Here is a 57671-nt window from a genome sequence, read left to right as displayed (position 1 = left end):
TGCTGCAGTTGCGCCTGGCACAGCGCCGGCGGATGCACCCAGCCGCCTTCAGGGTAGAACAGCCCGCCGCTGTCCAGGGCAACCCCGGCCAGTTGTTCAGCGTGCTCACGGTCCAGGCGTTGCAGCAATTGCGGGTTGAAGGCTGCGGCCAGTTGCTGCTGGCGCTGGTCTTCCTTGGCGTCGAAGGCCAGCTGCAGCACCCCGCAGCCATCCCAGTCCTGGCCGCGCTGCAGGCGTTCGAGCAGCCGCCGGGTGTAGCCGAAACCGCTGAGGATCAGGCGCGACAACGCCGTGCCGTGTGCAGACAGCTTCAGGTACAGCACCCCTTGCGGGTTGCCCGAAGCTTCTGCTGCTGGCGTCGCATGGCGCTCCAGCACCTTTACCTGCCAGCCGCGGGCGGCCAGGCTGGCGGCGCTGGCGCACCCGGCAAGGCCAGCGCCGATCACCAGCGCCTGGCGTGGGCCGCGCAGGGCAGGCGGCCGGGCAAACCACGGCGCGCTGGCGGCCGGTTGCGGCTGCTCGGCCGGCCAGCCATTGAAGGCGCCGCGCAGCACTTCCCATTTCTTGCCGATGCCGGGAATACGCTTCATGCTAAAGCCCACGGCGATCAGGCCGCGGCGCACCCAGCCGGTGCTGGTGAAGGTGCCGAGGGTGGTGCCGGGCGCTGACAGCCGGCCGATCTCGGCGAACAGCTCCGGGGTCCACATTTCCGGGTTTTTGGCCGGGGCAAAGCCGTCGAGGAACCAGGCATCCACCTGTGCATCGAGCTGCGGCAGTTGCTCCAGCACGTCGCCGATCATCAGGGTCAGGCGCACCCGGCCCTGCTCGAACGCGAACGGCTGGAAGCCTTCGTGCACTGCCACGTACTGGCTCAGCAACTGGCTGCTGAACGGCGCCAGCTGCGGCCACAGGGCCAGGGCGCGACTGAGGTCGGCGCGGGTCAGGGGGTATTTTTCGACGCTGATGAAGTGCAGCCGCGCATCAGCCGGGGCGCACTCGGCAAACAGCTGCCAGGCGCAGAAGAAGTTCAGGCCGGTGCCGAAGCCGGTTTCGCCGATCACCAGGCACTGGCCCGGCTGCATTGCGCTGAAACGCTGGCGCAAGTCGTTCTGGTCGATGAACACGTGACGGGTTTCCTCCAGGCTCTGCTCCTTGGAGAAATAGATGTCGTCGTATTGGCGCGAGTGCGGTCGGCCCTGGTCGTCCCAGTCGATCTGGGCGTATTGGGTTACTTCGGTCATGTTCGGCTCAACATTGGCAAGAGGGCCATTTTAGCTGATCGGCGCCAGGCTGTTTGACCTGTGGCAGGCTTTGTTTTGTGCCGACAAAGGTTTCGACAATCCGCTAGTCTTGCTTATCCAAGTAGGGAGCCTGGTATGTTCGAATCCGCTGAAATTGGTCACGCCATCGACAAAGACACCTATGACGCCGAGGTCCCGGCGCTGCGTGAAGCGTTGCTGGAGGCGCAGTTCGAGCTCAAGCAGCAGGCGCGTTTCCCGGTGATCGTACTGATCAACGGCATCGAAGGTGCCGGCAAGGGCGAGACGGTCAAGCTGCTCAACGAATGGATGGACCCGCGCCTGATCGAGGTGCGCACCTTCGACCAGCAAACCGACGAAGAACTCGCCCGTCCACCGGCCTGGCGCTACTGGCGGGCACTGCCGGCCAAGGGGCGGATGGGCGTATTTTTTGGCAACTGGTACAGCCAGATGCTCCAGGGCCGCGTGCATGGCCAGTTCAAGGATGCCGTGCTCGACCAGGCCATCCGCGGCGCCGAGCGCCTCGAAGAAATGCTCTGCGATGAAGGCGCGCTGATCTTCAAGTTCTGGTTTCACCTGTCCAAGAAGCAGATGAAAGCCCGCCTCAAGGCGCTCAAGGACGATCCGCTGCACAGCTGGCGGATCAGCCCGCTGGACTGGCAGCAGTCCGAAACCTACGACCGTTTCGTGCGCTTTGGTGAGCGGGTGCTGCGCCAGACCAGCCGCGACTACGCGCCCTGGCATGTGATCGAGGGCGTCGATCCGCATTACCGCAGCCTGGCTGTGGGCAAGATTCTGCTCGAAGGGCTGCAGGCCGCGCTCAAGTCCGATCACGGGCCGATCCACCAGGCCAACATCGCGCCGCTGGGTGAAAGCATCGACCAGCGCAGCCTGCTCGGCAGCCTCGACCTGAGCCTGCGCCTGGACAAGGACGACTACCAGGAACAACTGATTACCGAACAGGCGCGCCTGGCCGGCCTGCTGCGTGACAAGCGCATGCGCCGCCACGCCCTGATTGCCGTGTTCGAAGGCAACGATGCGGCGGGCAAGGGCGGTGCCATTCGCCGGGTGGCGGCAGCCCTCGACCCGCGCCAGTACCGCATCGTGCCGATCGCTGCGCCCACCGAAGAAGAGCGCGCACAGCCGTACCTGTGGCGCTTTTGGCGGCACATTCCGGCGCGTGGCAAGTTCACCGTGTTCGACCGTTCCTGGTATGGCCGGGTACTGGTCGAGCGGATCGAAGGCTTTTGCAGCCAGGCCGACTGGATGCGCGCCTATGGCGAGATCAACGACTTCGAAGAACAACTGAGCAATGCTGGCGTGGTGGTGGTGAAGTTCTGGCTGTCGATTGACGAACAGACCCAGCTCGAACGCTTTCAGGAGCGCGAGCAGATCCCGTTCAAGCGCTTCAAGATCACCGAGGAAGACTGGCGCAACCGCGAGAAGTGGGGGCAGTACGCGGAGGCTGTGGGCGACATGGTCGACCGTACCAGCACCGAGATTGCGCCCTGGACCCTGGTCGAGGCCAATGACAAGCGCTGGGCGCGGGTCAAGGTGTTGCGCACCATCAACCAGGCGCTGGAGGCGGCGTTCAAGAAGCACAAGAAATGATAGCGGGGGCTGCGAAAGCAGCCCCAGCAGGAGCTCAGGGAATGAAGTACTGAATTCTTTTCCGCATTCTTGCCTGTCTCGCCACCAACCCAGCCCGTAGAATCCAGTTTCCCCCCACCAAAGGGCTATCGAGGCTGGTTATGCATATTTCTTCCGGACGCTGGGTCTACGGTCTGTCCTTGTCGCTGCTGACCGCCGTGCTCTGGGGCATCCTGCCGATCAAGCTCAAACAGGTGCTGCAGGTGATGGACCCGATCACCGTGACCTGGTTTCGCCTGCTGGTGTCCGGCGGCCTGTTGCTGGCCTGGCTGGCGGCAAGCAAGCGCCTGCCCTCGTTCAATGGCCTCGGGCGCAAGGGCTGGGGCTTGGTGCTGCTGGCCACCTGCGGGCTGGTGGGCAACTATGTGCTGTACCTGGTCGGGCTCAAGCTGCTCAGCCCCGGCACCGCCCAGCTGGTGGTGCAGATGGGCCCGGTGCTGTTGCTGGTGGCCAGCGTATTCCTGTTCAAGGAACGCTTTAGCCTGGGGCAGGGCATGGGCCTGGTGATCCTGCTGCTGGGCTTTGGCCTGTTCTTCAATCAACGCCTGGATGAGCTGCTCACCTCCCTGAGCATCTACACCACCGGCGTGCTGACCATCCTCCTGGCGACCTCCATCTGGGTGTTCTATGCCCTGAGCCAGAAGCAGCTGCTGACGGTATGGAACTCGATGCAGGTGATGATGGTGATCTACCTGTTTTGCGCAGCCTTGCTGACCCCTTGGGTGCATCCGTTGGAGGCGCTGCAATTGAGCCCGCTGCAAGGCTGGCTGCTGCTTGCCTGCTGTTTGAACACCCTGGTGGCCTACGGCGCGTTTGCCGAAGCCCTGGCGCACTGGGAAGCCTCCAAGGTCAGTGCGACCCTGGCGGTGACGCCGCTGATCACCTTCGTGGCGGTGGCCCTGGCAGCCTGGTTCTGGCCCGACTTCGTGCATGCCGAGCAGATCAACACCCTGGGCTACGTAGGAGCACTGGTAGTGGTGCTGGGCTCGGCGCTGACCGCCCTGGGCCCGTCGATCATGGCCGGCTGGCGGGCCAGGCGCGTTCGCCTGGCCCGGTGATTCAGCCCTTGGCGCCCGGTTCGAGCATTTTTTCCGGGCGCACCCACTGGTCGAACTGCTCGTTGCTCAGGTAACCCAGGCTCAGCGCCGCCTCGCGCAGGGTGGTGCCTTCGCTGTAGGCCTTCTTGGCGATTTCTGCCGCCTTGTCGTAGCCAATGTGCGGGTTGAGCGCGGTCACTAGCATCAGCCCGCGCTCCAGGTGCGCGGCCATCTGCTCGGGATCCGGTTCGATCCCGGCAATGCAGTGCTGCTGGAAGTTGCTGCAACCGTCGGCCAGCAGTTCGATGGACTGCAGCAGGTTGTGGATGATCACTGGCTTGAACACGTTCAACTGCAAGTGCCCCTGGCTTGCCGCAAAGCCGATCGCGGTGTCGTTGCCCAGCACCTGGCAGGCCAGCATCGACAGGGCCTCGCACTGGGTCGGGTTGACCTTGCCGGGCATGATCGAGCTGCCCGGTTCGTTGGCCGGCAGGCGTACTTCGGCAATCCCGCCGCGCGGCCCGGAGCCGAGCAGGCGCAGGTCGTTGGCCAGTTTCATCAGGGCCACGGCGAGGGTTTTCAGGCCGCCGGCGAGGGTGGTCAGCGGTTCATGCCCGGCCAGGGCGGCGAACTTGTTCGGTGCGGTAACAAACGGCAGGCCGGAAAGCGCGGCGAGCTCGGCGGCGATGGCTTCGGCAAAGCCGTGCGGGGCGTTCAGCCCGGTGCCGACGGCGGTGCCGCCCTGGGCCAGCTCGCACACCGCCGGCAAGGCCGAACGGATCGCCCGCTGGGCGTAGTCGAGCTGGGCGACATAGGCCGAGAGTTCCTGGCCGAAGGTGATCGGTGTGGCGTCCATCATATGGGTGCGACCGGTTTTCACCAGGTGCTGGTGGCGCGCCGAGAGTTCCGCCAGCCCCGACGACAGTTCGGTGATCGCCGGCAGCAGCTTGTGCTGCACGGCCTGGGCGGCGGCGATGTGCATGGCGGTGGGGAAGCAGTCGTTGGAACTTTGCGAGCGGTTGACGTGATCGTTGGGGTGCACTGGCGTTTTGCCGCCACGGCCATTGCCGGCCAGTTCGTTGGCACGACCGGCGATCACTTCGTTGACGTTCATGTTGCTCTGGGTGCCACTGCCGGTCTGCCAGACGACGAGCGGAAACTGGTCGTCCAGTTGCCCGTCGAGCACTTCGTCGGCGGCTTGTTCGATCAGCCGGGCGATGTCCGCCGCAAGGTCTCCGTTGCGGTTGTTGACCCGTGCCGCGGCTTTCTTGATCAGCGCCAGGGCATGCAACACCGCCAGCGGCATGCGTTCCTTGCCGATGGCAAAGTTGATCAGCGAGCGTTGCGTCTGGGCACCCCAGTAGGCCTGGTCAGGAACTTCGACCTGCCCCAGGCTGTCAGTTTCGATACGGCTCATGCTGCGCTCACTCCCTTGTGGTCTGAATTCGCAGTTTAGGTCCTTATTTGGCGTAGCGGTTCCATCGCGCGTCGACCCACTTGAGCACTGTGCCACTGTCGGCGCAGAATGCTCTACTCTGGGGTACTACCTCCTCTGTCTATTGAAGGAATTCCGATGACCCGTCTTCGCGCCCTCTGCACTGCTGTAGCGCTGGTCTGCGCCAGCGGCCAGGTGCTTGCAGATACCGCCAGCCACAACGCCAGTGCTGAAAAATTCCTCATGATGGCGCATGCCGACAAGCTCGGTACTCCGGTCTACATGCAGGTGCAGCAGATGTTTGCCCAGCGTTTCGAACAGACCAAGGCCCCAGCCTCGAAGAAATCCGTGCTCGACAGCTACCAGGCCAAGGCCAACGCCGCCCTGGACCAGGCCATCGGCTGGAACAAGCTCAAGCCGGACATGGTCAAGCTCTACACCACCACCTTCACTGAAAGCGAACTGAAAGACCTGGTCGCCTTCTACCAGTCGCCTCTGGGCAAGAAAGTCCTCGAGAAGATGCCGCAGGTGACCCAGCAATCGGCGCAACTGACCCAGCAGAAACTGGAAAGCGCGGTACCGGTGGTCAACAAGCTGCTGGCTGACATGACCAAGGAACTCGACCCGAACGCCGGCAAGGCCGCCGCGCCAGCCAAGAAGTAAGCAGCGGAGCCCGACATGACCATGCAGCAAAAGATCGAGCACCGCCTGCAAGCGCTGGCACCCACGCACTTGCAGGTGCTCGATGAAAGCCACATGCACAGCCGTGGGCAGCAGACCCATTACAAGGCGGTGCTGGTGAGCGAGCAGTTCGAGGGGCTGAACAGCGTCAAGCGCCACCAGAAGGTGTATGCCACCCTCGGTGAGCTGATGAGCGAGTTTCACGCCCTGGCGCTGCACACCTACACGCCGCAGGAATGGCAGAAAATCGGTGTCGCCCCGGCGTCACCGACCTGCGCCGGTGGCAGCAAGCACTGATTTCCTCGTCAGGTTTTTGCTAGAATGATCAACGCGCCGCTTGTCGGCGCGTTTTTATTTGGCATCCGGTCCGCCCTTTGCGAGGGTGACCACCTGGAGAAGTTACTGCATGTCCCAAGCTATCGTCGTTGCGGCGCTGTACAAATTCGTCACCCTGAAAGATTACCTCGAGCTGCGCGAGCCGCTGCTCGAGAGCATGATGGCCAATGGCATCAAGGGCACCTTGTTGCTGGCCGAGGAAGGTATCAACGGCACCGTCTCCGGTACCCGTGAAGGCATCGACGGCCTGCTGGCCTGGCTGCGCAGCGATGCGCGCCTGGTGGATATCGACCACAAAGAGTCCTACTGCGACGAACAGCCGTTCTACCGCACCAAGGTCAAGCTCAAGAAAGAGATCGTCACCCTTGGCGTGGCGGGCGTTGACCCGAACTACAAGGTCGGTACCTACGTCGAGCCCCAGGACTGGAACGCGCTGATCAGCGACCCTGAAGTGCTGCTGATCGACACCCGCAACGACTACGAAGTGGCGATCGGCACCTTCGAAGGCGCGATCGACCCCAAGACCACCACCTTCCGCGAGTTCCCCGAGTACATCAAGGCCAACTTCGACCCGGCCAAGCACAAGAAAGTGGCGATGTTCTGCACCGGCGGCATTCGTTGCGAAAAAGCCTCCAGCTATATGCTCGGCGAGGGTTTCGAAGAGGTCTATCATCTTAAGGGCGGGATCCTCAAATACCTCGAAGAGGTGCCACAGGATCAAAGCCGCTGGCAGGGCGACTGCTTCGTGTTCGACAACCGGGTCACCGTGCGTCACGACCTGACCGAGGGCGATTACGACCAGTGCCATGCCTGCCGCACCCCGATCAGCGTGGAAGACCGTGCGTCCGAGCACTACTCGCCAGGCATCAGCTGCCCGCATTGCTGGGACAGCCTGAGCGAAAAGACCCGGCGCAGCGCCATTGACCGGCAGAAGCAGATCGAACTGGCCAAGGCGCGCAATCAGCCTCACCCGATCGGTCACAACTACCGCAAAGCTGCCGAGGCCTGATTGATGTCCGCACGCCTGCTGTATGTGATGGACCCGATGTGCTCATGGTGCTGGGGCTTTGCCCCGGTCGCCGAGGCCCTGATCGCCCAGGCACAGGCGGCGGGCGTGCCGACCCGGGTGGTGCTCGGCGGCCTGCGTTCCGGCAGCCGTGCGCTGGATGCCTCGACCCGCGGCTACATCCTCGATCACTGGCAGGCGGTACACGACGCCACCGGGCAGGATTTTCAATTCGAAGGCGCACTGCCTGACGGTTTTGTCTACGACACCGAGCCTGCCTGTCGGGCCCTGGTCACCGCCCGTAGCCTCGACCCGCAATACGTGGGTGCCTTGCTCAAGCTGATCCAGCAGGCCTTCTACCTGCGCGGCGAAGACGTCACCCGTGCGCCCTTGCTGGTAGAACTGGCCGAGCAGGCCGGTTACCAGCGCGCCGCCTTTGCCGAAGCCTTTACCAGCGCCGAACAGCGCGCGGCCACGGCGGCGGACTTCACCTGGGTCCAGGACCTGGGCATTGCCGGTTTCCCGACCCTGCTGGCCGAACGCAATGGCCAGCTGGCCTTGCTGACCAATGGCTATCAAGCCCTCGAATCGCTTGAGCCGCTGCTCGGCCGCTGGCTGCAGCAGGCCGCTTGTGCTTGACCTGCCGGGTTCACCCGACCCGGTACCAGGGCCAGGCCCTGTGCATGCTGATCGCTTGAGCTGGGCAGAAATCCGCCGCCTGGCCCTGCGCCATAAAAAAGCCCTGTGGATCGCCAACGGCGTGGCCGTGCTGGCGGCGTTGTGCAGTGTGCCGATCCCCTTGCTGCTGCCGTTGCTGGTCGACGAAGTGCTGCTGGGCCATGGCGATGCCGCGCTCAAATGGATGAACCAGTTCCTGCCCGGCAACTGGCAGGTTGCTGGCGGCTACATCGGCCTGATGCTGGTATTCACCCTGACCCTGCGCTGCGCCGCCCTGGCCTTCAACGTGGTGCAGGCCAAGCTGTTCGCCGGCCTTGCCAAAGACATCGTCTACCGCTTGCGCATTCGCCTGATCGAGCGCCTCAAGCGCATTTCCCTGAGTGAATACGAAAGTCTGGGCAGCGGTACCGTGACCACCCACCTGGTCACCGACCTGGACACCCTCGACAAGTTCGTCGGCGAAACCCTCAGCCGCTTCCTGGTGGCCATGCTGACCCTGACCGGCACCGCCGCCATCCTTATGTGGATGCACTGGAAGCTGGCGCTGCTGATCCTGCTGTTCAACCCCTTGGTGATCTTCGCCACGGTGCAGTTGGGCAAGCGGGTCAAGCACCTGAAGAAGCTTGAGAACGACAGCACCTCGCGCTTCACCCAGGCGCTGACCGAGACCCTCGACGCGATCCAGGAAATCCGTGCCAGCAACCGCCAGGGCTATTTCCTCGGCCGCCTTGGCCTGCGCGCCCAGGAGGTACGCAACTACGCCGTCGCCTCGCAGTGGAAAAGCGACGCGAGCGGGCGTGCCAGCGGCTTGCTGTTCCAGTTCGGCATCGATATTTTCCGCGCTGCGGCGATGCTCACGGTGCTGTTCTCGGACTTGTCGATCGGGCAGATGCTGGCGGTGTTCAGCTACCTGTGGTTCATGATCGGCCCGGTCGAGCAACTGCTCAACCTGCAATACGCCTACTACGCCGCTGGCGGCGCCCTGAGCCGGCTCAACGAGCTGCTGGCGCGGGCCGACGAGCCGCAATACCCCGGTGGCATCGACCCGTTCAAGGGCCGCGACACTGTCGGCATCGAGGTGCAGGGCCTGCGCTTTGCCTACAACGACGAGCCGGTGCTCGACCAGCTCAACCTGTCGATTGCCCCCGGCGAAAAGGTCGCCATCGTCGGCGCCAGTGGCGGTGGCAAGAGCACCCTGGTGCAACTGCTGCTGGGCCTGTACAGCGCCCAGGCCGGGACCATCCGCTTTGGTGGCTCGACCCTGCAGGAAATCGGCCTGGAAACCCTGCGCGAGCATGTTGCGGTGGTACTCCAGCACCCGTCGCTGTTCAACGACACGGTGCGCGCCAACCTGACCATGGGCCGCGACTGCAGCGATGATGCCTGCTGGCAGGCGCTGAACATCGCCCAGCTCGACGCTACCATCGCCGCCTTGCCGCAAGGCCTGGACAGCGTGGTTGGTCGCTCCGGGGTGCGTTTGTCCGGTGGCCAGCGTCAGCGCCTGGCCATTGCGCGGATGGTGCTGGCCGAGCCCAAGGTGGTGATTCTCGACGAGGCCACCTCGGCGCTGGATGCGGCCACCGAATACAACCTGCACCAGGCCCTGACCCGTTTTCTCAGCGCCCGCACCACGCTGATCATTGCCCACCGCCTGTCGGCGGTGAAGCAGGCCGACCGGGTGCTGGTGTTTGACGGCGGCCATGTCGCCGAGGACGGCGATCACCAGCAATTGATCGCCGAAGGTGGCTTGTACGCCAAGCTGTACGGCCATTTGCAACAGAGTTAGGGCAAATTGGTTAGCAAGTGAGAAAAGCTCTGCAGGATTAATGGCAAATAGCCTAGGCTGTGCTTTGGTAGGTGGGATTCATCCGGCTCTGTTGCAAGGGACCTCATGAAGCGAAAACGGACTCTCGAAGCGCCAAAGTTGTTGGGCATTATCTGGCCATTTGTTGCTGTGGTGCTGTTTCAGGCCTTGCTCGGGAGCATCAGCCTGTACGCGCTGTCGGCAGTGCGTGGTTATGTGGCGGGCGAGAGCCTGTGGTCCAAGGGCCAGAAAGACGCCATCTATTACCTCAATCAATACGCTGACAGCCGCGACGAGGCGGTCTTCAAGAAGTATCGCAAGGCCATCGCCGTGCCCCAGGGCGGCCATGACCTGCGCGTAGCCCTCGACTTGCCGAGCCCGGATATCGACGCCGCGCGCCGTGGCATCCTCCAGGGCGGCAACCATCCCGACGACGTTTCCAGCGTGATCTGGTTGTACCTGAACTTTCATCAGGTCAGCTATATGCAAAAGGCCATCGAGCTGTGGGCGGTCGGTGACGGATTTCTGCGCCAGCTGGACGAAGTGGCCGAGCAGATGCACAGCGGTTTTCGCACAGGCCAGGCCGACGCCCGCAGCGTTGCCGGCTGGAAGGCACAGATTGCCGCGATCAACGATGCCGTGACCCCGGCTGCGCGGGCGTTCAGCGATGCCCTGGGCGAAGGCTCGCGGATGTTGCTGCGGGTGCTGCTGGTCACTAACCTCGCTACTGCATTGTTTCTGATTGCCCTGGCCTGGATGCGCTCGAGCAAGCTGCTGGCCCAGCGCCAGGCTTTTGCCAATGCCCTTGAGGTGGAGAAGGAGCGGGCGCAGATCACCCTCGAATCGATCGGCGATGGCGTGATCACCACCGATGTCGAAGGCTGCATCGCCTACATGAACCCGGCCGCCGAGCAGTTGACCCACTGGCATGCCGCCCAGGCCCAGGGCCTGCCGCTGGCGGCACTGTTCAGCCTGCTCGACGAGAACGCCGAAAAAGACAGTCTGACCCTGGTCGAGCGCGTACTCGAAGGTGGCCTCAAGGGTGGCAGCGAACACACCAAGCTGATCCAGCGCCTGGACGGCAGCACCGTGTCAGTGACGCTGGTGGGCGCGCCGATCATGGCCGAAGGCAAGGTCAGCGGTATTGTCCTGGTGCTGCACGACATGACCCAGGAACGCCAGTACATCGCCAACCTGTCCTGGCAGGCGACTCACGACGCCCTGACTGGCCTGGCCAACCGTCGCGAGTTCGAATATCGCCTGGAGCTGGCGCTCAACGCCATGGCGCGCAAGCCGGCACGGCATTCACTGATGTTCCTCGACCTGGACCAGTTCAAGCTGGTCAACGATACCTGCGGCCATGCCGCGGGCGATGAACTGCTGCGCCATATCTGTGCGGTGCTCCAGGCCGGCCTGCGCGAAGGCGACACCCTGGCGCGGCTGGGCGGCGACGAGTTCGGCATCCTCCTCGAAAACTGCCCGCAGGAGCAGGCCGAGCGCATTGCCGAGAGCTTGCGCCAGGCCGTGCAGAGCCTGCATTTCGTCTGGAAAGGGCGACCGTTCATGACCACCGTGAGCCTGGGCCTGGTGCATATCGCTCAGGGCCCGACCACCCTCGAAGCTTCGCTGCGGGCCGCCGACATGGCCTGCTACATGGCCAAGGAGAAGGGCCGCAACCGCGTACAGGTGTACCACGCCGACGACAGCGAGCTGTCCATGCGCTTTGGCGAGATGGCCTGGATCCAGCGCCTGCACGTGGCCCTGGAAGAAAACCGCTTCTGCCTGTATGCCCAGGAAATTGCCGCCCTCGGCCCCCATGAGGGCGCCGGGCATATCGAGATTCTGCTGCGCCTGCATGACGAGAGCGGGCGCATTATTCTGCCCGACAGCTTCATCCCCGCCGCCGAGCGCTATGGCCTGATGACTGCGCTGGACCGCTGGGTGGTGCGCAGTGTGTTCAAGGTCATCCGCCAGTGCCTGGACGAGCAGCGCGAAGGCCCGTTGGCCATGTGCGCGATCAACCTGTCGGGCAGCAGTATTGGTGACGACAAATTCCTTGAATACCTGCAACGGCTGTTCAGCGAGTTCGCCATCCCGCCGCACATGATTTGTTTCGAAATAACCGAAACCAGCGCCATCGCCAACCTTGGCAGCGCCATTCGCTTTATCAACGAGCTCAAGGGCCTAGGTTGCCGGTTCTCGCTGGACGACTTTTGCGCCGGTATGTCGTCGTTCGCTTATTTGAAGCATTTGCCTGTAGACTTTCTGAAAATCGACGGAAGTTTTGTCAAGGACATGCTCGATGACCCGATCAACCGGGCCATGGTCGAGGTGATCAATCACATCGGTCACGTGATGGGCAAACGCACCATTGCCGAGTTTGTCGAAACCCCGTTGATCGAGCAGGCCCTGCAGGAAATTGGCGTCGACTACGCCCAGGGATACCTGATCGAGCGGCCACAGGTGTTCACCTGTGACAGCTTGCAGCGCAAACGGATTGCTGCAAGGCCCCTGTTGTTCAAGGCGCCGGGGACCTTTCGCTGAGATCCACCGATAATCACAAGGAACAAGGAGCTGACAGTGATTGACGCGTTCATACGTACTGGTCCATTGATGGACCCCAGCAGTTACCCGCTTTGGGCCCAGCAGTTGATCAAGGACTGCAGCGAGAGCAAGCGTCGGGTGGTGGAGCACGAGCTTTATCAACGCATGCGCGATGGCCGCCTCAGTGGCCGGACCATGCGCCAGTACCTGATTGGTGGCTGGCCGGTGGTCGAGCAGTTCTCCCTTTACATGGCCAAGAACCTCACCAAGACCCAGTACGCCCGCCACCCTGGTGAAGACATGGCGCGGCGCTGGCTGATGCGCAACATCCGTGTCGAACTCAACCACGCCGATTACTGGCGGTTCTGGGCCCAGGCCCATGGCGTCAGCCTCGAAGAGCTGCAGGCGCAGGAAGTTCCCAGCGAACTCAATGCCCTCAGCGACTGGTGCTGGCACACCTGTGCGACCGATGCGCTGGTAGTGGCCATTGCCGCCACCAATTACGCCATCGAAGGCGCAACCGGCGAGTGGTCGGCGGTGGTGTGTTCTACCGGTGTCTATGCCCAGGGCTTCCCGGAAGAGGGTCGCAAGCGCGCCATGAAGTGGCTGAAGATGCACGCCCAGTACGATGACGCGCACCCGTGGGAGGCTTTGGAGATCGTCTGCACCCTGGCCGGCAACAACCCGTCGGCGGCGCTGCAAACCGAACTGCGCCGGGCCGTCTGCAAGAGCTACGACTATATGTTCCTGTTCCTTGAACGCTGCATGCAACAAGAACAGGAACAGCGCCAGCAGCCCGCCCGGGCCCGGGCGGAGCTGGCCGAGGGCTGAGCTTACTGGGCGTTGAACGCCTGGCCGTTGATGCCGGTGCTGTCCGGGCCCATCAGGTACAGGTAAACCGGCATGATCTGCTCTGGCAGCGGATTGTTTTCCGGTGTTTCTGCAGGGTAGGCCTGGGCGCGCATGCTGGTGCGGGTGGCGCCCGGGTTGACACTGTTGGCCCGCACCGGCGCCACCCCTTCAAGCTCGTCGGCGAGGGTCTGCATCAGGCCCTCGGTGGCGAACTTCGACACTCCATAGGCACCCCAGTAGGCCCGGCCTTTGCGCCCGACGCTGCTGGAGGTGAAGATCACCGAGGCATCGGCCGACAGCTTGAGCAGCGGCAGCAGGGTGCTGGTGAGCATGAACATGGCATTGACGTTGATCTGCATCACGCGCATGAAGTTGTCGCCCGAGAGCTGCTCCAGCGGCGTGCGCGGGCCGATGATCGAGGCGTTGTGCAACAGGCCGTCGATATGCCCGAACTCGGCTTCGATCATCGCCGCCAGTTCGTCGTACTGGTGCGGCAGGGCGGTTTCCAGGTTGAACGGGATGACCGCAGGCTTGGGGTGGCCGGCCGCTTCGATCTCGTCGTAGACCTGGCTCAGGTTGGCTTCGGTCTTGCCCAGCAGCAAGACGGTGGCGCCATGGGCGGCATAGCTCTTGGCCGCGGCCGCACCGATGCCGCGACCGGCGCCGGTGACCAGGATGGTCCGGCCCTTGAGCAGGTCGGGGCGGGCAGAGTAATCGAACATGGGGTTACCTCCTGGAAATGGGTGTGACTTCATCGCGGGGCTGTGGGAGCGGGCTTGCCCCGCGATGCGTGTCTGAAATCAGCAGCCGCAAAGCGCGTTGTCGAGCACCTTGCGTAGCTCCAGCGGATGGTCGACCACCACATCCGCACCCCAGTTGTTGGGGTTGTCATCTGGATGAATATAGCCGTAGCGCACCGCAGCAGTACGGGTGCCGGCATCGCGGCCCGACTCGATGTCGCGCAGGTCGTCGCCGACGAACAGCACGCTGGCCGGGTCCAGGTTGAGGGTCTTGCAGGCGAGGATCAGCGGCTCGGGGTCTGGCTTGCTGTTCTTCACGTGGTCCGGGCAGATCAACAGCGCCGAACGCTCGCTCAGACCCAGTCGCTGCATGATTGGCTCGGCGAAGCGCACCGGCTTGTTGGTGACCACGCCCCAGATCAGCTTGCCTTTCTCGATGTCGGCCAGCAGTTCGGCCATGCCGTCGTAGAGCTTGCTGTGCACCGCGCAACCTTGCTGGTAACGCTCGAGGAATTCCAGGCGCAAGGTCTCGAAGCCTTCGTCCTCGGGGTCGAGGTTGAAGGTCACCGAGACCATGGCCTTGGCACCGCCCGAGACCACGTCGCGAATTTTCTGGTCTTCGATTGCCGGCAGGCCGCGCTCGGCGAGCATGGCCTGGCAGATGGCGATGAAGTCCGGCGCCGTGTCGAGCAGGGTGCCGTCCATGTCGAAAAGTACCGCTCGCAAACGCATGCTTATTCCTCGCGCAGGGTCTGGATCATGTAGTTGACGTCAACGTCGTTGGCCAGCTTGTAATGCTTGGTCAGCGGGTTGTAGGTCAGGCCGGTGATGTCCTTGACGGTCAGGCCGGCGTCGCGGCTCCAGGCGCCGAGCTCGGACGGGCGGATGAATTTCTTGAAGTCATGGGTGCCGCGCGGCAGCAGCTTCATGATGTATTCGGCGCCGATGATGGCGAACAGGTAGGCCTTGGGGTTGCGGTTGATGGTCGAGAGGAACACCTGGCCACCGGGCTTGACCATACGGAAGCACGCGCGAATCACTGAGGAAGGGTCTGGCACGTGCTCGAGCATTTCAAGGCAGGTGACCACGTCGAACTGCTCGGGCATCTCTTCGGCCAGGGCCTCGGCGGTGATCTGCCGGTACTCGACGTTGACCCCGGACTCGAGCTGATGCAGCTGGGCCACGGCCAGCGGCGCCTCACCCATGTCGATACCGGTCACGGTGGCGCCGCGCAGGGCCATCGCTTCGCTGAGGATGCCGCCGCCACAGCCGACGTCGAGGACCTTCTTGCCGGCCAGCTTGACCCGCTCGTCGATCCAGTTGACCCGCAGCGGGTTGATGTCGTGCAGTGGCTTGAACTCGCTTTCGCGGTCCCACCAGCGGTGGGCCAGGGCTTCGAACTTGGCGATTTCGGCGTGGTCGACGTTGCTCATGGAACAGTCCTCTGAAACTTGGATAATTTGCTTTTGCCCGCCAGCATTGGCTGCCGGGCGCTTATTCGTTGCGCGCGCCGATCCGCTGGCCCCAGGCACAGGCGGTGGCGTGCAGGGCCTGTTCGTCCAGGCGGGTCAGGCGCCGGTCGTCAAGCAGTGGCTTGCCGGCGACCCAGACATGCTTCACGCAGTCCCGGCCGCTGGTGTAGATCAATTGCGACACCGGGTCATACAGCGGTTGCTGGGCCAGGCCGGAAAGGTCGAACGCGACCAGGTCGGCGGCCTTGCCCACTTCCAGCGAACCGGTGATCGCCTCCAGGCCCAGTGCCCGGGCGCCGTTGAGGGTGGCCATGCGCAACGCCCGGTGGGCATCCAGGGCGCTGGCCGAGCCGGCCACGGCCTTGGCCAGCAGCGCCGCGGTACGGGTTTCGCCGAGCAGGTCGAGGTCATTGTTGCTGGCCGCCCCGTCGGTACCGACGGCGACGTTGACGCCGGCCTGCCACAAGCGCTCGACCGGGCAGAAACCGCTGGCCAGCTTGAGGTTGGACTCCGGGCAGTGCACCACACTGGTGTTGCTTTCTACCAGCAGGGCCAGATCCTCGTCGCTGACCTGGGTCATGTGAACCGCCTGCAGGCGCGGCCCGAGCAGGCCCAGGCGAGCCAGCCGGGCCAGCGGGCGCTCGCCGCGGGTGTGCAGCGATTGCTCGACCTCCAGGGCGGTTTCATGGATATGCATGTGGATCGGCGCGTCGAGCTCTTCGGCGATGACGCGGATCTTTTCCAGGTTGGCGTCGCTAACCGTGTACGGCGCGTGCGGGCCCAGGGCCACGGTGATGCGCGGGTGGTGGCGCAGGTCGCCGAACAGCTCGATGCCCAGCTGCAGGGCTTCTTCGGTGCTGCGCGCGCCGGGGATCGGGAAATCCATCAGGGGCACGGCGATTTGCGCGCGGATGCCGCTGTGGTGCACGCGCTCGCTGGCTACCTTGGGGTAGAAGTACATGTCGCTGAAGCAGGTGATGCCGCCTTTTACCTGCTCGGCGATGGCAAGGTCGGTGCCGTCGCGGACGAAATCTTCGTCGACCCAGCGCTCTTCGGCCGGCCAGATCTGCTCCTGCAGCCAGGTCATCAACGGCAGGTCGTCGGCCAGGCCGCGAAACAGGGTCATCGCCGCATGGCCGTGGGCGTTGACCAGCCCCGGGCTGAGCAGGCAGCCCGGCAGCTCGCGGGTTTGCGCCGCGATGAACGCCTGGGCCTGGCTGCGCGGGCCGATGAACACGATCTGCCCGTCGCGCACGCCCAGGGCATGGTCCTGCAAAACCACCCCGGCAGGCTCGACCGGCACCAGCCAGGCAGGCAGGAGCAGCAGGTCGAGCGGCAAAGCGGGTTTGGGCATGTCAGGTTTCCCTGGGCGATAGAAGGTGAGGGCGAAGTATACCCGAGCGTCCGCGCCTGGGGCTCGCTATAATCGTCCGCTTTTGATGTCCGAATGATGGGGTGAGGCATGCGCGATCGACTAATGGCAGCAGAGAAGGTGAAAGCCATCGATTGGCGGGATGGCACCCTCTATCTGCTCGACCAGCGCGCGTTGCCGTCGGCGCAGGTCTGGCTGGCCTGCAAGGACGCCGCCGCAGTGGCCGAGGCTATCCGCACAATGGTGGTGCGCGGCGCCCCGGCCATTGGCATCAGCGCCGCCTACGGCCTGGCCATGGCGATTGCCCAGCGCCTGGCCGCCGGCGGTGACTGGGAAATGGCCCTGGAAGAGGATTTCGAGCTGCTGGTGCACGCGCGGCCGACCGCCGCCAACCTGTTCTGGGCCCTGAACCGCATGCGTGAGCGCCTGCTGCGGCTCAAGGATGGCGATGACGTGCAGGCCATCATGGCGGCTGAGGCCGTGGCCATTCATGAAAGCGACCGTGAAGCCAACCTGACCATGGCCCAGCTGGGCGTCGACCTGATCCGCAAGCACCAGGGCAACGAACAGGCCATTCTCACCCATGGCAACACCGGGGCCCTGGCCACCGGCGGCTTCGGTACCGCCCTCGGGGTGGTGCGCGGCGCTTACCTGGAAGGCATGATCGAGCGCGTCTATGTCGATGAAACCCGCCCGTGGCTGCAGGGCTCGCGCCTGAGCGCCTGGGAGCTGGCCGGCGAGGGTATCCCGGCTACCATCACTGCCGACTCGGCGGCTGCCCACCTGATGAAAACCAAGGGCATCACCTGGGTGATCGTCGGCGCCGAGCGCATTACTGCCAATGGCGATGTGGCGAGCAAGATCGGCACCTACCAGCTGGCGGTCAATGCCATGCACCACGGCGTGCGCTTCATGGTCGTGGCGCCGAGCTCGAGCATCGACATGAACCTTGAAAGTGGCGACGACATCCTCCTTGAAGAGCGCAGCCCCAGCGAGTTGCTGGAGCTCGGCGGCGAGTCGCTAGGCGCTGACTTCGAGGCGTTCAACCCGGTCTTTGATGTAACTCCGGCCGACCTGATCGACGTGATCATCACCGAGAAAGGCATCGTCGAGCGCCCGGACACGGTGAAGATGGCGCAACTGATGTGTCGCAAGCGTTTGCATTGAGTCTTTGCCGTCGTCTGCGGCCTGTTGTAGCTGCTAACGGGCGTTATCGACGAGCAGTAGGGTAGTAGTGCTGCAGGCTACTCCCACCCTCTGGGCGATTGTGGTAACATCCGACGGTTTCCAAGGCCGCCCTGCGGGGCTGTCTTTACTGCGCAGATCCATGGCATAACTCGTTGATTTGTCGTAAGTCGTTGCAAGGAGTCACTTTGCAGCGGCGAGCTTCGTTCGTCCCATATGGATGTGACGAGGTTTCACCAGAAAAAGGAATCAGGCTTCTCATGGGCGAACTGGCCAAAGAAATCCTCCCGGTCAATATCGAAGACGAGCTGAGACAGTCCTACCTCGACTACGCGATGAGCGTCATTGTCGGGCGTGCACTGCCCGATGCGCGTGATGGCTTGAAGCCCGTGCATCGCCGCGTTCTGTATGCGATGAGCGAACTGGGTAACGACTGGAACAAACCGTACAAGAAATCCGCCCGTGTGGTCGGTGACGTGATCGGTAAGTACCACCCGCATGGTGATACCGCCGTTTACGACACCATCGTACGTATGGCCCAGCCGTTCTCGCTGCGTTACCTGCTGGTCGACGGCCAGGGTAACTTCGGTTCGGTCGACGGCGACAACGCCGCCGCCATGCGATACACCGAAGTGCGCATGACCAAGCTGGCCCACGAGCTGCTGGCCGACCTGCATAAAGAGACGGTCGACTGGGTACCCAACTACGACGGTACCGAGCAGATCCCGGCGGTCATGCCGACCAAGATCCCCAACCTGCTGGTCAACGGTTCCAGCGGTATCGCCGTGGGCATGGCGACCAACATTCCGCCGCACAACCTCGGTGAAGTCATCGACGGTTGCCTGGCGCTGATCGACAACGCCGACATCACTGTCGACGAACTGATGCAGTTCATCCCCGGCCCGGACTTCCCGACCGCGGCGATCATCAACGGTCGCCAGGGCATCATCGAGGCCTATCGCACCGGCCGTGGCCGTATCTACATGCGCGCCCGCTCGATGGTCGAAGACATCGACAAGGTCGGTGGCCGCCAGCAGATCGTCGTCACCGAGCTGCCGTACCAGCTGAACAAGGCGCGTCTGATCGAGAAGATCGCCGAGCTGGTCAAGGAGAAGAAGCTCGAAGGTATTACCGAGCTGCGCGACGAGTCCGACAAAGACGGTATGCGTATCGTCATCGAGCTGCGTCGTGGCGAAGTGCCTGAGGTGATCCTTAACAACCTCTACGCCCAGACCCAGCTGCAGAGCGTCTTCGGCATCAACGTGGTAGCGCTGATCGACGGCCGTCCACGGGTGCTGAACCTCAAAGATCTGCTCGAGGCCTTCGTTCGCCACCGCCGCGAAGTGGTTACCCGCCGTACCGTGTTCGAACTGCGCAAGGCGCGTGAGCGCGGGCACATCCTTGAAGGCCAGGCGGTTGCGCTGTCCAACATCGATCCGGTAATTGCCTTGATCAAGGCTTCGCCAACGCCGTCCGAGGCCAAGGAAGCGCTGATCAGCACGCCGTGGGAATCCAGCGCCGTGCAGGTCATGGTCGAGCGCGCCGGCGCCGATTCCTGCCGTCCGGAGAACCTCGATCCGCAGTTCGGTCTGCGCGATGGCAAGTACTTCCTGTCGCCGGAACAGGCCCAGGCCATTCTCGACCTGCGTCTGCACCGCCTGACAGGCCTGGAGCACGAGAAGCTGTTGGCTGAGTACCAGGAGATCCTCAACCAGATCGGCGAGCTGATCCGCATCCTCAACAGCGCCGAGCGCCTGATGGAAGTGATCCGTGAAGAGCTGGAGCTGATCCGCGCCGAGTACGGCGACGTGCGCCGCACCGAGATCCTCGATGCGCGTCTGGACCTGACCCTGGGTGACATGATTCCGGAAGAAGACCGGGTCGTGACCATCTCCCATGGCGGCTACGCCAAGACCCAGCCACTGGCCGCCTACCAGGCCCAGCGTCGCGGTGGTAAAGGCAAGTCGGCTACCGGCGTCAAGGACGAGGACTACATCTCGCACCTGCTGGTCGCCAACAGCCACACCACCCTGCTGCTGTTCTCCAGCAAGGGCAAGGTGTACTGGCTCAAGACCTATGAAATCCCCGAAGCCTCCCGTGCCGCGCGCGGTCGGCCGCTGGTCAACCTGCTGCCGCTGGACGAGGGCGAGTACATTTCGACCATGCTGCCGGTCGAGGAATACACCGAAGGTCACTTCATCTTCATGGCCACCGCCAACGGCACCGTGAAGAAGACCCCGCTGGAATCCTTCAGCCGCCAGCGCAGTGTTGGCCTGATCGCCCTGGAGCTGGACGAAGGCGACGTACTGATTTCCGCGGCCATCACCGATGGCGAGCGTGAGGTCATGCTGTTCTCCGACGCCGGCAAGGTCACCCGCTTCAAGGAATCCGACGTCCGTGCCATGGGTCGTACTGCCCGCGGTGTACGCGGCATGCGTCTGGCAGAAGGGCAGAAGCTGATCTCCATGATCATCCCGGAAGAAGGCAGCCAGATCCTCACTGCCTCCGAGCGCGGCTACGGCAAACGTACTGCCATTAGCGAGTTCCCGGAGTACAAGCGTGGCGGTCAGGGCGTAATCGCCATGGTCAGCAACGAGCGTAACGGCCGTCTGGTCGGGGCTGTGCAGGTGCTCGACGGCGAAGAAATCATGCTGATTTCCGACCAGGGCACCCTGGTCCGTACCCGTGTCGGTGAAGTCTCCAGCCTGGGCCGTAATACCCAGGGTGTGACCCTCATCAAGCTGGCCAGCGACGAGACCCTGGTGGGTCTGGAGCGGGTCCAGGAGCCATCCGAAGAGGAAGGTGACGAGGACTTCGACGCCGACGTGGAAGGCACCGAGCTGGACGCCGATGCGGCGCCGCAGGCCGATGCCGCTGCCGACGAAGAGGCACAGCCGGAATAACCTATTAGTAGCGCAATCCTGGTGGGGGAGGTCGCGGCAGTCGGGCACGGCTCGCTGCCCGACCGGCTCCTGCGGACATCAAGAGCAGAGCGAGAGTGGATGTGAGCAAACGAGCCTTTAACTTCTGCGCAGGCCCTGCTGCGCTCCCTGACGCTGTACTGCAGCGCGCCCAGGCTGAAATGCTGAACTGGCGTGGCAAAGGCCTGTCGGTGATGGAGATGAGTCACCGTAGCGACGACTACGTGGCCATTGCCGAGAAGGCCGAGCAGGATCTGCGCGACCTGATGTCCATTCCTTCCAATTACAAGGTGCTGTTCCTGCAGGGCGGTGCGAGCCAGCAGTTCGCCGAGATTCCGCTCAACCTGCTGCCTGAAGACGGCACCGCCGACTATATCGAAACCGGTATCTGGTCGAAAAAAGCCATCGAAGAAGCCCGCCGCTACGGCAACATCAACGTTGCTGCCAGTGCCAAGGCCTACGACTACCTGGCCATCCCCGGTCAGAACGAATGGAACCTGAGCAACAACGCCGCCTACGTGCACTACGCCTCGAACGAGACCATCGGTGGTCTGGAGTTCGACTGGGTGCCGCAGACCGGTGACGTGCCGCTGGTGGTCGACATGTCCTCGGACATTCTCTCGCGTCCGATCGACGTCTCCAACTTCGGCCTGATCTACGCTGGCGCCCAGAAGAACATCGGCCCGAGCGGCCTGGTGGTGGTGATTGTCCGTGAGGACCTGCTCGGCCGCGCCCGCAGCAGTTGCCCGACCATGCTCGACTATAAGGTCGCGGCCGACAACGGCTCGATGTACAACACCCCGGCAACCTATTCCTGGTACCTGTCGGGGCTGGTCTTCGAGTGGCTGAAAGAGCAGGGCGGCGTCGAGGCCATGGAGCAGCGCAACCGGGCCAAGAAAGACCGCCTGTACGGCTTCATCGACAACAGCGACTTCTACACCAACCCGATCAGCGTCAACGCCCGTTCGTGGATGAACGTGCCGTTCCGCCTGGCCGACGAGCGCCTGGACAAGGCTTTCCTCGCCGGTGCCGACGCCCGTGGCCTGCTCAACCTCAAGGGTCACCGTTCGGTCGGCGGCATGCGTGCCTCGATCTACAACGCCCTGGGCCTGGACGCGGTCGAAGCGCTGGTTGGCTACATGGCTGAATTCGAGAAGGAGCACGGCTGATGTCGGAGCAGGAACTCAAGGCGCTGCGGGTGCGCATTGACAGCCTCGACGAGAAGATTCTCGAGCTGATCAGTGACCGTGCTCGCTGCGCGCAAGAAGTGGCGCGGGTCAAAACCGCGACCCTGGCCGAAGGCGAGACCCCGGTGTTCTACCGCCCCGAGCGCGAGGCGCAGGTGCTCAAGCGCGTCATGCAGCGCAACCAGGGGCCACTGGGCAACGAAGAGATGGCGCGGTTGTTCCGCGAAATCATGTCCTCGTGCCTGGCCCTGGAGCAACCGCTGAAGGTCGCCTACCTCGGCCCTGAGGGGACCTTCACCCAGGCCGCGGCGATGAAGCATTTCGGCCATGCGGTGATCAGCAAGCCGATGGCAGCCATCGACGAAGTGTTCCGCGAAGTGGCGGCCGGCGCCGTCAACTTCGGCGTGGTGCCGGTGGAGAACTCCACCGAGGGTGCGGTCAATCACACCCTCGACAGCTTCCTCGAGCACGACATGGTGATCTGCGGTGAAGTCGAGCTGCGTATTCACCACCACCTGCTGGTGGGTGAGAACACCAAGACCGACAGCATCAGCCGCATCTACTCCCACGCCCAGTCGCTGGCCCAGTGCCGCAAGTGGCTGGATGCCCATTACCCGAATGTCGAGCGCGTGGCGGTGTCGAGCAACGCCGAAGCGGCCAAGCGGGTCAAGGGCGAGTGGAACTCGGCGGCCATTGCCGGTGACATGGCGGCTGGCCTGTATGGCCTTACGCGCCTGGCCGAGAAGATCGAAGACCGTCCGGACAACTCCACGCGCTTTCTGATGATCGGTAACCAGGAAGTGCCGCCGACCGGCGACGACAAGACCTCGATCATCGTCTCCATGAGCAACAAGCCGGGTGCCTTGCACGAGCTGTTGGTGCCGTTCCACGAGAATGGTATTGACCTCACTCGTATCGAGACCCGTCCGTCGCGCAGTGGCAAATGGACCTACGTGTTCTTCATCGATTTCGTCGGCCACCACCGCGATCCGCTGATCAAGGCCGTGCTCGAGCAGATCAGTCAGGAAGCCGTGGCCCTGAAGGTGCTGGGTTCCTACCCGAAAGCGGTACTCTGAGGTATGAATGGCGTGCATGCAGTTTTGAACAGGGTCCAGCTCCGTGGTTGAAGTCGTGGTAAACAAGCCTGGGCCGATCATCGGCCGGCTGGTGGTGGTCGGGTTGGGCCTGATTGGCGGGTCTTTCGCCAAGGGCTTGCGTGAAAGCGGTCTGTGCCGCGAAGTGGTCGGTGTCGACCTTGATCCGCAGTCGCGCAAGCTGGCGGTGGAGCTGGGCGTGGTCGACCGCTGCGAAGAAGACCTCGCTGCCGCCTGCGTCGGCGCTGATGTCATTCAGCTGGCCGTGCCGATCCTGGCCATGGAAAAGCTCCTCGCGCGCCTGGCTCAACTGGATCTCGGCCAGGCGGTGCTGACCGACGTTGGCAGTGCCAAGGGTAATGTCGTGCGCGCCGCCCGCGAGGCCCTCGGTGCGCGATTGCCGCGTTTTGTGCCCGGGCATCCGATTGCCGGCTCCGAGCAGAGCGGGGTGGAGGCTTCCAATGCTTCGCTGTTCCGCCGCCACAAAGTCATTCTCGCGCCGCTGGCTGAAACCGAGCCGGCTGCGCTGGCGCTGGTCGATCAGCTCTGGCGTGCGCTTGAGGCCGATGTCGAGCACATGCAGGTCGAGCGTCACGACGAAGTCCTGGCCGCGACCAGCCACTTGCCACACCTGCTGGCCTTCGGCCTGGTCGATTCCCTGGCCAAGCGCAATGAAAACCTCGATATCTTCCGTTACGCTGCCGGAGGTTTCCGCGATTTCACGAGAATCGCCGGAAGCGACCCGGTCATGTGGCATGACATCTTTCTCGCCAATCGCGAGGCTGTCCTGCGCACGCTGGATACATTTCGCAGCGACCTCGACGCCTTGCGCGACGCGGTCGATGCAGGGGATGGGCATCAACTGCTGGGCGTCTTCACGCGCGCCCGTGTTGCCCGCGAGCATTTCAGTAAAATCCTGGCCCGCCGGGCCTATGTGGACGCTATGAACTCCAACGACCTGATTTTCCTGGCAAATCCTGGTGGCCGCGTGTCTGGCCGTATTCGTGTACCAGGTGACAAATCGATTTCCCATCGCTCGATCATGCTCGGCTCCCTGGCCGAAGGCACCACCGAAGTGGAAGGTTTCCTCGAGGGCGAAGACGCCCTGGCAACCTTGCAGGCCTTCCGCGACATGGGTGTGGTCATTGAAGGCCCGCACCATGGCCGTGTGACTATCCATGGTGTCGGCCTCAATGGCCTGAAGCCGCCACCGGGCCCGATCTACCTGGGTAACTCCGGTACCTCCATGCGTCTGCTCTCCGGCCTGCTGGCGGCGCAGCCGTTCGACACCGTGCTGACCGGCGATGCCTCGCTGTCCAAGCGGCCGATGAACCGTGTCGCCAACCCGCTGCGGGAAATGGGCGCGGTGATCGAAACTGCCGCCGAAGGTCGTCCGCCGATGACCATCCGTGGTGGCCACACCCTCAAGGCCCTGACCTACGCGCTGCCGATGGCCAGTGCCCAGGTCAAATCCTGCCTGCTGCTGGCCGGCCTGTACGCCCAAGGCAAGACCACGGTTACCGAGCCTGCGCCAACCCGCGACCACACCGAGCGCATGCTCCGTGGCTTTGGCTACAGCGTTGATGTTGAGGGTCCTACGGCTTCGCTGGAATCTGGCGGCAAGCTGACGGCAACTCATATCGAGGTCCCGGCGGATATTTCCTCGGCGGCGTTCTTCCTGGTGGCTGCATCGATTGCCGAAGGCTCCGAACTGCTGCTCGAGCACGTCGGCATCAACCCGACCCGTACCGGCGTCATCGATATCCTGCGCCTGATGGGCGGCGACATCACCCTGGAAAACCAGCGTGAAGTCGGCGGTGAGCCGGTGGCTGACCTGCGCGTACGCGGGGCTAAACTCAAAGGCATCGAGATCCCCGAGCACCTGGTACCGCTGGCCATCGACGAGTTCCCGGTGCTGTTCGTCGCCGCGGCCTGCGCCCAAGGCCGTACCGTGCTGCGCGGCGCCGAAGAGCTGCGGGTCAAGGAATCCGATCGCATCCAGGTCATGGCCGACGGCCTGCTGGCCCTGGGCGTGAAGTGCGAGCCAACCCCGGACGGCATTATCATCGACGGCGGCGTGATCGGCGGCGGTGAAGTGCACGGTCATGGCGACCATCGCATCTCCATGGCCTTCAGTGTGGCCTCGTTGCGCGCCACTGCGCCGATCCGCATCCATGATTGTGCCAACGTCGCGACCTCGTTCCCGAACTTCCTCGCCCTGTGCGCCGAAGTCGGCATCCGTGTGGCAGAAGAGGGCAAGTCGTGAATTCCAACGCACCGGTCATCACCATCGACGGGCCAAGCGGTTCGGGCAAGGGTACCGTCGCCGGCCTGCTGGCCCGCGAGCTGGGCTGGAAGCTGCTGGATTCCGGCGCGCTGTACCGCTTGCTGGCCTTCAATGCCAACAACCATGGTGTCGACCTGACCAACGAAGAATTGCTCAAGGCCCTGGCCGCACATCTGGATGTGCAGTTCATCGCCGCCGAGCCGGGCAAGCTGCAGCAGATCATTCTCGAAGGTGAGGATGTCAGCAATGTCATCCGTACCGAAACCGTGGGTGCCGGTGCTTCCATGGTCGCCTCGCTGCCGGCGGTGCGTGAAGCCTTGCTGCAGCGCCAGCGGGCGTTCCAGGAAGCGCCGGGGCTGATTGCCGACGGCCGCGACATGGGCACCGTGGTGTTCCCGAATGCGCCGCTCAAGGTTTTTCTGACCGCCAGCGCCGAGGAGCGTGCCCGCCGTCGTTACTTGCAGTTGAAGGGCAAGGGCGAAGATGTTAGTCTGTCGAGTCTGCTAGATGAGATTCGTGCGCGCGATGAGCGCGACACCCAGCGCGCAGTGGCCCCGCTCAAGCCGGCGGCCGATGCGATACAGCTGGATTCCACGGAGTTGTCCATCGAGCAGGTGTTGCAACGCATCAATAGCGAGATCGCCCTGCGCGGTATCGTTTGATGACCAGGAGAGCAGGCAGGGGCACCAGTCAACGTCCTGTCGGCTTTCCTTTATATGAACGAAACCCACATTGTCTGGAATGTGGCTGATGGGCGTATGTCCCGCCCTAATCTACAGGAATTAAAATGAGCGAAAGCTTTGCAGAACTCTTTGAAGAAAGCCTGAAAACCCTCAATCTTCAGCCGGGTGCGATCATCACCGGTATCGTTGTCGACATCGACGGCGACTGGGTTACCGTACACGCTGGCCTGAAGTCCGAGGGCGTCATCCCGCTCGAGCAGTTCTACAACGAAGCTGGCGAGCTGACCATCAAGGTCGGTGACGAAGTTCACGTTGCGCTGGACGCGGTCGAAGACGGCTTTGGCGAAACCAAACTGTCCCGTGAAAAAGCCAAGCGCGCCGAGTGCTGGATTGTTCTGGAAGCAGCTTTCGCCGCCGAAGAAGTGGTCAAGGGCGTTATCAACGGTAAGGTTAAAGGCGGCTTCACTGTCGACGTTAACGGTATCCGTGCGTTCCTGCCTGGTTCCCTGGTTGATGTCCGCCCAGTGCGCGACACCACCCACCTGGAAGGCAAAGAGCTGGAATTCAAGGTCATCAAACTGGACCAGAAGCGCAACAACGTTGTCGTTTCCCGTCGCAGCGTCCTGGAAGCCGAGAACAGCGCCGAGCGCGAAGCTCTGCTGGAATCCCTGCAGGAAGGCCAGCAAGTCAAAGGTATCGTCAAGAACCTCACCGACTACGGCGCATTCGTTGACCTGGGCGGCGTTGATGGCCTGCTGCACATCACCGACATGGCTTGGAAACGTATCAAGCACCCATCGGAAATCGTCAACGTTGGCGACGAGATCGATGTCAAGGTTCTGAAGTACGATCGCGAGCGCAATCGTGTATCTCTGGGTCTGAAGCAACTGGGTGAAGACCCATGGGTTGCTATCAAGGCTCGTTACCCAGAAAGCACCCGCGTCATGGCGCGTGTTACCAACCTGACCGACTACGGCTGCTTCGCAGAGCTGGAAGAAGGCGTGGAAGGCCTGGTACACGTTTCCGAAATGGACTGGACCAACAAGAACATCCATCCTTCGAAAGTCGTACAAGTCGGCGACGAAGTGGAAGTCATGGTTCTGGACATCGACGAAGAGCGTCGTCGTATCTCCCTGGGCATCAAACAGTGCAAGTCCAACCCATGGGAAGACTTCTCTGGCCAGTTCAACAAGGGCGACAAGATCTCCGGCACCATCAAGTCGATCACCGATTTCGGTATCTTCATTGGTCTGGACGGCGGCATCGACGGCCTGGTTCACCTGTCGGACATCTCCTGGAACGAAGTCGGCGAAGAAGCCGTACGTCGCTTCAAGAAGGGCGACGAGCTGGACACCGTCATCCTGTCGGTTGACCCAGAGCGCGAGCGCATCTCCCTGGGTATCAAGCAACTGGAAAGCGATCCGTTCTCCGAGTACGTTGCTAGCAACGACAAGGGTGCAATCGTCAAGGGTGTTGTAAAAGAAGTTGACGCCAAAGGCGCCATCATCACCCTGGCCGACGACATCGAAGCCACTCTGAAAGCTTCCGAAATCAGCCGTGACCGCGTTGAAGACGCGCGTAACGTCCTGAAGGAAGGCGAAGAGATCGAAGCGAAGATCATCAGCGTTGACCGCAAATCGCGCGTCATCCAGCTGTCGATCAAGTCGAAAGACGACGCTGAAGAGAAAGAAGCTATCCAGAGCCTGAAAGAATCCGCTCCGGAAGCTGCTGCTGACACCACCATGGCTGCGCTGCTGCGTCAGGCAATGGCCAAACAGAACTAAGTTCTGCTGGTGTTAAAAAAAGGGCGACTTCGGTCGCCCTTTTTTGTGCCTGCGATTCTTGCTTGCGGCTGAAACCCTTACGCCAGTGAGCTTCGGCGTAATCAATGGCAAACAGCTATCATCCATTACGCCAAGGCGTATTTCTTCAAAATCCGATTAAGTCAAGAACCGCCCTGTTCAAATCCCTCAGGTCATGCTAAAAACAACGGAGCAATGATCTAGCTGCTTGATAAAGAAGGGAAAAATATGACGAAGTCGGAGCTGATCGAACGTATTGTCACCCATCAAGGGCTGCTCTCATCCAAGGATGTCGAGCTGGCCATCAAGACCATGCTTGAGCAAATGTCCCAGTGCCTGGCCACTGGCGATCGCATCGAAATCCGCGGCTTTGGCAGCTTCTCCCTGCACTATCGTGCCCCCCGCGTAGGTCGCAACCCAAAAACCGGTCAGTCCGTCAGCCTGGATGGCAAGTTTGTGCCACACTTCAAGCCAGGCAAGGAGCTGCGGGATCGGGTGAATGAGGAAGAGTCCCAAGAACACTAATCGGATAAAAGGAAGCCTCCGTGCGGAACTTCAAGCGGTTGATTTTGGTCGTATTTCTTTTGCTGCTAGCAGCGATGGTGCTGATTTTTGTGCTGGATAATCAGCAGCCGGCGTCATTGCATTTCATGGCCTGGACACTGCCTTCCCTGCCGTTGGCTGTATTTGTACTCATCGCATTGCTGGTTGGTCTGGCTGTGGGCCCCTTGTTGGTGCTGGCCGGCCGATTGCTTGGCAAAGAAGGGCGGGGGCGAGCTAAAGTTTGATTTTCGTAGCCTGCTTGGCGATTGCCAATGGCAAGGGCGTGGCTGTTATAGATGTAAAAACGCTCAACGATAAGAGCGCAGCGAAACCTGATAAGGACTGAATTATAAATGCGCAACACCCCCGAGAGTAATCGGTTAGATCCAGAGTTGGACGTGCTTGAGTTACTTGGAAGCCTTTGGGCGAAAAAACTGATTATCTTGTCAGTTATGTTCCTCGCCGTCCTGGCAGCTGTGATTTATCTGTTCATCGCCAAGCCTGTTTATGAAGCCCGGGTTTTTGTCATTCCGCCGACCCAGAATGGTATCGCCGATTTCAACTACGGTCGTACTGCCGAGGCTGAGCTGAAACCGTACTCGGTCAAGGATGTGTACGAGGTTTTTTTGCGTGATCTTCAAGCGGAATCGTTGCGCCGTAGTTTTTTTGAAGAGTTTTATCTGCCATCGCTCAGCGAGTCAGAGCGTGCGGGTTCGCAAACTCGACTTTACGAAAAATTTTCTCGTGAGTTGGTGATTTCACCCAGTGGAAAAGACTCCCCTGATCGCTATTCCTTGACAGTGCAAGGCGAGGATCCACAGCGTGTGGTCGCCTGGGCCAAGACTTACGTTATGCGCGCCGGTGATTCGGCTCGTGAAGAGATGATAAAGAACGTCACCCGCGAAGCAGAAGTTCGCGCGAGGAATCTGGCTCAACAGATTGATCGTTTGCGCGAAGGTGGGCAGAAGGTGCGCGAGGACCTTATTGTTCAGTTGCGCGAGGCGCTGAATGTTGCGCGTGCAATTGGTTTGAAAGAGCCGCCGATTATCAGTGGGAATTTGTCTACCGAAGTGTCTGCGGGTATGGATGGGCACTTGAGCTACATGCGTGGTACCAAGGCGCTGGAGGCGGAGATTCAGAACCTCGAGCAGCGCAGGTCTGACGATCCGTTCATTACCCGTTTGCGTGACCTGCAGGCCCGGTATGCGTTCTATATGAGTGTTGAAGTCAACCCTGAGAGTGTAGCGGTTTTTCGCATCGACGGTCCTATAGAACAGCCTGACGCCCCGATCAAGCCAAGAAAATCTGTGGTGCTGGCCATGGCTGCGCTGGCTGGATTGCTCCTGGGTGTAGGCTATGTCCTGTTGGCGGCAGCGATGCGCCGGCGGCCGGTTCGACCGCAATAATTAAAGTGCTCGGTCATGACTCCAAAAGCGGCGGCGCCGCTTTTGGTGTTTCCGGGGCAGGCTCTGTTTTATCGTGAGGCCCGCTTTGCTATCGTGCAGCAAGGCGGCCTGAAAGCGAATTTTCGAGGGTGTAGCATGATTCCGTTCAACAAACCACCTTACACCGGTGCGGAAGATCAGTACGTTATTGCGGCGATGCGCAGCGATAAAATGTCCGGAGATGGCGAGTTTAGTCAACGCTGCCAACAGTGGTTTGAGACAAGCTTTGCTTGCTTGCGCACGTTGTTAACGCCGTCCTGTACCCAGGCGCTCGAAATGGCAGCACTGCTTCTGGATATTGGCCCTGGCGATGAAGTCATCATGCCAAGCTATACCTTTGTCAGTACCGCCAACGCCTTTGTTTTGCGCGGTGCCAAAATTGTCTTTGTTGATGTTCGGGCTGACACCATGAATATCGACGAAACCTTGGTTGAACAGGCGATTACCGAACGAACAAAAGCGATCGTTCCTGTGCACTATGCCGGTGTTGCCTGCGAAATGGACACGTTGATGGCCATTGCCGAGAAGCACGGCCTGTTCGTTGTCGAAGATGCGGCTCAAGGCATGATGTCGACCTACAAAGGACGGCCGCTGGGCACCATCGGGCATTTGGCGGCTTACAGCTTTCACGAGACCAAGAACTATACCAGCGGTGGTGAGGGGGGCTTGCTGCTGATTAATGACGAGCGCTTTGTTTTACGTGCAGAAGTCATTCGTGAGAAAGGTACGAACCGCTCGCAGTTCTTTCGTGGGCAGGTCGACAAGTACACGTGGCGTGACATTGGCTCAAGTTTCTTGCCGGGTGAGTTGCAGGCTGCTTACCTCTATGCGCAGTTGGAAAAATCGAAAGAGATCAATGCCCGTCGACTGCAAATCTGGGATATGTATCACCAGGCCTTTGCGGCTTCGGAATTGCATGGGCTGGTTCAGCGTCCTCAGGTTCCGGAGGGCTGCGAGCACAATGGCCATATGTACTACCTGAAACTCCAGTCGCTCGACCAGCGTGCGCAGTTCATCAGCCATATGCGTCAGCGCGAAATCTTGACGCCATTCCACTATATCCCTCTGCATGCCAGCCCTGCAGGCCAGCAGTTCGGCAGGTTTGTCGGTGATGACGTAGTAACGACTCGTGACAGTGAACGACTGGTTCGCCTTCCGGTGTGGTTCAACATGACGGATGCCATGGTGGCTACCGTCATTGATGCAGCGCTCGAGGGGCTGAGTTCAATTCAATGAGTGCTGTCCGTTCAGCCCTGTTCACGGGTGGCGCCCATGCATCGAAAGTGCTCATGGGCTTCATCCTTCTTAAGGTCATGGCTGTTTATCTTGGTCCGGAGGGCGTGGGTAAGCTCGGGCACCTGATGAGTGTTGTCAGTGTGCTGACGATTCTTTCCGGAGGCGGCATCATCAATGCGTTGGTCAAGTACTGTTCTGAGTACCACCAGACGCCCAGGAAACTGCTGCGTTTCATTTCGGCTGCGGTCACCTATGCCCTGTTATTCTCCCTGTTGGTTTGTATTGCGGGGATAGTGCTTTCACGGCCGCTTTCACTGTTTGTATTTGGTGTCGATGACTATCAGTCGATCATCATTCTGCTGGCCATTGCCCAGTTGGCACTGGCGTTTGCAAATGTTGTTTTCGGTGTCACCAATGGCTTGCGTGTAACCCACGTCTTCGCCTACAGCCAGATTCTTGGCAACGTCCTGGCGGTCCCTTTGTTATGGTTCTGTATCTCCCGTTATCTGGAGTATGGGGCCGGGGTTTCCATCGTTCTGGCTTCATCCTTGTGCGCGCTACCAGCACTGTACTTTTACCGTCGCTCACCTTTTTGGGGGCGGATTCGCCTATTCAAGATTGATGGGCTGTCGTTCCGGCAATTGTTTGCCTATACCACAATGCTGGTGGTCAGCACGCTGGCATTCCCGCTGGTAGAAATCACTGTGCGCAGCATGTTGATTTCCCAGGTGGGCTATCACGATGCGGGGATCTGGCAGGCGGCGATTCGCTTTTCTGCGGCGTACCTGGGTTTCTTTACCATGTTCCTGGCCTTCTATTTTGTGCCACGGATTTCCCCTGAACAGAACAGTACTGTCGTGGTGAAGATGACACTCCGGCACCTGTATCTGGTTCAGGCTATTTTTGTCCTTGGTGCGGGGACGCTGTACTTGGGGCGAACGTTCTTCATAAAGCTTATTTTTTCCGAAGAGTTTAGCCCGCTGGCCGACCTGATTATTTATCAGTTGCTGGGGGACTTTTTCAAAATATCGGCCTATGTAATCGGTTTTATCGCCGTGGCGAAGGCGGCAACGAAGTTATATATTATTGCCGAGGTGCTCCAGGGCGGTTTGTTTTTGTTGGGTGCCTGGCTGATGAGTCGCGCTCAGGTGGGCGTTGAAAGTGTTATGCAAGCATACGTTGTTACTTATATCCTGTACTTCGTTATTTGCTTGATCGGTTTGCGGGTTTATATGAGGAAGCAGCGTTGAGTCTCAAGGAAACCGGTGCGTCCGAGCGGGCGCAGCAAGCGCTCAGTGCCAGGGTCATTCACTTGTCTACCAATGATTTTGGTGGTGCCGGCAGTGCGGCTTTGCGCTTTCACGCGTCCTTGCTGGCAGCCGGGCACGACTCGCAATTGTTTGTGGCTGAATCCCGATCGTCCCATACCGTGCCGGCGGTAACGCGGGTGGTGAGCGAACTGTTCAAGGTCCGCATCAAGGCGTTTGCCAGGAAGCACTTGCCATCAAAAGTGTTCTCCAGGGTGCGGGCCCACTTTGTCGCTCGCGAGCGATTTTCGGCAAAAAGAAAGTACCTGTTCTTTTCTGTCGGCGAGTCCGCGGTTCAAGGCATCAATCCCGAGCTGGTTCAGCGTATTACCTCGGCAGATGTGCTCTTTGTGCACTGGGTTGCGGGCTTTGCCAACAGCTTCGATGTCCTGCGGATCCAGAGAAAAACTGGTTGCAAGGTGTATTACACCTCAATGGACATGGCGCACCTGACCGGTGGCTGCCACTACTACTGGCAGTGCACGGGTTTCCAGGTCGATTGCTCTGATTGTCCGGCGCTCGATCAGCGCCAGAAAAATTATGCGGCTTATCAGTTGCGCGCCAAGTCGGTGAATATTCTGCAGATGAAGGCGACATTATTGTCGGGTAGCCAGCGCATTCATGAGGCCGGAAAGCGCTCTGCCATTCAATATGCTGACCATCAGCTGTTGTCGCTGCCGCTGGACGCCGACCTGTTCAAGCCAGAACTGGCGCAGCGTGCTCCGGAGCGTTCGGTGCAGTTCCGGATGCTTACCAATGCCAATGATGCTGACGACCCGCGCAAGGGTTTTGAATACCTCTCCCTAGTGCTCGTCTGTCTGGAGCAGCAGTTGCTCGCGGGGGAGGAGATTGGTCTCCTGTGCCTGGCGCCGGATCGCTTCTCTCATCTGGGTCTTGAGCGTGTTAAAGTGATCCAATTCGACTACTGTCAAGGCGATGCCGCGTTGGCGGCGCTTTATCGTAAGGCTGATCTGTTTGTCAGTACGTCAATCGAAGATGCTGGCCCTATGATGGTAGGGGAAGCGCTAATGTGTGGCGTACCCGTAGTGGCATTTGATGTCGGCATCGCCACGGAGCTCGTGGAAGAAGGTCGCAATGGTTTTATCGTCGACCGGCTTGATGTCCGGCAAATGGCAGCACGTATCCTCAGTGTTTACCGGGCGCAAGCGCCTGATCTCGAGCAACCCGGCGTCATTCACGAGCGCGCAGCGCGTGTGTTCAGCCATCTGCACTGGGCTGACAGGGTTTCTGATTTGATTTCGGCTGAAATATAGAACTGGATAATTGAAATGAAAAAGAAAGCTTTAATTACTGGCGTTACCGGGCAAGACGGTTCTTATCTCGCCGAATTGCTGCTGGAAAAAGGTTACGAAGTTCACGGAATCAAGCGCCGGGCTTCTTCATTCAATACCCAGCGTGTGGACCATATCTATCAGGATCCACATGTTGCCAATCAGAATTTCGTTTTGCACTACGGTGATCTTTCCGACGCTTCCAACTTGACCCGCATCATCAAGGAAGTTCAGCCTGATGAAGTCTACAACCTGGGCGCCCAGTCTCATGTTGCGGTAAGTTTTGAGTCGCCTGAGTACACCGCGGATGTCGATGCCTTGGGTACCCTGCGGATTCTCGAAGCCATTCGCTTGCTCGGCCTGGAAAAGAAAACCCGCTTCTATCAGGCGTCGACCTCTGAGCTGTATGGCCTCGTCCAAGAGACGCCGCAGCGTGAAACCACGCCGTTCTATCCGCGCTCGCCCTATGCGGTGGCGAAGATGTATGCCTACTGGATCACGGTCAACTACCGTGAAGCCTACGGTATGTATGCCTGTAACGGTATTCTCTTCAACCACGAGTCGCCGCGTCGCGGCGAGACTTTCGTGACCCGCAAGATTACCCGTGCCTTGGCCAATATCAGTCAGGGGCTGGAAGATTGCCTGTATCTGGGCAACATGGACGCGCTGCGTGACTGGGGGCATGCCAAGGACTACGTTCGCATGCAGTGGATGATGCTGCAGCAGGAAGTTGCTGATGACTTCGTCATTGCTACGGGTGTGCAGTACTCGGTTCGCCAGTTCGTCGAGTGGTCAGCAGCGGAGTTGGGTGTCTCGTTGCGCTTCGAAGGCACGGGTGTTGATGAGGTTGCGATCGTTTCCGCCATCGAAGGTGACAAGGCGCCAGCGCTGAAGGTTGGCGATGTCATCGTGCGTGTCGACCCGCGCTACTTCCGTCCTGCGGAAGTAGAAACTTTGCTGGGCGATCCAGCCAAGGCAAAAGAGAAGCTGGGCTGGGTGCCGGAAATTACCGTTCAGGAAATGTGTGCGGAAATGGTCAGCGAAGATCTCAAGGTGGCCCAGCGCCACGCGCTGCTCAAGTCCCATGGTCATGACGTGCATGTAGCGGTGGAGCGTTAATCGTGAGCAAAGAAACGGTTTTCGTTGCCGGTGACCGCGGTATGGTCGGCTCGGCATTGATGCGTGCATTGAGGCAGCAGGGCTACACCAACATCGTTACGCGAACCCGGGAAGAGCTCGACCTGCTGGATCAGCGCCAGGTCAGTGCGTTCTTTGCCGAGCAGCAGATCGATCAGGTTTACCTGGCAGCGGCCAAGGTAGGGGGTATTCATGCCAACAATGAATACCCAGCTCAGTTCATTTATGAAAACCTGATGATTGAGGCCAACATCATTCAGGGCGCGTACGCCAGCGGCGTAAAAAAGCTGCTGTTTCTCGGGTCTTCGTGTATCTATCCAAAGTTCGCTGAGCAACCAATTGAAGAGCGAGCGTTGTTGACTGGCGTACTGGAGCCTACCAACGAGCCTTACGCCATCGCCAAGATTGCCGGTATCAAGCTGTGTGAAAGTTACAACCGCCAGTATGGGGTGGATTACCGCAGTGTCATGCCGACCAACCTGTACGGTCCTCATGACAACTATCATCCGCAAAACAGCCATGTGATTCCGGCGCTGATTCGTCGTTTTCATGAGGCCAAGGTGCGGGGTGACCAGGAGGTGGTCATCTGGGGCAGCGGCACACCGATGCGCGAGTTTCTGCACGTAGATGATATGGCGGCGGCCTGCCTGCATGTCATGAACATGGAGTCGCAGGTGTATCAGCAACATACCCAGCCGACCTTGTCACACATTAACGTGGGGACAGGCGTCGACTGCACTATTCGTGAGCTGGCTGAAACCATTTGTCGAGTGACCGGTTATCAGGGGCGTCTTGGCTTTGATGCCAGCAAGCCTGATGGCACGCCAAGAAAGCTGCTGGACGTCTCTCGTTTGAAGAACCTCGGCTGGCAGGCCTCTATCAGTCTCGAAGATGGCCTGGTCGATGCCTATCAGTGGTTTGTCGATCACGAAAGTTCGGCCAGACGCTAATGGCCGGCTATCTGCAGGCGGATGCATTCCGCACAGTCGTCATGCATACGCCTCTGATAGCGATTGACCTGCTCGTGTTGAATGAGCACGGGCAAGTGCTTCTGGGCGAGCGTTTGAATCGTCCCGCCCAGGGATACTGGTTTACCCCCGGGGGGCGGGTGCGCAAGAACGAGTCACTGGAACAGGCGTTTCGCCGCATCAGTCACTCCGAGCTCGGGGTGCAACTGTTAATGGCGAGCGCGACGTTTCGCGGTGTGTACGAACACTTCTACCGCGATAGTTACTTTTCGGCAGATGAGCACGATTCGGGCACTCACTATGTGGTACTCGCCTATACCCTGTTACTGGCAGATTCGGCACTTGAAAGCCTGCCACGTGAACAGCATGCTGAATATCGCTGGGTCGACGTGCGCACAACTTCGTTGCGCGTGCATCAGCATGTCTTGGACTATTTCGATCAGGGCTGAGGGTTAAGCGAAGCGGGCAGTTGCTCTGTTTCACATGGTCGCTCGGGGTTCTGTCTAGGGTTGCGTCGTATGCTTTTCTACTATCTGCCTTTCATGGTTTCGGCGCTACTCTCGTTGCTGGGTGGCAAGCGCAAGCTTTGCTACTGGGGCTTGGCCGGCTTGCTGATTGCCATGTGTGCCTTCCAGGCGCCCGGGGTATCGGACGATCACGGGAACTACCTTGATTATTATGCAGGTATTGTTTCTGGTGAATTTGGGCCGTTTTTTGTCGAGCCAACTTTTTTCGTTCTGGCGAAGCTGTCTTCGCTACTGACGGGTTCAGCGATACTGCTGTTTGTTTTTTACGCGGTTTTGGGCGTCGGTAGCAAATTTTATGTGATGGAGCGGGCAACACCGTATCGTTGGTTGAGTGTTGCAATTTACCTGTCTTACTTCTTCTTGCTGCAGGACTTCACGCAGATTCGTATCGGTGTGGCCACCGGCTTGGTGATGTGTTCAGCTTACCTGGTGTTTAACGGGCAGTGGTCGAAAAGTCTGGCGGTCTTGTGTGGGGCCGTGTTATTTCATTATTCGGCCATTCTGTTTCTGCCCTTTATGTTGCTCCGCGCAGCCGGGGTGCGTACGGTATTTTATATGTATTTGTGTTGCTGCGCGCTGTTTGCACTCTACTTGCTGGACATCAGTGTGCTTAAAGGGTTTTTACAGCTCTTGTCGCTGCTGGAGAACCCTAGGCTCGACTTTTATATTAATAATATTCTTAGTGGTCAGGGTGGTTCGATCAACTTTTTTCGGGCGATATTTCATTTTGCGCTGTTATCGCCGTTGGTCTTTATGTTTGCTCGTATACAGCGCCAACAGCCCTTTATTGCTTACTCGGTGATCCTCCATCTAAGTGGCTTGCTGATCTTGCTGGCGTTGCACGATGCCCAGGTTGTGGCCTACCGGATATCGGATATTTTCAATCATTTCATGGTATTCTCGCTGCTTGCGTACGCCATTCTGTTTGGTCGCGTTGTCGGCGCTGCAGGGATGCTCGCAGTATCAACATTCCAAATCATCTATGTGTTGCAAGTCCTAGGCTTTGTGCAACCGTATACTTCGGTCCTGGGTGGCTTATGATTTTACCTATTGTGATGGCTGGCGGCTCCGGGTCGCGTTTGTGGCCAATGTCCCGTGAGCTCAACCCGAAGCAATTCCTGTCACTGGCAGATGAGCACACCATGCTCCAGGTGACGGTCGAGCGCCTGTCCGGTCTTACCGATCTGAAGCCGCAAATCATCTGCAACGAAGCCCATCGTTTCGTTGCCGCGGAACAGATGCGCCAGTTGGGTTTCGATGATTGCGAGCTACTTCTCGAGCCTGTGGCGCGCAACACCGCCGCTGCTATTACGCTTGCTGCCCTGAAGGCCGTACAGGACGGTCAGGATCCGCTCCTGTTGGTACTGGCGGCAGATCATTTGATCAGTGATGCCGAAGTTTTCCAGCAGTGCGTTCGCAGCGCATTGCCGCTGGCTCAGGCAGGCAAGCTAGTCACCTTCGGCATCCAGCCGCTGTCTCCGGAAACCGGCTACGGCTATATCGAACAGGGGCCGGCCGTGGGTGCTGGGTATGCGATTGCACGGTTTGTCGAAAAGCCAGACCTGGCCACCGCCCAACGCTATCTGGCCAGCAAGAAGTTCCTGTGGAACAGCGGTATGTTTCTGTTCAAGGCAAGCCGTCTGCTTGACGAGGTCAAGGCGTTTGCTCCGCAGATCCATGCTTGTTGCGCCGAAGCCCTGGAGCAAAGTTCCCGTGATCTGCATTTCACCCGCGTCGGTGCCGAGGCCTTTGCACGCTGCCCGAGCGACTCCATCGACTACGCCGTCATGGAAAAGACTGCCGATGCGGTAGTAGTGCCAATGAATGCCGGCTGGAACGATATCGGTTCCTGGTCCGCCTTGTGGGATGTTGGCCAGAAGGATGAAAGTGGCAACGTCGTCAGCGGCGATGTCATGGCTGATGAAGTGGAGCACAGCTACATCAAGTCGACCAGCCGCCTGGTGGCTGCCGTAGGGGTCCGCGACCTGATCATCGTTGAGACCAAGGATGCTCTGCTGGTAGCGCACAAGGACAAGGTCCAGGGGGTCAAGAAAATCGTTGAGAACCTCAAGGCCCAGCAGCGCCAGGAGTTTCATTGCAACAGCGAAGTGTATCGCCCGTGGGGTAGCTACGAGGCCATAGACCAGGGGCATCGCTACCAGGTCAAGCGTATCACTGTAAAGCCGGGCGCCAAGCTGTCGGTGCAGATGCATCATCACCGTGCCGAGCACTGGATCGTGGTCAGCGGTACGGCGAAGGTCACCAATGGCAAGGAAACCTATCTGGTGACCGAAAACCAGTCGACCTATATTCCTATCGGTCAGGTGCATGCCCTGGAGAACCCAGGAAAAGTGCCCCTCGAGCTGATCGAGGTGCAATCGGGTTCCTATCTGGGTGAAGACGACATTGTTCGTTTCGAAGATATCTACGGGCGGGCGTAAGCGAGGGGTTGCGGTTGAAAGTCTTAGTTGCGAGTTGTGTTTTTCCGCCCGAGCCGGTGGTGAGTGCCAGAACCAGTGCTGATGTCGCCCAGTACCTGCATGCCCAAGGGCATGAGGTGCTGGTGGCATGTCCGACACCAACCCGCAACGTCGCCGCCGAAGGGCTGGATGAGAAGATCGCCGGTTTGAACATGCCGTTTCCGGTGTCACGCCTGTTTGCCTTTTCTTCGAAAAAATCCAGCTTCGTCTCACGATTTCTGGAGAACATCTCTTTCGGGTTGTCAGTATTTTTCTTCATCTTGCGTCAGCGCAAGGTTGATGTGATCTACGCCAACGTGTGGCCGTTGTTCTCCCTCGGCCTGCTGCTGATGGCGGCCAGGCTCAAGGGCATCAAGGTGGTCGCCAGTGTGCAGGACCTGTATCCGGAGTCCTTGGCCGTGCAAAAGCGTATCGAGGAAACCGGCGGCATTTATCGCGGCCTGCTCAAGCTTGATACGCTCATCGCGCGTAACTGCGATCACTTGGTGGTGATTTCCGATGGATTCCATCGTGCTTATACCGAGACGCGAAAAATCGATCCATCGAAGGTGACGCTTGTCAGAAACTGGGTACAAGGCAGTCAGATTCAGGCCTTACCCAAGGAGCAGGCGCGAGCGGAGCTTGAGAAGGTGATGGGCTTGCGCCTGGCGCCTGAGCAGTTTCTTTTCGTGTATGGCGGCAATATGGGCGTCGCTTCCGGCCTGGATGAGTTCATGGGTTATCTGGATGGCGTCGATCCACGGGCAGTGTTCCTGTTTGCAGGTGACGGATCGCTGGTGCCGGAGCTCAAGCGGTTGCTACAGGCCCGCGGTCTGGAGTCCCGTTGCCACTTCCTTTCGCCTTGGCCGTTCGAACTGACTCCGGCAGTGTTCGGTGCCGCAGATGCTTTGTTGCTGCCAACCGCCGCAGGTCAGGAGTTCGCCTCAGTGCCTTCCAAGCTGATCACCTATATGCTGGCTGGCCGGCCCATTCTGTTGCTGGCCGATGAGCGCAGCGAGTCGGCAATCGAGCTGGGCAAATCGGATGCGGGCCATACCATTGGTGTGCGTACCAATGCGGCAGTGCTGGAGGGGATGAACTATTTGCTCAATGCCTCATCTGAGCGTCTGGCCGCAATGGGACGCAACGGTCGTGAATACGCCCAGGAGTTTTACTCGGCTGAGCGAGCAGTGCCCAAACTGAAGGCAATTGTTGAGGATGTCTATGAAGCTTGAACGGGTTAGGTTGGTTGACAGTGCTCAGGTCCAGGCATTTGCCGACTTGCATGTTCAGGCGTTTCCAGGCTTTTTTCTCAGTCAGTTGGGGCCGAAGTTCCTGGCCTTGCTCTACACCCATTACCTGCAGTCCGAACAGTGCGCCTGCATCCTTGCCTCTGATGATTCGGCAGGCCGGGCGCCCAAGGGGTTGGCGGTTGCCATTCGCCAGCCATCGCTGTTCTACAAGGACCTGTTTGCCAAGCATTGGCTGGCATTTGCCTTGCGCGCCTTGCCGAGCCTGCTGAAGAACCCGTTGTTCGTCGCCAAAAAATTATGGGCGGCGGTGTTTTATCGAGGCGATCAGGTCGAGAGTCTCGATGCCGAGAATGCGGTGCTGCTGAGCACCATTTCGGTGTCGCCGCAGGCGCAGGGGCAGGGTGTGGGCAGGCAACTGCTGCAAGAAGTAGAGGCGTGGGCTGCCGAATCCGGCGCCGCTTTTGTGTACCTGACAACTGATCGCGATGCCAATGTCGAGGTCAACGGTTTTTATCAACGCAATGGTTATGTGCTGGAGTCCACGCTGAAGAAAAGTGGCAATCGCATCATGAACCGTTACATCAAACGCTTGCGGTGAACCTATGCAGAATACTCCGTTCCTGCCCTTCGCTCTTCCTGAACTGGGTGAAGAGGAAATCAATGAAGTTGTCGACACCCTGCGTTCCGGCTGGGTGACCACCGGGCCAAAAGCCAAGCAATTCGAAGCGGACTTTTCCAGTTTTCTTGGTGGTGATGTTGAAAGCATTGCCGTGAACTCGGCAACCGCCGGGCTGCACCTGGCGCTGGAAGCCATTGGTATCGGCCCAGGCGATGAAGTCATTCTGCCGTCCTATACCTTCACGGCAACTGCCGAAGTTGTCCGGTATCTGGGCGGCACGCCGGTTATCGTGGATGTGCTGGAAGAGACCTTCAATATCGATCCGGCGGCGATCGAGGCGGCGATTACCGAAAAGACCCGTGCGATCATGCCTGTGCACTTCGCCGGACTGAGCTGTGACATGGATGCGATTTTGCAGATTGCCCGTCGCCATGGCCTGAAGGTGGTGGAAGATGCTGCGCATGCACTGCCAACCACCTGGAAAGGCAGCAAGATCGGTACCCTCGAGTCCGATATCACAGTGTTCAGTTTCTACGCCAACAAAACCATGACCACCGGTGAAGGCGGCATGCTGGTGACCCGCAATGCGGAACTGGCCAAGCGCTGCCGGATCATGCGCCTGCACGGTATCAGTCGCGATGCCTTCGATCGTTATGTGTCGAAGACGCCGGCCTGGTTCTACGAAATTGTCGCTCCCGGTTTCAAATACAACATGAGCGACGTCGCCGCCGCCATGGGCATTCACCAGTTGCGTCGTCTTGAAGGCTTCCAACTCAAGCGTCAGGCCATGGCCGAGCGTTACCTTGAGGCGCTGAGCGATTTGCCATTGGTGTTGCCGCCAGTGGCCGCTGCTGGCGACATGCATGCATGGCATCTGTTCCCGCTGCGTCTGCGCGCAGAGGCAAATATCAAGCGCGACGACTTCATCATCAAGATGGCCGAACTGGGCATTGGTTGCTCGGTGCATTTCATTCCGCTGCACCTGCAACCCTACTGGCGTGAAAGCTGTGCCCTGAGTCCCGAGCAGTTCCCGGTAGCCCAGAGCCTGTTCCAGCAGGAGGTTTCGATCCCGCTCTACACCAAGATGACCGAAGCCGACCAGGAACGTGTGATTGCGGCGGTGCGATCGGTGTTGGCCAATGCTTAAGCGGCTCTTTGACATTGTCTGTGCTGCGCTGGGTCTCCTGGTGCTGTCGCCGTTGTTGTTGGCGATTTTTCTGTGGGTCAAGCTGGATTCGCCCGGGCCGGTATTCTTTCGACAGGAGCGTGTTGGACGTTTCGGCAATCTGTTCAGGATTCATAAATTCCGGACCATGAAGCTACACGCGGAAAGTGCCGGGCGTCTGACCATCGGCGAAGATTCGCGCATCACCCGTTCGGGTCGTTTTTTGCGCCGCACCAAGATCGATGAGCTGCCGCAGCTCATTGACGTGTTGCTGGGGGACATGAGCCTGGTCGGACCGCGCCCGGAAGTACCAGAATTCATGAACTGCTATGAAGAATCGGTGCGCCGCAAAGTGCTCTCGGTGCGCCCAGGGATCACTGATCGGGCATCCATCGAGATGGTTGATGAAAGTTTGATCCTGGGCCAGTACCCGGATCCTCGGCAGGCCTATATTGATGTAATTCTGCCAATCAAGCAGAAGTACTATCTGGAGTATGTCGAGCAACATGGTGTGGTGACCGATATCAAGATCATTTTTGCCACACTTGCAAAGATCGTTTCTCGATGAGGTAGCCGTTACTCTGGTAAATCACAGGGTGGTGATGAATTGTTGCCACCGCTGGGAGCGCCGGGAACGGGGTGTATGAACATGGAATGCTGCAGCAATGGCAGTGTCGGCTCAGGCGTAGTGGAGTTTGAAGATGGTGAAATACGATAGGCTACGGCTCTGGCTGGTTTCATTGCCGCGCCGTTACAAACGGTTGATTCAAGTCGCGGCAGACGTGGTACTGGTCTGGATTGCGCTGTGGATGGCGTTTGTCGTTCGCCTGGGTATTGAAGAAGCCATCAACCCTTTCACCACGCACCTGTGGATATTTGTTACCGCGCCGTTGATTGCCATTCCGCTGTTTATCCGTTTCGGCATGTACCGTGCGGTGATGCGCTACTTCGGCAACGATGCGCTGGTGACCATTATCAAGGCGGTGAGCCTGTCCTCGCTGATACTGGGCGTAGCGGTTTACTGGTACAGCAACCATCAAGTCGTGATCCCCCGTTCGATCGTGTTCAACTATTGGTGGCTGAGTCTGATCATGGTCGGAGGCTTGCGCCTGGCCATGCGTCAATATTTTCTCGGTGACTGGTTCGCGGGCATTCAGAATGTACCTTTTACCAACCGTGACGATGGTTTGCCCAAGGTAGCCATCTACGGTGCCGGGGCTGCGGGCAACCAGCTCGTGGCCGCGTTGCGCATGGGCAAGGTGATGCGTCCGGTTGCATTCATCGATGATGACGCCAGTATCACTGACCGGACGATTTCCGGTCTGCAGGTTTTCAAGTCCAAGCATATCCAGCGCATGGTCGATATGACTGGCGCCCAGGAGATTCTCCTGGCCATTCCGTCTGCCACGCGCGCGCGCCGGCGGGAGATACTCAGTTACCTGGAAGGCTTCCCGCTGCATGTGCGTAGTGTGCCCGGCTTCATGGATCTGGCCAGTGGCCGGGTCAAGGTCGATGATATCCAGGAAGTGGATATCGCCGACCTGCTGGGCCGCGACGCGGTTCCGGCACAGGATGACCTGATCGAACGTTGCATCAAGGGGCAGTCGGTAATGGTGACCGGGGCCGGTGGTTCGATCGGTTCGGAGCTGTGCCGGCAGATCCTCAAGTCGCAACCTACTACCTTGCTGTTGTTCGAGCACAGTGAGTTCAACCTCTACACCATTCTCAGCGAGCTGGAGCAGACCATCAGCAGGTCTTCGTTGCCGGTAAGGGTCTTGCCTATTCTTGGCTCCATCCGTAATCAGGCGCAGTTGCTGGATGTCATGAAGACCTGGAGTGTCGATACGGTGTATCACGCTGCAGCCTACAAGCATGTTCCCATGGTTGAGCACAATATCGCCGAAGGCGTGTTGAACAACGTCATCGGCACGCTCAATACGGCGCAAAGCGCATTGCAGGCCGGAGTTGCCAACTTTGTCCTTATCTCCACGGACAAGGCGGTTCGTCCCACCAATATCATGGGCAGTACCAAGCGTCTGGCGGAAATGACCCTGCAGGCGCTCAGCCAGGAGCTCGCGCCAGTTCTGTTTGGTGACTCGGACAAAGTCTCCCAGGTCAACAAGACGCGTTTTACCATGGTGCGGTTCGGCAACGTGCTGGGCTCGTCAGGCTCGGTGATTCCGTTGTTCCACAAGCAGATCAAAGCGGGCGGGCCACTGACGGTCACCCACCCGAAGATCACTCGCTACTTCATGACCATCCCCGAGGCGGCCCAGTTGGTTATCCAGGCTGGCTCCATGGGGCAGGGTGGGGATGTGTTCGTGCTGGACATGGGCGAGCCGGTCCGCATTGCCGAACTCGCGGAAAAAATGATCCACCTTTCCGGGCTAAGCGTGCGTTCTGAAAAGAATCCGCACGGCGATATTGCTATTGAGTTCACCGGGCTGCGTCCAGGCGAGAAACTCTATGAAGAATTGCTGATCGGTGACAACGTCGTTGCTACCCGACACCCGATGATCATGAGCGCTGCCGAAGATCATCTGCCTTGGGAGACGCTCAAGGAGCGTCTGCACCGGTTACTGGCGGCGGTTGCCGGTGATGACTACGGGCGGGTTCGCCAGTTGCTGCGTGAAACCGTTAGTGGCTATACGCCGGACGGTGAAATTGTCGACTGGATCTATCAGCAGCGCCGCCTGGATCCGTGATCTGTACCATTAAATTGTGAGCCGCGCGCTGCCTTGTCTTCATCTGGGAGTGTTGATAGGGTGGCTCTTCGTGAAGCGTATAAAACGGTGAGGCGTTAATGGCATTCCTTACACCTGCTGAACTGGCGTCAAAAGGGTTCAAGAAACTGGGTTCCAACGTACTGATCAGTGACAAGGCCTCTATTTACAACTGCGACCAGATCGAGATTGGCGATAACTCCCGAATTGACGATTTCTGTGTCGTCTCCGGTAAGGTGTCGATCGGTCGCAATGTGCATATCGCCGTTTTCTGCAATGTTGCCGGGGGCGAGCCAGGTATCACCCTGGAAGATTTTTCCGGCCTGGCCTATGGCTGTCATGTATTTGCCCAGTCCGATGACTATTCCGGCAAGACCATGACCAATCCCACGGTCCCCGCGCAGTTCAAGGGCGAAACCAAGGCCGCGGTCCGACTTGGTCGTCACGTGATCATCGGCACCTCCTCGATCGTAGTGCCCGGAGTCAACGTCGAGGATGGCTGTTCTGTCGGGGCGATGACCCTGGTGACCAAATCCACTGAAGCCTGGGGTATCTATTTCGGAATCCCGGCCAAGCGAATCAAGAATCGCAACAAGGGCCTGCTCGAGTTGGAAACGCAGTACCTGTCGACACCCTGAGTCAAAACGCGCCGCCCTGGCGCGCCAGGATATTGTCGATCAATTGTGCTGGAATACCTTGCCCGCCGTTCGTCTGTTTCTGACGGGCAAACCCGAAAAAGTGCCTATTTTGCTGGGCTTTGCGACCTTTTGGTCGGGAACTTTTCCTACAAAGATTGGCCAGAGAGTGGTTTGCCTTTGCATAAACTGTCACAATGCGCGCCTTTCTCGTCTGATGACAGGGAAGTTTCTCCGGGATCGAGTCAATGGGGCAGGGAGCGCTGCTTACCAGGATTTTGGTGACACCTCGCTTGTCGTTGGAGCCATTGTTACTCGACCAGGCAGGCATGTGCGTGACCAGCATTTCCCGTATACCCCCCGTAAGCCAAAGTAGCGATATCGATTTTTTTGCCGTGGTTCAAAGCCTCTGGAAGCAGAAATTTCTGATCGTTGCTGTCACTCTGGCAGTTGGGGCGGCGGCGGGAGCCTATGCCTTCCTCACCACTCCCGAGTATCAGGTCGGCACCACGCTGCGCCCTGCTGCGCTCAACGATCTGGATGCCCTGAACCGCTCTGGTGTTTACTCGCTGCCGCGTGAGCAGGCGCTCACCCGCGTCGGCGCCGCGCTTGATTCCTACGATGTGCGCCTGGGTTACTTCCGCGCCAATCCTCAGCTTTTCGCTCCTTTGCGCATGCCTGGCCAGACCGACGAACAAGCTTTCGAAGAGTTCAACCGCAATTCCATCAAGCTGGTGCAGCCGGACCCCAAAAAGAAGGTTGACCTGCTCAGCGCCTACATTGGCATGGAGTTGCGCTATCCAAAGAATGTCGACGGTGACGAGATCCTCAACGGTTTCGTTAAATACGCCATTGAAAGCGAGCGCCAGCAAGTGGCCTCGGACTTGTCGGTCATTATCAGGAACCGCTTGAACGAACTGGATGGCAAGCTCGACGCAGCCCGTGCCGGATATGAAGCAGGCAAGGAGTCACAAATTGCCACGCTGCTGGAGAAGGACAATCTCACGCGCGCGCAACTGCAAGATGAACTTCGGGCACTGCGCGTTCAGCTCAAGGCGCGCCGCGCCGACCGAATCGCCCAGCTGGATGAAGCCATCAGCATCGCCCGTTCGCTGGGCTTGAAGAAGCCGTCTACCCCTTCGGCCATGGCCAGCGAAGGCGAGTCTGGTGGCAATGTGATCCGTACTGAGGTCAATAACCAGCAGATCCCGCTGTACTTCATGGGTACCGATGCCCTGGAGGCCGAGCGCAAGGCCCTCCGTCAGCGAACTTCCGATGACTTCACCGACCCGCGGGTGGCGCAGATCGGCAAAGAACTCATGCTGCTGAAGAACAATCGCCGGATCGAATCATTGAAACAGCGTGAGAACGAAGATGTGTTCTTGCAGAACATCGAACCGTTGCGTTCTGAAATGGCCCGCTTGAAAAAGCTCGATATCGATGTGATGCGCTTGAATCTGGTCACCATTGACCAGTACGCGCTGGAACCACTCAAACCTGTCTGGCCGAAAAAGTCGCTGATGATTCTAGCGGGCCTGGCCGTGGGGGGGATGTTGGGGGTGTTGCTGGCGATCATTCGTTACTTTGTCGTCTTGCGGATGACGAAGGTGGCAAAGGGCGGCGAGCCATTGGGCAATCCCCAGTAAGTCAACACAGGTTCGCAGCCCTTGTACGGGCTGCGGGCAGGTCCGCTGCCTGGCTCCGTGAAAGGGGCATGGTTACTTCTCAAGTTAATGTGCACGGCAGACGGCTTTCTTGAAGGGCCGCGGCCAGCATTATTCAGTTCATCAAGACCAACTGGTCAGATTTTACATAGGGACGCGTTACATGTTCACTAACAAGACCATTCTCATCACCGGTGGTACCGGCTCCTTCGGCAACACGTTCGTGCCGATGACACTGGCCAAGTACAACCCCAAGAAGATCATCATCTTCTCGCGTGATGAAATGAAGCAGTGGGACATGGCGAAGAAATTCGAAGGTGATTCCCGCGTGCGCTTCTTCATTGGTGACGTGCGTGACAAGGATCGTCTGTACCGGGCGCTGGATGGCGTCGATTACGTGGTGCACGCGGCGGCAACGAAGATTGTTCCGACTGCGGAGTACAACCCGTTCGAATGCATCAAGACCAACATCAATGGTGCAATGAACCTGATCGACGCCTGCATCGACAAGGGCGTGAAGCGGGTCGTGGCGTTGTCCACCGACAAGGCCAGCAGCCCGGTTAACCTGTACGGCGCCACTAAACTGGCTTCCGACAAGCTGTTTGTTGCCGGTAACTCCTACGCTGGCGGCCATGACACGCGCATGTCGGTGGTCCGTTACGGCAACGTGATGGGCTCGCGTGGTTCGGTCATCCCGTTCTTCATGTCGATCAAGGACAAGGGTGAGTTGCCGATCACCGATGAGCGTATGACGCGCTTCATGATCTCCCTGGAAGAGGGCGTGGAACTGGTCTGGCATGCTTTCGAAGATATGGAAGGCGGCGAAATCTATGTGAAGAAGATCCCGTCCATGAAGGTGACCGACCTGGCACGGGTTGTCGCTCCCGAGGCTCGGCAGAAAGTCGTCGGTATCCGCCCGGGCGAGAAACTGCATGAACAGATGATCAGTGCTGAAGACGCTTATTACACCTACGAGTATGCCGAGCACTTCAAGATCCTGCCGGTCATCAATGACTGGGCCAACTGCGAGAAGCGCATCAAGGACGGCAAGAAAGTGCCGGAAGGTTTCGTCTACGCCAGTGACAACAACACGGAGTGGATGAGTGATGCCGATCTGCAAGAGTGGATCACCATCAACAAAGAAAAAATCGGGAGCATCTGAGCCATGATCCCTTATGGTCGCCAGGACATCAGCCAGGCTGATATCGACGCTGTCGTCAGCGTCCTGCAGTCCGACTTTCTCACTCAGGGCCCAATGGTGCCGGAGTTCGAGCAGCGGGTTGCACAGCATGTAGGCGCGCGTCACGCACTTGCGCTCAATAGTGCAACGTCGGCATTGCATGTTGCCTGCCTGGCCCTGGGGCTGGGGCCTGGTGATCGTTTGTGGACTACCCCGGTTACTTTTGTCGCATCGGCAAACTGCGCCTTGTACTGTGGGGCGCAGGTCGATTTCGTGGACATCGACCCACGCACCTATAACCTCTGCCCACAAGCCCTGGCGCGCAAGTTGGAGCTGGCGGAGCAAGCGGGGACGCTGCCCAAGGTTGTGGTCCCGGTGCATCTTTGTGGTCAGCCCTGCGACATGCAGGCGATCCATGCGTTGGCCGTGCGATACGGATTCAAAGTCATCGAAGATGCCTCGCATGCCATTGGTGGCCAATACCAGGGCGAGTTCATCGGTAACGGCAAGTACAGTGACATTACTGTGTTCAGCTTCCATCCGGTGAAGATCATCACCACCGCCGAAGGCGGTATGGCGGTCACCAACGACGACGCATTGGCACAAAAGATGGCCTTGCTGCGCAGCCATGGCATCACCCGCGACCCGCAACAGATGACCCATGAAGCTGATGGGCCCTGGTACTACCAGCAGATCGATCTGGGTTTCAACTACCGCATGACCGAACTGCAGGCGGCCTTGGGTGTGAGCCAGATGCAGCGCCTCGATCAGTTCATCGCTCGCCGGCATGAGCTGGCGGCGCGCTACAATGAACTGCTGGCAGCATTACCGCTGACCCTGCCGTGGCAGCATCCAGACAGTTATTCCGGATTGCACCTGTATGTGATTCGCCTGCAACTGGACAAGATCGACAAGACCCATCGCCAGGTTTTCGAGTCGTTGCGTGAGCAGGGTATCGGAGTCAATCTTCACTACATTCCGGTACATACCCAGCCTTACTACACCGCCATGGGGTTTGCCCGCGGCGATTTCCCTGAAGCTGAAGCCTATTACCGGGACGCCATCAGCATCCCGATGTTCCAGACCATGAGCGAGTCTCAGCAGGACGTGGTCGTCGCTGCACTGACCAAGGCCTTGCAGGCATGAAACTGGCGGTCATTCCCGCCCGTGGCGGCAGCAAGCGTATTGCGCGCAAGAACATCAAGATGTTCTGCGGCAAGCCGATGATCGCCTGGTCGATCGAGGCCGCCCTCAATAGCGGTGTTTTTGACCGGGTGATCGTCTCGACCGACGATCTGGAGATCGCCGAGGTGGCCCGCCAGTCCGGGGCACAGGTGCCATTTATCCGTCCCGCGCAACTGGCTGACGATCACAGCGGCACAGTGCCGGTGATTCAGCATGCCATTGAGTGGTTCGAACAGGACGGGCAGCAGATCGATTACCTGTGCTGCCTTTACGCAACGGCACCCTTTGTAAGGCCCGAGGATTTGCAGGCAGGGCTCGACGCCTTGATCCGTGAACAATGCGATTTTGCCTTTGCCGTTACCCGCTATGCATTTCCTGTCCAGCGGGCAGTACGGATCAACACCCAGGGCCGGATTGAAATGATCTATCCGGAGCAATTCAATACCCGCTCGCAAGATCTACAGGAAACCTTTCATGACGCTGGCCAGTTCTATTGGGGGCGTACGCAGGCCTGGCGGTTGGGCAAGCCCGTGTTTGGGGCCGGCTCGGTACCGGTAGTGCTGCCAGGCCACAGGGTCCAGGATATCGACACGCTTGAAGATTGGGTTCGGGCTGAATGGATGTTCCGGGAAATGAACCGGTAAACCTTGATCCGGCTCAGGAGTCGCGAAAGGGCTTTCAGGGTAAGTTGCCAGGGTTGTTGTGATGCTGCGTAAGATCATTGAGGTAGGCGGGTGGATCGATTGAAAGTTGTGTTCCGTGCAGACGCCTCCGTCGAGATTGGCATCGGGCATGTCATGCGCTGCCTGACCCTGGCCGATGAGCTGACCGCACAGGGCGCGCACTGTCACTTCATTTGCCGGGCGCATACCGGGAATCTGATCGAGCAGATCAGGTCCCGCGGCTATCAGGTCCATCCGCTGCAAGTGGTGACCGGCATTGCCGGCAATCCGGGGGCGGACCGCGGAATCTACGGTTATTGGCTGGGGGCCAGCCAGGCAGAGGATGCGGCTGCGTGTGCTGCGCTGCTTGAAAGCATCAGGCCGGACTGGCTGGTTGTTGATCATTACGCTCTGGACCAGCAATGGGAGGGCAGTCTTGCGGGGTTGTCCCGCAAGTTGATGGTCATAGACGACCTAGCCGATCGAGCCCATCAGTGCGACCTGTTGCTTGATCAGTCGTTGGGACGTTCGCCTCAGGATTATTGCCGATGGGTGCCTGCGCACTGCAGGTTACTGTGCGGTGTACAGCATGCATTGCTGCGACCGGATTTTTCCGCGTTGCGGGGCGATAGCCTGCAGCGCCGGGCGGCATTTGCCCTCAGGAACGTGTTGATCACCATGGGTGGCGTCGATAAGGACAACGTCACGGGACGCATTTTATCGGTCCTGGAAACGCTTTCCCTGGCCACTATCTCCCGGGTAACCGTAGTGATGGGGGCTACCGCGCCCTGGCTCGAACAGGTTCGTGCCCAAGCCCGGACCCTGCCATTCAGCACCGAGGTCAAGACCAATGTCAGCAACATGGCAGAGCTGATGGCTGCCTCTGACCTTGCTATCGGTGCGGCCGGTGCAACCTCATGGGAGCGTTGCTGCCTGGGTTTGCCGACGCTGATGGTTGTGCTGGCGGAAAACCAGGTATTTGCCGCCCGACAACTGGCAGCTACCGGCGCCGTGTTGACGCTGGCGCTGGATGAGACTTTGGGCCGCGACCTTGCCCGGTATCTGGAACAGGCGAGTGGGGATCCGTCCATGTTGGAACAAATGAGCCAGCAGGCACGAAAGATTGTCGACGGCTCCGGCTGCCGGGTCGTCGCGCAGGTTATGGCTGAATCGGAAAAGGATTGAACACGTGCAGGCATTTGGAAAACTGCGAAATATCGAGGCTGACGAAGTCGGCCTGATGCTTGAGTGGCGAAACGCACCCGCCGTGCGGGCCAACATGTACACCCGGCATGTAATCAGCGAGCAGGAACACCTGGCATGGTGGCAACGCTTGCAGCAGCGCCAGGACCAGCAGTACTTCATGTACGAGTGGCAGGGGGGGGCTGCGGGGATTGTCGGCTTCACCGACATCGACACCCACAGCGCCAATGCCAGCTGGGCGTTCTATGCCGCCCCGGATGCCGCCAAGGGCACTGGCAGCCGTATGGAGTTTCTCGCGCTGGAGCATGCGTTCAACGTGCTGCAGCTGAACAAGCTCAATTGCGAGGTGCTGGCATTCAACAGTGCCGTCATCAAGCTTCACCAGAAGTTCGCCTTCCAGGTGGAAGGCATTTTTCGCGAGCAGCACCGTGTGGACGACGCGTACGTCGATATATACAGGCTGGCGCTGCTGTCCCGTGAGTGGGATATGCACCGTGATGTCATGCAAGAAAAACTGAACAAATTAATTCGAGGCCAATGATGAATCCGATGATATCCATTGCAGGGCGGGCAATCGGTGCCGCGCATGCGCCTTACATCATTGCCGAGCTGTCTGCCAACCATAATGGCAAGCTCGAAACAGCAATGAGGATCATCGAGGAAGCGAAGAAAGCCGGCGCCGATGCGGTCAAGCTGCAAACCTACACCGCAGATACCATCACGCTGAACAGCGATGCTGAAGAGTTCCGCATTCACGGGGGGCTGTGGGATGGCCGTACCCTGTACGACCTCTATCTGGAGGCGCAGATGCCCTGGGAGTGGCACCAGCCGTTGTTCGAGCATGCCCGCAAACTGGGTATCACCATTTTCAGTTCGCCCTTTGACTTTACTGCCGTCGACTTGCTGGAAAGCCTGAATGCCCCGGCTTACAAGATTGCCTCCTTCGAGGCAATCGACCTGCCATTGATCAAATATGTGGCTGGCACTGGCAAACCCATGATCATTTCTACCGGCATGGCCGATGCCGAAGAGATCAGCGAAGCGATCGAGGCCGCGCGTGAGGGCGGCTGCAAGGAGCTGGCAATTCTTCATTGTGTCAGCGGCTATCCGGCGCCGGCTGCGGAATACAACTTGCGCACCATTCCCGACATGGTTCGCCGTTTTGGTTTGGTCACCGGGCTTTCCGATCACACCCTGGACAACACCACTGCGATTGCCGCCGTTACCTTGGGCGCTTCGATCGTCGAGAAGCATTTCACCCTGGATCGCAAGGGTGGAGGACCGGACGACAGTTTCTCGCTGGAGCCACTGGAGCTCAAGGCGCTGTGTCAGGACAGCAAAACCGCATGGGCGGCACTGGGTGACGTCAACTACGCGCGCAAATCCAGCGAGCAGGGCAATGTGCAGTTCCGTCGCTCGCTCTACTTCGTCAAGTCACTGGCCGCAGGTGATGTGGTTACCGCCGATGCGATCCGCAGCGTCCGTCCAGGGCGTGGTGTTGCACCGAAATACTTCGATGACGTTGTTGGCAAGCGAGTAAAGACTGCGGTGCTGGAAAACACACCTGTCGATTTTGCCTCTCTCGATGTTGACTGAATAACCCGGTGCACGCTGGGCTCGAACCCGTAGTTCAAGGAGTTGAAAATGGCTGGGAGTACATTGAAGAAGATTGTCGGAAGGGTCTATCCGTTTCGTCGGCTGGCCTTTTTTACCCAGCGCCTGATCACCAGGCCTGGTCACCGCGAAGCGCTTTCCGAGGTGGCCTGCAAGCGACTTCCAGCCAAGTCTTCTTCGAGCCCATTGCCGCAACATGAACTGGGCGAACTGGGCCGCAACGGTTATGTCATGCTCGACGACCTGGTCACCTCCGACCAGGTTGCCCAGATGAAGGAATACTTCCAGGACAAGCAGGCATTCGACCGCTGGAATGCGGCGTCGGGGTTGTTCGATCCCGCGCATCCGCCTGCAGATTGCCATACCGCGCCATTCCTCAATTCCGATATCGCGCAGTCGCCATGGGCGTTGAAATGGGCCAACGACAGTCGCGTGCTGGCGATTGTTGAGAACTGGCTGGGCGCCAAACCGACATTGTCGAACCTCAGCGTGTGGTGGTCTTACCCCGGTCATGACACCCCACAAGAGGCCGAGTGCTTTCACCGCGATGTTGATGACCTGCGTTTCATCAAGTTGTTTATCTACCTTTCAGATGTCGACGAAGGCGCCGGTCCCCACGTCTTCGTGCCGGGCAGTCACAAACATGATGGTTTCAACAAGATCCGACGTTACAGCGATTCAGAAGTGATCGAGGCCTTTGGTCAAGACGGGATCAAGTACTTTACCGGAGAGCAGGGCAGTGCCTTCCTGGAAAACACCTTTGGCCTGCACAAGGGGCAACTGCCGACGCATAAGCCACGGTTGCTGTTTCAGGCGCAGTATTCACTGCATCCCATAGGTATTTACGAATATGCACCGGTAAGCGTCGAGCTGGGTGCGCCCCTGGATAATTATATCAATCGGTTGTACGTCAAATGAAAGGCACGCTGAAGCGCTTGTTTGAAAGCTTTTTCCGACTGTCGTTGGTCAGGGCGCTGGTGCGCGCGATGATTCATGTAGTTGATCTGCTGGGACGGTTCTGGACCTTTGTCAAAATCAGGGCTGTCGCCGATATTCCACGCGGTAGCAACTGTCACTGGAGTGTCGTCCTGAAGTACCCCGAGAACATCAAGTTTCATGGCCGGGTCATGATCAGTCCCGATTGCGTTATCGGGGCAAAATCACCTGTGCACCTGGGTAATGAAGTGCGCCTTTCCCAGGGTGTGCATATTGAAACGGCCTCCCTGGATATCAATGGTCCGTTGCCCTATCAGCATGTCTCGAAGCCGGTCTGTATCGAAGACGGGGTCTGGCTGGGCGCGCATTGCATCGTACTGGCCGGGGTAACCATTGGCCGTAACTCAGTGATTGGTGCCGGCGTCGTGGTCAGCAAAAGTGTCCCGGAAAACTCGATCGTAGTCGGATCGGGATTCAGGTTTATCGAGCGGAAAGAAAGCTACTGACCTATGAATATTGTACTGATAGAAAATAGGTACAAGACCTATTTCTGGGATGCGCTGGCCAAGTGCTTCATTGCTGATGGCCATAATGTCCAGTGGATTGTACAGAACCCGCTTTTTGCACCGGCCCATGGTCAGGCCAGGCTGATCGGCTTTCCCCGAGTGAAGGACTTCAGCCCGCTGGGTGGCGACGATCTGTTCACCCGGACACGTCGGTCAGATCGTTTCGTCAATTATTTTGGCGGTCAGCCTACCCACTACCACTACTACCGGCAGGCCATCTGGCAGGCGCTGGATGACGCCAAGCCGGACCTGGTCATTGGCGAGGCCACGCTGTTTCATGAACTGCTGGCGGTAGAATGGTGCAAGGCTCGCGGAGTAGCCTTTTTTCATCCCTCCATGCCCGGCTATCCGGGAGGGCGCTACAGCATCTACGCCGCAGACAGCAAGGAGGCTATTGGTACGTCCGCGGACTGCCCGGCGGACGAGGACTGTTTTGCCCTGGCTGAAGCTATTCGCAAGCGCGAGAAGGTTCCGGACTACATGCGTCCCGCCCTGCCTTCGGATCCGGGGCGGGTGTTTCCGTTGCACGGTTCCTGGCCCAACCGGCTGACGTTGATCAAAAGCTACCTGGGGGGGGAGCGGTTCAATACGCCTTCACCGGTAAAGAAGTGGTTGCTGGACCGGGCGGTAAAAGCGCGGCTGGCGCGTTGGGCGCAACTCAGTGGCGAGCGCTTCAGCCTGGATGCCGATCAACATTACCTGCTGTACCCAATGCAGATGCAACCCGAATCCAACCTCGACCTGTGGGGACAGGATTTCCGTAACCAGGCCGAGTTGATTGCAGCGTTGGCACGAGCGCTTCCCGCCCACTGGAAACTGCTGGTCAAACTTAACCCCAAGACCAAATATGAACTGGACGATGCCCTGCTTGAACAGATCGTATCCGTGGACAATATCATCCCGGTTCCCTACGAAGTCGCAATGGGTTCCCTGCTCGAGCACGTCAAACTGATCTGTACCGTTACCGGGACTATTGCCGTGGAGGCGGTCTTGTCGCGCAAGCCACTGGTTCAATTCGGTCCAGGCGTGCTTGCCGGCGAGCCAGGATACGTACAGTTGAGTGATGTCGAAGGGATTTCGCAGGTTATTCAGGACGTGGAAAGCGGAACATTCACGCTTGCCGACGATGCGGCCAGAACCCAGTTGGTCCGCAAGCTGTATACCACCACCTTTGCCGGGCTGGTCTCCGACCCTGCATCGTTGCCAGCAGTGCTCGACCAGGACAATGTCCGGCAAATTGCAAACAACCTGGTTCGAGTGGCGGAGCAACACAGATGAAACGCACCTTGGCGTCGCTGTTGGGGTTATGCCTGCCAGCATGTGCCCTGAAGAATATGATCCTGCGCGCCCTGGGCTGGCATATCGGTGCCGGGTGCCGAATCGGATTTTCCTGGATTCGTGCCGAATCGGTCATGCTCGGCGAACGGGTTTCGATTGGCCACGGTAACTACCTGGACTGCAAATGCCTGGTCATGCGGCCGGCGGCTTACATTCAGCACTTCAACCTGGTGAAGGGCGACATCTGGGTGTTCCTGTTGCCGAATGCGGCACTTGGCAACATGAACAAAGTGTACCGGGCACGCCGTGGCGTTACTTGGGGTCGGGCAGTGTTGCGGCTTGGGGTCTACTCGAAAATCACCTCGAAACACATCGTCGACTGTACCCGAAGTGTTCGCTTTGGCGATTACTCAACGCTCGCTGGATCGGGCAGCCAGATCTGGACGCATGGATACATGCATGCGCCTTCGGGGCTGGATCGTTTTCGGGTCGATGGTAGCGTGCGTATCGGTGACAACGTCTACATCGGCTCGATGACAGTGGTCAATGCAGCAGTGTCGATCAGCGATGGGGTTACGGTCGGGGCCGCTTCCTGCGTTTCCAAATCGTTGCTCAAGCCAGGGCTGTATGTCGCGCAGCCGCTGCGCTGGATCGCCCTGGATTATGAGCAGGCCATGGTTCGCCATCCCAAAGTCGAAGTCCGGGGATTGGTGGAGCGGGTCTATAACAAGAAGCCGGGGATTTAGCGTTGCTCATCCATGCCAAGCGGCTGCTGGTACAGGCAGGTCTTTTCGGGTTATCGAAATCAGCAGTGTTGTTCGCGCCGTTTCTCGCTGCCTGGACGTTGAGCAATGCCCAGTATGGTGCGGTTGAGTGGTGGCTATCAGTGTCGATGGCGCTGGGGCCGTTGCTTGCACTGGGCATGCATGGCGTCATCGCCTACGGCACCTTGGGTGGACCTTTAGCCAGTGGCGTACAAACTGCCACCGCGTATGTGCTTATCGCCTGCGCGACGGTCATGGCTGCGAGTTGGCTGGCATTTCATCTGGTCACGGAGCCATCGCTGGCTGCTGCCGCGGTTATCGGCTTGCAAAGTGCACTTGTCGTGCTGCAACTGGCAACCTCAGCCCGGCTTAAAGCGTTGGGCAAAGGCGCGGTGGCGTCGATATTCGAGAGTGCCCTGTATCTCACCCTGCTTTTTGGCTTGGCCTCACATTGGCTGGGTGTGGACTTCATGGCCTTCTATGTGCAGGTCATGGCGCTCTGTGGCGTGCTCATGATCGGGGTATTGCTCAAGGTCTCGCAACTGCCCGGGCGTGAGGCGCTGCGTTTGGGTGCGTTGCGTGGAGTATTTCGCCACAGCTACAAGTTCCTGCTGGGAGGGGTGTTGATGGGCGCGTTCATGGGCGGCCCGCGAATAGTGCTCGGGGTACTGGACACAGAAACCACCGTTGCGGCGTTTTCAATTGTATTTCGCTGGCTGTCCATTGCCATTGTCGTGCATCAATTTATCAACACTGTGTTCTTCCGGCGCGTCTATGGCAGCGTGGTCGCATTCAGAAGTACAGCGATCATGGCTTGCGTGACGCTGGTTGCCCTGGCTGCGGCCGTTATAGCGACAGTGCTCTGGTTTGTTCCCGGGGCCGAACTCGGCCTTCCCTGGCCGTTGCCGCAAGATCGCTGGTTGGTAAGTAGCATGGCGCTGGTCATGGTGCTCTGGGCGACCAGCGCAAGCCTTGAAGGCGTTTTGGCCAGTGCGGCACGACCGGGCTTGCAAACCCTGTGTGTCGCCGCGGGGATCAGTGTATTTGTGCTGTTTGTAGGCATTGGTTACCTGTTGCCGACTGTCAGCTTCACTGGGTTGATCACGCTGGCCTGGATTGCCGGATTTCTGATGATCGTGGGCATGCAACTGTATTGGGCAGTGAAACTGGAACTGTTCACCTTCAGGCTGGAGAACATATTGAAAGTGGGTTTGCGATGACGCCGTTGTTGATAAGGCTTGCGGTGTTTCCGCCCTACCGGATTTTTCTCTGGGGTGGCTTGTGC

53 protein-coding genes (2 of these 53 cut by a window edge) are annotated in these 57671 nt (G+C 59.4%); 46 read left to right on the top strand and 7 right to left on the bottom strand.

Going from position 1 to position 57671, the window contains the following annotated elements:
* Positions 1-1241, bottom strand: partial view of a bifunctional tRNA (5-methylaminomethyl-2-thiouridine)(34)-methyltransferase MnmD/FAD-dependent 5-carboxymethylaminomethyl-2-thiouridine(34) oxidoreductase MnmC gene (mnmC, locus tag LOY37_RS20085; RefSeq protein ID WP_258715589.1) — the 5' portion only. The gene continues 775 nt to the left of window position 1, outside the view; the window shows 1241 of its 2016 coding nt (coding positions 1-1241); the start codon lies at positions 1239-1241; its stop codon lies beyond the left edge, outside the window.
* Between the two features lie 135 nt (positions 1242-1376).
* Between mnmC and pap the strand changes: the two genes are divergently transcribed.
* Positions 1377-2870 carry a polyphosphate:AMP phosphotransferase gene (gene pap / locus LOY37_RS20080; RefSeq protein ID WP_045195420.1) on the top strand — a complete coding sequence of 498 codons (1494 nt, stop codon included), beginning with the start codon at positions 1377-1379 and terminating at the stop codon, positions 2868-2870.
* A 140-nt stretch (positions 2871-3010) separates the two neighbouring features.
* Positions 3011-3967 (top strand): DMT family transporter, encoded by a 957-nt coding sequence (locus LOY37_RS20075; protein WP_258715588.1) that lies wholly within the window; start codon positions 3011-3013, stop codon positions 3965-3967.
* A gap of 1 nt (position 3968) precedes the next feature.
* Here the strand turns inward: LOY37_RS20075 and LOY37_RS20070 are convergent, their stop codons facing one another.
* A complete protein-coding gene (locus LOY37_RS20070) occupies positions 3969-5363 on the bottom strand; it encodes a class II fumarate hydratase (RefSeq protein ID WP_045195415.1) in 1395 nt (464 codons plus the stop codon).
* A gap of 156 nt (positions 5364-5519) precedes the next feature.
* On the opposite strand from LOY37_RS20070, the gene LOY37_RS20065 reads away from it, so the two are divergent.
* The 7 genes from LOY37_RS20065 (at position 5520) to LOY37_RS20035 (ending at position 13261) form a co-directional block, all read left to right on the top strand.
* A complete protein-coding gene (locus LOY37_RS20065; RefSeq protein ID WP_093380399.1) occupies positions 5520-6044 on the top strand; it encodes a DUF2059 domain-containing protein in 525 nt (174 codons plus the stop codon).
* A 15-nt stretch (positions 6045-6059) separates the two neighbouring features.
* Positions 6060-6359: a BolA family transcriptional regulator gene (locus tag LOY37_RS20060; RefSeq protein WP_045195412.1), complete on the top strand. Its 300-nt coding sequence runs from the start codon at positions 6060-6062 to the stop codon at positions 6357-6359.
* Between the two features lie 109 nt (positions 6360-6468).
* The gene (locus LOY37_RS20055; RefSeq protein ID WP_045195410.1) at positions 6469-7407 is read left to right on the top strand and encodes a rhodanese-related sulfurtransferase; all 939 of its coding nucleotides are present in this window, start codon (positions 6469-6471) and stop codon (positions 7405-7407) included.
* Between the two features lie 3 nt (positions 7408-7410).
* Positions 7411-8043, top strand: a complete 633-nt coding sequence (locus LOY37_RS20050) for a DsbA family protein (protein WP_258715587.1) — start codon at positions 7411-7413, stop codon at positions 8041-8043.
* Entirely contained in the window at positions 8036-9868 is a 1833-nt protein-coding gene (locus LOY37_RS20045; protein WP_093380404.1) for an ABC transporter ATP-binding protein, read from the top strand. Before LOY37_RS20050 ends, LOY37_RS20045 begins: the two co-directional genes overlap by 8 nt.
* A gap of 105 nt (positions 9869-9973) precedes the next feature.
* Positions 9974-12430 (top strand): EAL domain-containing protein, encoded by a 2457-nt coding sequence (locus LOY37_RS20040; protein ID WP_093380407.1) that lies wholly within the window; start codon positions 9974-9976, stop codon positions 12428-12430.
* 36 nt (positions 12431-12466) lie between these two features.
* Positions 12467-13261, top strand: coding sequence for a TenA family transcriptional regulator (locus tag LOY37_RS20035; RefSeq protein ID WP_093380409.1), 795 nt, complete (start codon positions 12467-12469; stop codon positions 13259-13261).
* 2 nt (positions 13262-13263) lie between these two features.
* On the opposite strand, the gene LOY37_RS20030 is transcribed toward LOY37_RS20035, so the two are convergent.
* The 4 genes from LOY37_RS20030 to LOY37_RS20015 form a co-directional block, all read right to left on the bottom strand.
* Complete coding sequence (locus tag LOY37_RS20030) at positions 13264-14004, bottom strand: YciK family oxidoreductase (RefSeq protein ID WP_045195402.1); 741 nt, start codon at positions 14002-14004, stop codon at positions 13264-13266.
* 78 nt (positions 14005-14082) lie between these two features.
* Positions 14083-14754, bottom strand: coding sequence for an N-acetylmuramic acid 6-phosphate phosphatase MupP (gene mupP, locus LOY37_RS20025; protein WP_258715586.1), 672 nt, complete (start codon positions 14752-14754; stop codon positions 14083-14085).
* A gap of 2 nt (positions 14755-14756) precedes the next feature.
* The gene (gene ubiG, locus LOY37_RS20020; protein ID WP_258715585.1) at positions 14757-15455 is read right to left on the bottom strand and encodes a bifunctional 2-polyprenyl-6-hydroxyphenol methylase/3-demethylubiquinol 3-O-methyltransferase UbiG; all 699 of its coding nucleotides are present in this window, start codon (positions 15453-15455) and stop codon (positions 14757-14759) included.
* A gap of 61 nt (positions 15456-15516) precedes the next feature.
* A complete protein-coding gene (locus LOY37_RS20015; RefSeq protein ID WP_093380411.1) occupies positions 15517-16848 on the bottom strand; it encodes a TRZ/ATZ family hydrolase in 1332 nt (443 codons plus the stop codon).
* Between the two features lie 108 nt (positions 16849-16956).
* Between LOY37_RS20015 and mtnA the strand changes: the two genes are divergently transcribed.
* The 24 genes from mtnA (at position 16957) to LOY37_RS19895 (ending at position 45337) form a co-directional block, all read left to right on the top strand.
* Positions 16957-18033: an S-methyl-5-thioribose-1-phosphate isomerase gene (mtnA, locus tag LOY37_RS20010; RefSeq protein ID WP_093380413.1), complete on the top strand. Its 1077-nt coding sequence runs from the start codon at positions 16957-16959 to the stop codon at positions 18031-18033.
* A 278-nt stretch (positions 18034-18311) separates the two neighbouring features.
* On the top strand, positions 18312-20954 hold the full coding sequence (gyrA, locus tag LOY37_RS20005) for a DNA gyrase subunit A (RefSeq protein ID WP_258715584.1): 2643 nt from the start codon (positions 18312-18314) through the stop codon (positions 20952-20954).
* Between the two features lie 101 nt (positions 20955-21055).
* On the top strand, positions 21056-22141 hold the full coding sequence (serC, locus tag LOY37_RS20000) for a 3-phosphoserine/phosphohydroxythreonine transaminase (protein WP_045195761.1): 1086 nt from the start codon (positions 21056-21058) through the stop codon (positions 22139-22141).
* Entirely contained in the window at positions 22141-23235 is a 1095-nt protein-coding gene (gene pheA, locus LOY37_RS19995) for a prephenate dehydratase (protein ID WP_093380418.1), read from the top strand. The genes serC and pheA overlap by 1 nt, the downstream gene beginning before the upstream one ends.
* Positions 23236-23278: 43 nt before the next feature.
* Entirely contained in the window at positions 23279-25519 is a 2241-nt protein-coding gene (locus LOY37_RS19990) for a bifunctional prephenate dehydrogenase/3-phosphoshikimate 1-carboxyvinyltransferase (protein WP_258715583.1), read from the top strand.
* Positions 25516-26202 (top strand): (d)CMP kinase, encoded by a 687-nt coding sequence (cmk, locus tag LOY37_RS19985; protein WP_258715582.1) that lies wholly within the window; start codon positions 25516-25518, stop codon positions 26200-26202. Before LOY37_RS19990 ends, cmk begins: the two co-directional genes overlap by 4 nt.
* 125 nt (positions 26203-26327) lie before the next feature.
* Entirely contained in the window at positions 26328-28007 is a 1680-nt protein-coding gene (rpsA, locus tag LOY37_RS19980; RefSeq protein WP_045195383.1) for a 30S ribosomal protein S1, read from the top strand.
* A 246-nt stretch (positions 28008-28253) separates the two neighbouring features.
* A complete protein-coding gene (ihfB, locus tag LOY37_RS19975) occupies positions 28254-28550 on the top strand; it encodes an integration host factor subunit beta (RefSeq protein ID WP_045195381.1) in 297 nt (98 codons plus the stop codon).
* Positions 28551-28570: 20 nt separating this feature from the next.
* Positions 28571-28813 (top strand): lipopolysaccharide assembly protein LapA domain-containing protein, encoded by a 243-nt coding sequence (locus LOY37_RS19970; RefSeq protein ID WP_045195379.1) that lies wholly within the window; start codon positions 28571-28573, stop codon positions 28811-28813.
* A gap of 108 nt (positions 28814-28921) precedes the next feature.
* Positions 28922-29974 (top strand): LPS O-antigen chain length determinant protein WzzB, encoded by a 1053-nt coding sequence (locus tag LOY37_RS19965; protein WP_093380422.1) that lies wholly within the window; start codon positions 28922-28924, stop codon positions 29972-29974.
* A 135-nt stretch (positions 29975-30109) separates the two neighbouring features.
* A complete protein-coding gene (gene rffA, locus LOY37_RS19960; RefSeq protein ID WP_258717214.1) occupies positions 30110-31249 on the top strand; it encodes a dTDP-4-amino-4,6-dideoxygalactose transaminase in 1140 nt (379 codons plus the stop codon).
* Positions 31246-32499, top strand: coding sequence for an O-antigen translocase (locus tag LOY37_RS19955; protein ID WP_082075407.1), 1254 nt, complete (start codon positions 31246-31248; stop codon positions 32497-32499). The genes rffA and LOY37_RS19955 overlap by 4 nt, the downstream gene beginning before the upstream one ends.
* Positions 32496-33830, top strand: a complete 1335-nt coding sequence (locus LOY37_RS19950) for a glycosyltransferase (protein ID WP_258715581.1) — start codon at positions 32496-32498, stop codon at positions 33828-33830. The genes LOY37_RS19955 and LOY37_RS19950 overlap by 4 nt, the downstream gene beginning before the upstream one ends.
* 15 nt (positions 33831-33845) lie before the next feature.
* Complete coding sequence (gene gmd, locus LOY37_RS19945; protein WP_045195372.1) at positions 33846-34967, top strand: GDP-mannose 4,6-dehydratase; 1122 nt, start codon at positions 33846-33848, stop codon at positions 34965-34967.
* 2 nt (positions 34968-34969) lie between these two features.
* Complete coding sequence (locus LOY37_RS19940; protein ID WP_258715580.1) at positions 34970-35935, top strand: GDP-L-fucose synthase; 966 nt, start codon at positions 34970-34972, stop codon at positions 35933-35935.
* A complete protein-coding gene (locus LOY37_RS19935) occupies positions 35935-36402 on the top strand; it encodes a GDP-mannose mannosyl hydrolase (protein ID WP_045195367.1) in 468 nt (155 codons plus the stop codon). The genes LOY37_RS19940 and LOY37_RS19935 overlap by 1 nt, the downstream gene beginning before the upstream one ends.
* Before the next feature lie 69 nt (positions 36403-36471).
* Positions 36472-37521 (top strand): EpsG family protein, encoded by a 1050-nt coding sequence (locus tag LOY37_RS19930; protein ID WP_258715579.1) that lies wholly within the window; start codon positions 36472-36474, stop codon positions 37519-37521.
* Entirely contained in the window at positions 37518-38921 is a 1404-nt protein-coding gene (locus LOY37_RS19925) for a mannose-1-phosphate guanylyltransferase/mannose-6-phosphate isomerase (protein WP_258715578.1), read from the top strand. The genes LOY37_RS19930 and LOY37_RS19925 overlap by 4 nt, the downstream gene beginning before the upstream one ends.
* Before the next feature lie 59 nt (positions 38922-38980).
* Positions 38981-40174, top strand: coding sequence for a glycosyltransferase family 4 protein (locus LOY37_RS19920; protein ID WP_258607689.1), 1194 nt, complete (start codon positions 38981-38983; stop codon positions 40172-40174).
* Positions 40175-40364: 190 nt separating this feature from the next.
* Positions 40365-40790, top strand: a complete 426-nt coding sequence (locus LOY37_RS19915; protein WP_258715577.1) for an N-acetyltransferase — start codon at positions 40365-40367, stop codon at positions 40788-40790.
* Positions 40791-40794: 4 nt separating this feature from the next.
* Entirely contained in the window at positions 40795-41958 is a 1164-nt protein-coding gene (locus LOY37_RS19910) for a DegT/DnrJ/EryC1/StrS aminotransferase family protein (protein WP_258715576.1), read from the top strand.
* Complete coding sequence (locus tag LOY37_RS19905; RefSeq protein ID WP_045195354.1) at positions 41951-42544, top strand: sugar transferase; 594 nt, start codon at positions 41951-41953, stop codon at positions 42542-42544. Before LOY37_RS19910 ends, LOY37_RS19905 begins: the two co-directional genes overlap by 8 nt.
* A gap of 133 nt (positions 42545-42677) precedes the next feature.
* Positions 42678-44681, top strand: coding sequence for a nucleoside-diphosphate sugar epimerase/dehydratase (locus tag LOY37_RS19900; RefSeq protein ID WP_045195352.1), 2004 nt, complete (start codon positions 42678-42680; stop codon positions 44679-44681).
* 98 nt (positions 44682-44779) lie between these two features.
* Positions 44780-45337 (top strand): O-acetyltransferase, encoded by a 558-nt coding sequence (locus LOY37_RS19895; protein ID WP_093380442.1) that lies wholly within the window; start codon positions 44780-44782, stop codon positions 45335-45337.
* 1 nt (position 45338) lies between these two features.
* Here the strand turns inward: LOY37_RS19895 and LOY37_RS19890 are convergent, their stop codons facing one another.
* Complete coding sequence (locus LOY37_RS19890; protein ID WP_258715575.1) at positions 45339-45665, bottom strand: hypothetical protein; 327 nt, start codon at positions 45663-45665, stop codon at positions 45339-45341.
* A 4-nt stretch (positions 45666-45669) separates the two neighbouring features.
* Here LOY37_RS19890 and LOY37_RS19885 point away from each other — a divergent pair, with 4 nt between their 5' ends.
* The 13 genes from LOY37_RS19885 to LOY37_RS19825 form a co-directional block, all read left to right on the top strand.
* Positions 45670-46980 (top strand): Wzz/FepE/Etk N-terminal domain-containing protein, encoded by a 1311-nt coding sequence (locus LOY37_RS19885; RefSeq protein WP_258715574.1) that lies wholly within the window; start codon positions 45670-45672, stop codon positions 46978-46980.
* 181 nt (positions 46981-47161) lie between these two features.
* Complete coding sequence (pseB, locus tag LOY37_RS19880) at positions 47162-48160, top strand: UDP-N-acetylglucosamine 4,6-dehydratase (inverting) (RefSeq protein ID WP_045195347.1); 999 nt, start codon at positions 47162-47164, stop codon at positions 48158-48160.
* Positions 48161-48163: 3 nt separating this feature from the next.
* Positions 48164-49324 (top strand): UDP-4-amino-4,6-dideoxy-N-acetyl-beta-L-altrosamine transaminase, encoded by a 1161-nt coding sequence (gene pseC, locus LOY37_RS19875; RefSeq protein ID WP_045195345.1) that lies wholly within the window; start codon positions 48164-48166, stop codon positions 49322-49324.
* Positions 49321-50007, top strand: coding sequence for a pseudaminic acid cytidylyltransferase (gene pseF, locus LOY37_RS19870; protein ID WP_258715573.1), 687 nt, complete (start codon positions 49321-49323; stop codon positions 50005-50007). The genes pseC and pseF overlap by 4 nt, the downstream gene beginning before the upstream one ends.
* 90 nt (positions 50008-50097) lie before the next feature.
* Positions 50098-51210, top strand: a complete 1113-nt coding sequence (gene pseG / locus LOY37_RS19865; protein WP_258715572.1) for a UDP-2,4-diacetamido-2,4,6-trideoxy-beta-L-altropyranose hydrolase — start codon at positions 50098-50100, stop codon at positions 51208-51210.
* 4 nt (positions 51211-51214) lie between these two features.
* Positions 51215-51769 (top strand): UDP-4-amino-4,6-dideoxy-N-acetyl-beta-L-altrosamine N-acetyltransferase, encoded by a 555-nt coding sequence (gene pseH / locus LOY37_RS19860; protein WP_249744406.1) that lies wholly within the window; start codon positions 51215-51217, stop codon positions 51767-51769.
* Positions 51766-52824: a pseudaminic acid synthase gene (pseI, locus tag LOY37_RS19855; protein WP_249744407.1), complete on the top strand. Its 1059-nt coding sequence runs from the start codon at positions 51766-51768 to the stop codon at positions 52822-52824. The genes pseH and pseI overlap by 4 nt, the downstream gene beginning before the upstream one ends.
* Before the next feature lie 48 nt (positions 52825-52872).
* Positions 52873-53760 (top strand): phytanoyl-CoA dioxygenase family protein, encoded by an 888-nt coding sequence (locus LOY37_RS19850; RefSeq protein WP_213603520.1) that lies wholly within the window; start codon positions 52873-52875, stop codon positions 53758-53760.
* On the top strand, positions 53757-54284 hold the full coding sequence (locus tag LOY37_RS19845; RefSeq protein WP_249744408.1) for a DapH/DapD/GlmU-related protein: 528 nt from the start codon (positions 53757-53759) through the stop codon (positions 54282-54284). Before LOY37_RS19850 ends, LOY37_RS19845 begins: the two co-directional genes overlap by 4 nt.
* Before the next feature lie 3 nt (positions 54285-54287).
* Complete coding sequence (locus LOY37_RS19840; RefSeq protein WP_258715571.1) at positions 54288-55622, top strand: capsular biosynthesis protein; 1335 nt, start codon at positions 54288-54290, stop codon at positions 55620-55622.
* Positions 55619-56368, top strand: coding sequence for a hypothetical protein (locus tag LOY37_RS19835; RefSeq protein WP_258607680.1), 750 nt, complete (start codon positions 55619-55621; stop codon positions 56366-56368). The genes LOY37_RS19840 and LOY37_RS19835 overlap by 4 nt, the downstream gene beginning before the upstream one ends.
* A 2-nt stretch (positions 56369-56370) precedes the next feature.
* The gene (locus tag LOY37_RS19830) at positions 56371-57606 is read left to right on the top strand and encodes a hypothetical protein (RefSeq protein ID WP_213603525.1); all 1236 of its coding nucleotides are present in this window, start codon (positions 56371-56373) and stop codon (positions 57604-57606) included.
* Positions 57603-57671, top strand: partial view of a hypothetical protein gene (locus LOY37_RS19825; protein WP_258715570.1) — the 5' end (the start) only. 1227 nt of this gene lie beyond the right edge of the window; the window shows 69 of its 1296 coding nt (coding positions 1-69); it begins with the start codon at positions 57603-57605; its stop codon lies off the right edge, out of view. The genes LOY37_RS19830 and LOY37_RS19825 overlap by 4 nt, the downstream gene beginning before the upstream one ends.

This window comes from Pseudomonas sp. B21-012, assembly GCF_024749305.1.
Classification (GTDB): domain Bacteria; phylum Pseudomonadota; class Gammaproteobacteria; order Pseudomonadales; family Pseudomonadaceae; genus Aquipseudomonas.
This window is presented reverse-complemented; position numbering and strand designations above follow the sequence as displayed.

Excerpts from the sequence above, each read along its gene's own strand:
- pap (WP_045195420.1), top strand. The coding sequence starts at position 1,377 with ATGTTCGAATCCGCTGAAATTGGTCACGCCATCGACAAAGACACCTAT.
- LOY37_RS20075 (WP_258715588.1), top strand. The coding sequence starts at position 3,011 with ATGCATATTTCTTCCGGACGCTGGGTCTACGGTCTGTCCTTGTCGCTG.
- LOY37_RS20070 (WP_045195415.1), bottom strand. The coding sequence starts at position 5,363 with ATGAGCCGTATCGAAACTGACAGCCTGGGGCAGGTCGAAGTTCCTGAC.
- LOY37_RS20065 (WP_093380399.1), top strand. The coding sequence starts at position 5,520 with ATGACCCGTCTTCGCGCCCTCTGCACTGCTGTAGCGCTGGTCTGCGCC.
- LOY37_RS20060 (WP_045195412.1), top strand. The coding sequence starts at position 6,060 with ATGACCATGCAGCAAAAGATCGAGCACCGCCTGCAAGCGCTGGCACCC.
- LOY37_RS20055 (WP_045195410.1), top strand. The coding sequence starts at position 6,469 with ATGTCCCAAGCTATCGTCGTTGCGGCGCTGTACAAATTCGTCACCCTG.
- LOY37_RS20050 (WP_258715587.1), top strand. The coding sequence starts at position 7,411 with ATGTCCGCACGCCTGCTGTATGTGATGGACCCGATGTGCTCATGGTGC.
- LOY37_RS20040 (WP_093380407.1), top strand. The coding sequence starts at position 9,974 with ATGAAGCGAAAACGGACTCTCGAAGCGCCAAAGTTGTTGGGCATTATC.
- LOY37_RS20030 (WP_045195402.1), bottom strand. The coding sequence starts at position 14,004 with ATGTTCGATTACTCTGCCCGCCCCGACCTGCTCAAGGGCCGGACCATC.
- mupP (WP_258715586.1), bottom strand. The coding sequence starts at position 14,754 with ATGCGTTTGCGAGCGGTACTTTTCGACATGGACGGCACCCTGCTCGAC.
- ubiG (WP_258715585.1), bottom strand. The coding sequence starts at position 15,455 with ATGAGCAACGTCGACCACGCCGAAATCGCCAAGTTCGAAGCCCTGGCC.
- LOY37_RS20015 (WP_093380411.1), bottom strand. The coding sequence starts at position 16,848 with ATGCCCAAACCCGCTTTGCCGCTCGACCTGCTGCTCCTGCCTGCCTGG.
- mtnA (WP_093380413.1), top strand. The coding sequence starts at position 16,957 with ATGCGCGATCGACTAATGGCAGCAGAGAAGGTGAAAGCCATCGATTGG.
- gyrA (WP_258715584.1), top strand. The coding sequence starts at position 18,312 with ATGGGCGAACTGGCCAAAGAAATCCTCCCGGTCAATATCGAAGACGAG.
- pheA (WP_093380418.1), top strand. The coding sequence starts at position 22,141 with ATGTCGGAGCAGGAACTCAAGGCGCTGCGGGTGCGCATTGACAGCCTC.
- rpsA (WP_045195383.1), top strand. The coding sequence starts at position 26,328 with ATGAGCGAAAGCTTTGCAGAACTCTTTGAAGAAAGCCTGAAAACCCTC.
- ihfB (WP_045195381.1), top strand. The coding sequence starts at position 28,254 with ATGACGAAGTCGGAGCTGATCGAACGTATTGTCACCCATCAAGGGCTG.
- LOY37_RS19965 (WP_093380422.1), top strand. The coding sequence starts at position 28,922 with ATGCGCAACACCCCCGAGAGTAATCGGTTAGATCCAGAGTTGGACGTG.
- rffA (WP_258717214.1), top strand. The coding sequence starts at position 30,110 with ATGATTCCGTTCAACAAACCACCTTACACCGGTGCGGAAGATCAGTAC.
- LOY37_RS19955 (WP_082075407.1), top strand. The coding sequence starts at position 31,246 with ATGAGTGCTGTCCGTTCAGCCCTGTTCACGGGTGGCGCCCATGCATCG.
- gmd (WP_045195372.1), top strand. The coding sequence starts at position 33,846 with ATGAAAAAGAAAGCTTTAATTACTGGCGTTACCGGGCAAGACGGTTCT.
- LOY37_RS19935 (WP_045195367.1), top strand. The coding sequence starts at position 35,935 with ATGGCCGGCTATCTGCAGGCGGATGCATTCCGCACAGTCGTCATGCAT.
- LOY37_RS19930 (WP_258715579.1), top strand. The coding sequence starts at position 36,472 with ATGCTTTTCTACTATCTGCCTTTCATGGTTTCGGCGCTACTCTCGTTG.
- LOY37_RS19925 (WP_258715578.1), top strand. The coding sequence starts at position 37,518 with ATGATTTTACCTATTGTGATGGCTGGCGGCTCCGGGTCGCGTTTGTGG.
- LOY37_RS19910 (WP_258715576.1), top strand. The coding sequence starts at position 40,795 with ATGCAGAATACTCCGTTCCTGCCCTTCGCTCTTCCTGAACTGGGTGAA.
- LOY37_RS19905 (WP_045195354.1), top strand. The coding sequence starts at position 41,951 with ATGCTTAAGCGGCTCTTTGACATTGTCTGTGCTGCGCTGGGTCTCCTG.
- LOY37_RS19900 (WP_045195352.1), top strand. The coding sequence starts at position 42,678 with ATGGTGAAATACGATAGGCTACGGCTCTGGCTGGTTTCATTGCCGCGC.
- LOY37_RS19895 (WP_093380442.1), top strand. The coding sequence starts at position 44,780 with ATGGCATTCCTTACACCTGCTGAACTGGCGTCAAAAGGGTTCAAGAAA.
- LOY37_RS19890 (WP_258715575.1), bottom strand. The coding sequence starts at position 45,665 with ATGCCTGCCTGGTCGAGTAACAATGGCTCCAACGACAAGCGAGGTGTC.
- pseB (WP_045195347.1), top strand. The coding sequence starts at position 47,162 with ATGTTCACTAACAAGACCATTCTCATCACCGGTGGTACCGGCTCCTTC.
- pseC (WP_045195345.1), top strand. The coding sequence starts at position 48,164 with ATGATCCCTTATGGTCGCCAGGACATCAGCCAGGCTGATATCGACGCT.
- pseF (WP_258715573.1), top strand. The coding sequence starts at position 49,321 with ATGAAACTGGCGGTCATTCCCGCCCGTGGCGGCAGCAAGCGTATTGCG.
- pseI (WP_249744407.1), top strand. The coding sequence starts at position 51,766 with ATGATGAATCCGATGATATCCATTGCAGGGCGGGCAATCGGTGCCGCG.
- LOY37_RS19850 (WP_213603520.1), top strand. The coding sequence starts at position 52,873 with ATGGCTGGGAGTACATTGAAGAAGATTGTCGGAAGGGTCTATCCGTTT.
- LOY37_RS19845 (WP_249744408.1), top strand. The coding sequence starts at position 53,757 with ATGAAAGGCACGCTGAAGCGCTTGTTTGAAAGCTTTTTCCGACTGTCG.
- LOY37_RS19840 (WP_258715571.1), top strand. The coding sequence starts at position 54,288 with ATGAATATTGTACTGATAGAAAATAGGTACAAGACCTATTTCTGGGAT.
- LOY37_RS19835 (WP_258607680.1), top strand. The coding sequence starts at position 55,619 with ATGAAACGCACCTTGGCGTCGCTGTTGGGGTTATGCCTGCCAGCATGT.